The organism is Phyllobacterium myrsinacearum (assembly GCF_014138285.1).
GTDB lineage: Bacteria > Pseudomonadota > Alphaproteobacteria > Rhizobiales > Rhizobiaceae > Phyllobacterium > Phyllobacterium myrsinacearum_A.
In genome coordinates this window covers 1-57,671 of record NZ_JACGXN010000018.1, presented here as the reverse complement: position 1 = coordinate 57,671, position 57,671 = coordinate 1, and the positions used below count along the sequence as shown (strand labels likewise).

At 57.0% G+C, this 57,671-nt stretch carries 50 protein-coding genes (1 of these 50 running past the window's edge); 38 read left to right on the top strand and 12 right to left on the bottom strand.

Annotation, left to right across the window (positions count from 1 at the left end; translation table 11 throughout):
- From FHW16_RS27530 to galE, 8 genes are all read left to right on the top strand, one after another.
- Positions 1-340, top strand: the end of a protein-coding gene (locus FHW16_RS27530) for a glycosyltransferase family 2 protein (RefSeq protein WP_182552605.1). 1,922 nt of this gene lie to the left of the window's left edge; only the last 340 of its 2,262 coding nucleotides appear in the window; the start codon falls outside the window, past its left edge; its stop codon occupies positions 338-340.
- Positions 337-1,179: a class I SAM-dependent methyltransferase gene (locus FHW16_RS27525; protein ID WP_246711992.1), complete on the top strand. Its 843-nt coding sequence runs from the start codon at positions 337-339 to the stop codon at positions 1,177-1,179. The genes FHW16_RS27530 and FHW16_RS27525 overlap by 4 nt, the downstream gene beginning before the upstream one ends.
- Positions 1,176-2,438, top strand: coding sequence for a glycosyltransferase (locus FHW16_RS27520; protein WP_182552603.1), 1,263 nt, complete (start codon positions 1,176-1,178; stop codon positions 2,436-2,438). The genes FHW16_RS27525 and FHW16_RS27520 overlap by 4 nt, the downstream gene beginning before the upstream one ends.
- A 10-nt stretch (positions 2,439-2,448) precedes the next feature.
- Complete coding sequence (locus FHW16_RS27515) at positions 2,449-3,234, top strand: hypothetical protein (protein ID WP_182552576.1); 786 nt, start codon at positions 2,449-2,451, stop codon at positions 3,232-3,234.
- Between the two features lie 11 nt (positions 3,235-3,245).
- Positions 3,246-5,489: a hypothetical protein gene (locus FHW16_RS27510; RefSeq protein WP_182552574.1), complete on the top strand. Its 2,244-nt coding sequence runs from the start codon at positions 3,246-3,248 to the stop codon at positions 5,487-5,489.
- On the top strand, positions 5,486-6,814 hold the full coding sequence (locus FHW16_RS27505) for a glycosyltransferase family 4 protein (protein ID WP_182552572.1): 1,329 nt from the start codon (positions 5,486-5,488) through the stop codon (positions 6,812-6,814). Before FHW16_RS27510 ends, FHW16_RS27505 begins: the two co-directional genes overlap by 4 nt.
- 38 nt (positions 6,815-6,852) lie before the next feature.
- Complete coding sequence (locus FHW16_RS27500; protein ID WP_182552570.1) at positions 6,853-8,040, top strand: polysaccharide pyruvyl transferase family protein; 1,188 nt, start codon at positions 6,853-6,855, stop codon at positions 8,038-8,040.
- A 128-nt stretch (positions 8,041-8,168) separates the two neighbouring features.
- Positions 8,169-9,188, top strand: a complete 1,020-nt coding sequence (galE, locus tag FHW16_RS27495) for a UDP-glucose 4-epimerase GalE (RefSeq protein ID WP_182552568.1) — start codon at positions 8,169-8,171, stop codon at positions 9,186-9,188.
- A 62-nt stretch (positions 9,189-9,250) separates the two neighbouring features.
- Here the strand turns inward: galE and pcaF are convergent, their stop codons facing one another.
- From pcaF to FHW16_RS27480, 3 genes are read right to left on the bottom strand one after another with little or no spacing between them, the layout of a single operon-like run.
- Positions 9,251-10,456 (bottom strand): 3-oxoadipyl-CoA thiolase, encoded by a 1,206-nt coding sequence (pcaF, locus tag FHW16_RS27490; RefSeq protein WP_182552566.1) that lies wholly within the window; start codon positions 10,454-10,456, stop codon positions 9,251-9,253.
- On the bottom strand, positions 10,456-11,229 hold the full coding sequence (locus FHW16_RS27485) for a CoA-transferase subunit beta (RefSeq protein WP_182552564.1): 774 nt from the start codon (positions 11,227-11,229) through the stop codon (positions 10,456-10,458). Before FHW16_RS27485 ends, pcaF begins: the two co-directional genes overlap by 1 nt.
- 11 nt (positions 11,230-11,240) lie before the next feature.
- Positions 11,241-12,101, bottom strand: coding sequence for a CoA-transferase (locus tag FHW16_RS27480; RefSeq protein WP_182552562.1), 861 nt, complete (start codon positions 12,099-12,101; stop codon positions 11,241-11,243).
- 187 nt (positions 12,102-12,288) lie between these two features.
- Between FHW16_RS27480 and FHW16_RS27475 the strand changes: the two genes are divergently transcribed.
- The gene (locus FHW16_RS27475) at positions 12,289-13,044 is read left to right on the top strand and encodes an IclR family transcriptional regulator (protein WP_182552560.1); all 756 of its coding nucleotides are present in this window, start codon (positions 12,289-12,291) and stop codon (positions 13,042-13,044) included.
- 12 nt (positions 13,045-13,056) lie between these two features.
- Here the strand turns inward: FHW16_RS27475 and FHW16_RS27470 are convergent, their stop codons facing one another.
- Positions 13,057-13,932: a helix-turn-helix domain-containing protein gene (locus tag FHW16_RS27470; protein ID WP_182552558.1), complete on the bottom strand. Its 876-nt coding sequence runs from the start codon at positions 13,930-13,932 to the stop codon at positions 13,057-13,059.
- Between the two features lie 112 nt (positions 13,933-14,044).
- Between FHW16_RS27470 and pobA the strand changes: the two genes are divergently transcribed.
- Positions 14,045-15,217: a 4-hydroxybenzoate 3-monooxygenase gene (gene pobA / locus FHW16_RS27465; RefSeq protein ID WP_182552556.1), complete on the top strand. Its 1,173-nt coding sequence runs from the start codon at positions 14,045-14,047 to the stop codon at positions 15,215-15,217.
- A 7-nt stretch (positions 15,218-15,224) separates the two neighbouring features.
- Here pobA and FHW16_RS27460 read toward each other — a convergent pair whose 3' ends face one another.
- On the bottom strand, positions 15,225-16,664 hold the full coding sequence (locus FHW16_RS27460) for an MFS transporter (RefSeq protein WP_246711991.1): 1,440 nt from the start codon (positions 16,662-16,664) through the stop codon (positions 15,225-15,227).
- A gap of 105 nt (positions 16,665-16,769) precedes the next feature.
- Here FHW16_RS27460 and FHW16_RS27455 point away from each other — a divergent pair, with 105 nt between their 5' ends.
- Positions 16,770-17,366 (top strand): TetR/AcrR family transcriptional regulator, encoded by a 597-nt coding sequence (locus FHW16_RS27455; RefSeq protein ID WP_182552551.1) that lies wholly within the window; start codon positions 16,770-16,772, stop codon positions 17,364-17,366.
- A 120-nt stretch (positions 17,367-17,486) separates the two neighbouring features.
- Entirely contained in the window at positions 17,487-18,278 is a 792-nt protein-coding gene (locus tag FHW16_RS27450; protein WP_182552602.1) for an APH(3')-II family aminoglycoside O-phosphotransferase, read from the top strand.
- Here the strand turns inward: FHW16_RS27450 and pcaQ are convergent.
- Positions 18,251-19,198, bottom strand: coding sequence for a pca operon transcription factor PcaQ (pcaQ, locus tag FHW16_RS27445; RefSeq protein ID WP_182552600.1), 948 nt, complete (start codon positions 19,196-19,198; stop codon positions 18,251-18,253). The genes FHW16_RS27450 and pcaQ overlap by 28 nt on opposite strands.
- 100 nt (positions 19,199-19,298) lie before the next feature.
- Between pcaQ and pcaD the strand changes: the two genes are divergently transcribed.
- From pcaD to FHW16_RS29250, 12 genes are all read left to right on the top strand, one after another.
- Positions 19,299-20,105, top strand: a complete 807-nt coding sequence (pcaD, locus tag FHW16_RS27440) for a 3-oxoadipate enol-lactonase (protein ID WP_182552549.1) — start codon at positions 19,299-19,301, stop codon at positions 20,103-20,105.
- Positions 20,102-20,506, top strand: coding sequence for a 4-carboxymuconolactone decarboxylase (pcaC, locus tag FHW16_RS27435; RefSeq protein WP_182552547.1), 405 nt, complete (start codon positions 20,102-20,104; stop codon positions 20,504-20,506). The genes pcaD and pcaC overlap by 4 nt, the downstream gene beginning before the upstream one ends.
- 12 nt (positions 20,507-20,518) lie before the next feature.
- The gene (pcaH, locus tag FHW16_RS27430) at positions 20,519-21,259 is read left to right on the top strand and encodes a protocatechuate 3,4-dioxygenase subunit beta (RefSeq protein WP_182552545.1); all 741 of its coding nucleotides are present in this window, start codon (positions 20,519-20,521) and stop codon (positions 21,257-21,259) included.
- Positions 21,259-21,873 (top strand): protocatechuate 3,4-dioxygenase subunit alpha, encoded by a 615-nt coding sequence (gene pcaG / locus FHW16_RS27425; protein WP_182552543.1) that lies wholly within the window; start codon positions 21,259-21,261, stop codon positions 21,871-21,873. The genes pcaH and pcaG overlap by 1 nt, the downstream gene beginning before the upstream one ends.
- A gap of 3 nt (positions 21,874-21,876) precedes the next feature.
- Complete coding sequence (locus FHW16_RS27420; protein WP_182552541.1) at positions 21,877-22,950, top strand: 3-carboxy-cis,cis-muconate cycloisomerase; 1,074 nt, start codon at positions 21,877-21,879, stop codon at positions 22,948-22,950.
- A 130-nt stretch (positions 22,951-23,080) separates the two neighbouring features.
- The gene (locus FHW16_RS27415) at positions 23,081-24,253 is read left to right on the top strand and encodes an ABC transporter substrate-binding protein (protein ID WP_182552539.1); all 1,173 of its coding nucleotides are present in this window, start codon (positions 23,081-23,083) and stop codon (positions 24,251-24,253) included.
- 38 nt (positions 24,254-24,291) lie between these two features.
- Positions 24,292-25,155, top strand: a complete 864-nt coding sequence (locus tag FHW16_RS27410; protein ID WP_130272166.1) for a branched-chain amino acid ABC transporter permease — start codon at positions 24,292-24,294, stop codon at positions 25,153-25,155.
- A 1-nt stretch (position 25,156) separates the two neighbouring features.
- On the top strand, positions 25,157-26,164 hold the full coding sequence (locus FHW16_RS27405) for a branched-chain amino acid ABC transporter permease (protein WP_182552537.1): 1,008 nt from the start codon (positions 25,157-25,159) through the stop codon (positions 26,162-26,164).
- Positions 26,161-26,925: an ABC transporter ATP-binding protein gene (locus FHW16_RS27400; protein WP_182552535.1), complete on the top strand. Its 765-nt coding sequence runs from the start codon at positions 26,161-26,163 to the stop codon at positions 26,923-26,925. The genes FHW16_RS27405 and FHW16_RS27400 overlap by 4 nt, the downstream gene beginning before the upstream one ends.
- Positions 26,906-27,625 (top strand): ABC transporter ATP-binding protein, encoded by a 720-nt coding sequence (locus tag FHW16_RS27395; RefSeq protein ID WP_182552533.1) that lies wholly within the window; start codon positions 26,906-26,908, stop codon positions 27,623-27,625. Before FHW16_RS27400 ends, FHW16_RS27395 begins: the two co-directional genes overlap by 20 nt.
- A 122-nt stretch (positions 27,626-27,747) precedes the next feature.
- Positions 27,748-28,548: an alpha/beta fold hydrolase gene (locus FHW16_RS27390; protein ID WP_182552531.1), complete on the top strand. Its 801-nt coding sequence runs from the start codon at positions 27,748-27,750 to the stop codon at positions 28,546-28,548.
- A gap of 195 nt (positions 28,549-28,743) precedes the next feature.
- Positions 28,744-29,649: an EamA family transporter gene (locus FHW16_RS29250; protein WP_182552529.1), complete on the top strand. Its 906-nt coding sequence runs from the start codon at positions 28,744-28,746 to the stop codon at positions 29,647-29,649.
- Positions 29,650-29,658: 9 nt separating this feature from the next.
- Here FHW16_RS29250 and FHW16_RS27380 read toward each other — a convergent pair whose 3' ends face one another.
- The 6 genes from FHW16_RS27380 to FHW16_RS27355 are packed head-to-tail and all read right to left on the bottom strand — an operon-like array spanning position 29,659 to position 37,260.
- Positions 29,659-31,389, bottom strand: a complete 1,731-nt coding sequence (locus FHW16_RS27380) for a M14 family metallopeptidase (RefSeq protein WP_182552527.1) — start codon at positions 31,387-31,389, stop codon at positions 29,659-29,661.
- A gap of 18 nt (positions 31,390-31,407) precedes the next feature.
- Positions 31,408-32,262, bottom strand: a complete 855-nt coding sequence (locus FHW16_RS27375; protein ID WP_182552525.1) for an ABC transporter permease — start codon at positions 32,260-32,262, stop codon at positions 31,408-31,410.
- Between the two features lie 4 nt (positions 32,263-32,266).
- The gene (locus FHW16_RS27370; RefSeq protein WP_182552523.1) at positions 32,267-33,190 is read right to left on the bottom strand and encodes an ABC transporter permease subunit; all 924 of its coding nucleotides are present in this window, start codon (positions 33,188-33,190) and stop codon (positions 32,267-32,269) included.
- Positions 33,191-33,248: 58 nt separating this feature from the next.
- Positions 33,249-34,784, bottom strand: a complete 1,536-nt coding sequence (locus FHW16_RS27365; RefSeq protein WP_182552522.1) for an ABC transporter substrate-binding protein — start codon at positions 34,782-34,784, stop codon at positions 33,249-33,251.
- A gap of 44 nt (positions 34,785-34,828) precedes the next feature.
- The gene (locus FHW16_RS27360; protein WP_182552520.1) at positions 34,829-36,661 is read right to left on the bottom strand and encodes a dipeptide ABC transporter ATP-binding protein; all 1,833 of its coding nucleotides are present in this window, start codon (positions 36,659-36,661) and stop codon (positions 34,829-34,831) included.
- A gap of 11 nt (positions 36,662-36,672) precedes the next feature.
- Entirely contained in the window at positions 36,673-37,260 is a 588-nt protein-coding gene (locus FHW16_RS27355) for a winged helix DNA-binding protein (protein ID WP_246711989.1), read from the bottom strand.
- A gap of 124 nt (positions 37,261-37,384) precedes the next feature.
- On the opposite strand from FHW16_RS27355, the gene FHW16_RS27350 reads away from it, so the two are divergent.
- The 14 genes from FHW16_RS27350 (at position 37,385) to repB (ending at position 57,507) form a co-directional block, all read left to right on the top strand.
- Positions 37,385-40,996, top strand: a complete 3,612-nt coding sequence (locus FHW16_RS27350) for a hydantoinase B/oxoprolinase family protein (protein ID WP_182552518.1) — start codon at positions 37,385-37,387, stop codon at positions 40,994-40,996.
- A gap of 328 nt (positions 40,997-41,324) precedes the next feature.
- Positions 41,325-42,167: an iron uptake transporter permease EfeU gene (efeU, locus tag FHW16_RS27345; RefSeq protein ID WP_182552516.1), complete on the top strand. Its 843-nt coding sequence runs from the start codon at positions 41,325-41,327 to the stop codon at positions 42,165-42,167.
- 11 nt (positions 42,168-42,178) lie between these two features.
- Positions 42,179-43,369 carry an iron uptake system protein EfeO gene (gene efeO, locus FHW16_RS27340; RefSeq protein WP_182552514.1) on the top strand — a complete coding sequence of 397 codons (1,191 nt, stop codon included), beginning with the start codon at positions 42,179-42,181 and terminating at the stop codon, positions 43,367-43,369.
- An 11-nt stretch (positions 43,370-43,380) separates the two neighbouring features.
- Positions 43,381-44,697 (top strand): iron uptake transporter deferrochelatase/peroxidase subunit, encoded by a 1,317-nt coding sequence (efeB, locus tag FHW16_RS27335; RefSeq protein WP_182552512.1) that lies wholly within the window; start codon positions 43,381-43,383, stop codon positions 44,695-44,697.
- Positions 44,698-44,709: 12 nt separating this feature from the next.
- Positions 44,710-45,537, top strand: coding sequence for an iron uptake system protein EfeO (gene efeO / locus FHW16_RS27330; RefSeq protein WP_182552510.1), 828 nt, complete (start codon positions 44,710-44,712; stop codon positions 45,535-45,537).
- A 206-nt stretch (positions 45,538-45,743) separates the two neighbouring features.
- On the top strand, positions 45,744-46,316 hold the full coding sequence (locus FHW16_RS27325) for a GbsR/MarR family transcriptional regulator (RefSeq protein WP_182552508.1): 573 nt from the start codon (positions 45,744-45,746) through the stop codon (positions 46,314-46,316).
- A 3-nt stretch (positions 46,317-46,319) separates the two neighbouring features.
- Positions 46,320-48,092, top strand: a complete 1,773-nt coding sequence (cydD, locus tag FHW16_RS27320; protein WP_182552505.1) for a thiol reductant ABC exporter subunit CydD — start codon at positions 46,320-46,322, stop codon at positions 48,090-48,092.
- A complete protein-coding gene (locus FHW16_RS27315; RefSeq protein ID WP_182552503.1) occupies positions 48,089-49,780 on the top strand; it encodes an amino acid ABC transporter ATP-binding/permease protein in 1,692 nt (563 codons plus the stop codon). The genes cydD and FHW16_RS27315 overlap by 4 nt, the downstream gene beginning before the upstream one ends.
- 78 nt (positions 49,781-49,858) lie before the next feature.
- Positions 49,859-51,436: a cytochrome ubiquinol oxidase subunit I gene (locus tag FHW16_RS27310; RefSeq protein WP_182552493.1), complete on the top strand. Its 1,578-nt coding sequence runs from the start codon at positions 49,859-49,861 to the stop codon at positions 51,434-51,436.
- A 6-nt stretch (positions 51,437-51,442) separates the two neighbouring features.
- Positions 51,443-52,597, top strand: a complete 1,155-nt coding sequence (gene cydB / locus FHW16_RS27305; protein ID WP_182552491.1) for a cytochrome d ubiquinol oxidase subunit II — start codon at positions 51,443-51,445, stop codon at positions 52,595-52,597.
- 20 nt (positions 52,598-52,617) lie between these two features.
- Entirely contained in the window at positions 52,618-52,737 is a 120-nt protein-coding gene (cydX, locus tag FHW16_RS27300; protein ID WP_182552489.1) for a cytochrome bd-I oxidase subunit CydX, read from the top strand.
- Between the two features lie 455 nt (positions 52,738-53,192).
- Positions 53,193-54,890, top strand: a complete 1,698-nt coding sequence (locus FHW16_RS27295; RefSeq protein ID WP_182552487.1) for a GGDEF domain-containing protein — start codon at positions 53,193-53,195, stop codon at positions 54,888-54,890.
- Positions 54,891-55,259: 369 nt separating this feature from the next.
- The gene (repA, locus tag FHW16_RS27290; protein ID WP_182552486.1) at positions 55,260-56,459 is read left to right on the top strand and encodes a plasmid partitioning protein RepA; all 1,200 of its coding nucleotides are present in this window, start codon (positions 55,260-55,262) and stop codon (positions 56,457-56,459) included.
- Positions 56,460-56,541: 82 nt separating this feature from the next.
- Positions 56,542-57,507, top strand: coding sequence for a plasmid partitioning protein RepB (gene repB, locus FHW16_RS27285; protein ID WP_182552483.1), 966 nt, complete (start codon positions 56,542-56,544; stop codon positions 57,505-57,507).
- Positions 57,508-57,671 lie beyond the last annotated feature (164 nt).

Here is a 57,671-nt window from a genome sequence, read left to right as displayed (position 1 = left end):
GTGTCTGGTCACACGCAAGGACATTTACGACCTCGTGGGAGGGTTCACCGAGGACTATATCATCGGTGACTACGAGGACAGCGATCTGTGTCTGAAAATTCGACAGATCGGTTTCCACGTCGCCTATGAGCCTGACGTGTCCCTCTACCACTTCGAGCGGCGATCCATCCGCCGCAGTTCCGACTACATGCGCGGGCTGGCAAGCCAGTACAATTCATGGCTGCACACCAAACGCTGGAATGATGACATATCCGAATTGATGTCGACCTACCTCGATGAAGCGACAGAGGATACTGCCGCCCCCTATATCGTTGGAAAGTCTGAAAGGAGCGCCGCTTGACTGAGGTTGTAGCACTCAAGAAAGCACTACCCGAGCATACAAATGCTGTGAATGATGAATATGTCGACTGGCTGATGGAAGCCGTCGTGCGAAACCGTTTTCTGCCCTGCCCCGATCCGGACAGTGTCTTTGTCGGCGACGGTAATTTTCAGGCTGTTGGCTCGGAATTTCTTGGCCATTTCATTCGCAAGGGCGGATTGCGGCCGGAAAGTCGGGTACTCGATATCGGAAGCGGTATTGGCCGCATGGCAGTGCCGCTTACCCAATATCTTGACCCGGAAAAGGGAAGCTATCGCGGCATCGATCCGGTTTCCGGCGGCATCAACTGGTGTCAGCAGAAGATCAGCCCGGTCTATCCGAATTTCGAATTCCGCTACATAGACATTGCCCATTCCCTGTATAATCCCAAGGGGGCAATCGATGGCCTCCAGCTCAAATTGCCCTTTGAGGACAAGCAGTTCGATTTTGTCATCATGACTTCAGTCGTGACGCATCTTCCCGATGAGGAAGTCAGCGTCTATCTGCGTGAAGTTGCGCGTGTGCTCGCACCCGGCGGGCGTCTGTTCATGACCGCATTCGTGGTCGACAAGACGGCGGCGGAAAATCCACTGAAGAAGCGTGACGCGAGACTGGGTTTCCAGCGTTACGATGAGGGGCCATGCTGGTTCGTGCCGGAATTGCCACCGCTTGCCGCGGTTGGATTTGATGACGGGTTTCTGGATCAGGCCATCACGCGCAGCGGGTTGTCGGTTCTCGACCGGTCACTTGGTCATTGGCGCGGTGTCCCGGCGGATCATTATCAGGACATTTTCATTGCCGCACCCGGAGGGGACAGATAATGGCCCGTGTTCTTGTCGCGGCCCACAACCATCCGTCACTGCATCCGGGCGGCACGGAAATCTTCGCGCATGATCTGTTCCGTGCCTATCAGCGTGCCGGATGCGAGGCGCTGTTTCTCGGCGCCACGAACCATATTCATCGCGAGGCCCGGCCCGGTACGAGCTTTCAGAGCATCGGCAGCAATGGCGATGAAATTCTGCTCTGGTCCGGGCATTTTGACCGCTTCTTCATGAGCCAGGTCGATCTCTATGGGATTGTTCCGGATATTGTCGAACTGCTGAGGGATTTCAAGCCGGATGTCGTTCACCTGCATCATCTGCTGCTGCTCGGTGCCGAGTTCCCGCATATTGTCCGGCGGACATTGCCCGAATGCCGGATCGTCCTGACGTTGCATGATTACTATCCGATCTGCCATCACGATGGCCTGATGGTGCGGACCACTGGCAAGGAGCTGTGCTACGGCGCCAGTCCGGACCGCTGCCACAGTTGTTTCAAGGATATCGCGCTGGACAAGTTCGTGCTGCGTGAACGGCATCTGAAATCATTGTTGAGCGTCGTGGATGCGTTTGTTTCGCCGAGCGAGTTTCTCAAGCAGCGCTATGTGGAATGGGGCCTGGCCGAAGAGCTCATTAGCGTGATCCCCAATGGGCAGCCGAAGCGTGCGCTTGCAGCGAAAACAGATCCGGCCAGCCGTACCAAGCCTGTCTTTGGTTATTTCGGCAATCTCAACCCGTGGAAAGGCACCACTGTTCTACTGGAAGCAGCAAAGCAGCTTATTGCCGAGGGCTATGATTTCGAGCTGCGTGTCCATGGCGCAGCGCCATTCCAGAGCGAATCCTTTGTGGCCGATATAGACCGGCTCTTTGCAGAGACGTCACCTTTCGTCCAGAGACGTGGCGCCTACCGGCGCGAGGACATAGGCAATCTTATTGCAACGGTTGATTGTGCGATCATGCCTTCCATCTGGTGGGAAAATGCACCGCTGGTAATTCAGGAGGCGCAGGGCCAGGATTGCCCTGTGATCACCAGCAATATTGGCGGCATGGCCGAAATGATCCAAGACGGCGTCAATGGCCTGACCGTTCCCCCCAACGATCCGCTCGCGCTGGCAGCTGCCATGCGGCGTGTCGCCGAAGATTCTGACCTGCGTCAGATTCTTTCCCTTGGGGCACGCCACCCCGATACCATCGACACGACTGCAGGACATTATCTCGATCTGATCGAGACAGTGCGTTCCGAACGTGTCGAGGCAGCCTGAGAGGTACATCATGTCTATCGCGACAAAAGTGTCGGCGCAGGTTTCTGCACAACCGACGACCGCCCCGAAACAGGATAACACCAAGCAAGTGCAGCCTGAACCGACAAAAACGGAGCTGATTAAAGGTCGTGTGGACGCCGTTGATGACGGCCGTCTGTATGGTTGGGCTTTTGACCCGTCAGCGCCGGACGTAAGGCTGATCATTCGTGTGATGCTGGACGGCAAGCCCATTGCTGAAGCTGTTGCAGACAAAGATCGCCCGGATCTGCGGCGCAACGGTATCGGTGATGGCATCCATGCATTTGATGTGATGCTGCCACAGTTTGCCTCGATGCGCGCTGGCGATCTGGTCGTCATTGCGATCAGCGGCGCCGGGGTTGAACAGTCACTGCGGGTTCCGAAGCCGGACGAACAGGCTGCGGAAGCGCTCATTGCCGCACCGATGACGCGTATCCTCGACAAACTGGATATGCTGATGGCAGCGCAGCGGCAATTGCAGGTGAACCAGCGATCGCTGCAACGGCCGTCCCAAACCATTGATGGAACAGGCGCAACACCTTCCGACCTGGGCGATATCGGCAATTCTCTGGAGGGGCTGCGCAGCGACGTCAATCAGCGCATGACAGAGCTCGACGTGCATCTCATGCGCATGGACGGTGTGGTGGCGGGTCTGGAAACGCGCATGGAACTGCTGCACAAGCGCTCCGGTGGTGACGCCAAGCCCTTGTTCCTGCTGCTTTTCGTTATGGTGGGTTTCGCGGCTGGAGCCCTTATGGCCGTCGGGGTTATGCGTTGAAGGTGCTCTAGATGACACGCGACGAAAAAAACCTGTTGCCGGTGCCAAAGACGGGTAAAGCACCGGAGCGCAATTCCATCGTCATGGAAGGCGAAATGGTTGTGGGCTGCCCGATCGAGGACACGCTGGTGCTGATCCTTGGTATCGGCAGCAACACGTCCGATCAGGTGACGGTTTTCCTCAACGGCGATCCTGCCATGAGCGTCAAGGCAACGATGATCAATTGGCCGCTCAAGGCGCCATCTCCGGCAGGCACCCACGGCTTTGTCGCTATCGTACCGACCAATGTCCTGCGCCGCGCGCAGCTGAAGACAATCATGTTTCAGCATAAGGCAAAGGTGGCGCGCTATACGTTTGCTGCGCGTGCTGCCGCTGTTGGTGACCTGGCTGCCATGATGGCGGACCTCGCGGGTCCCAATCTGCCCGGGGCTATTGACGGATTGGTCGAAGGGCTGATCTCCGGTCCGATCGGCCGTAAAAAGCTTGCGGCAATTACTGTGCTTTTGCAGGCCGGAGCGCGATCGGATGGCATCATCGAACTGATCGGCGGCAGCGATGAAGGCGAAATCTTCGTGCAAGGTTGGGCACAGGACCTGACGCCTTCCGTGACACGGCTTCTGATCAGCGGCCGCTCGCCTTCGCTAGCAGAATGCTCGATTGGTGTCTTTGCCCGTCCCGATGTGAGTGAACAGGCATCGGGTTTTGCCGGCTTGCTGCTTGCCAATGAACCTGTAGCTCCCAATGATATCGAGCGCCTTCTGTTTCGCGGTCGCCGTGGCTGGCGATTTATCGAGGTCTATGACCGGCGTCTGCTGGTGGGGTCACGCGAAACACCCAGTCATGTGCGCGCCATCCTGCCGAACATGCGCAGCTCGACGGAGATCCTTCTCCGCCTGCGTTCGGCGGCCAACCGGTTTGACGGTACAGAAACAATATCCAGCCTGCCCTTCCCGGTTCGCATGGGCATCGACAATGTGTTCCGCGTCGAAGGCAGCGGTCTTCTGGTTTCGGGTTGGCTTCTCGACCCTGACAATCACGTGCAGTCGGTCAAGCTGCGCCGTCACCGGGGTGAAACCCAGCTTGACGGCAACTGGACGCGGGTGGACCGGCCCGACGTCACGCGAGAGTTTGACAATCAGCCGCCGTTCAATGCCGGACTGGATCCCAACCGGCATGCACACGGATTCGTGGCTTTCGCTCCGGAGCTTGCGGGTGACAGCACGGCACCGTTCTATATTGAGCTTGAACTGAGCGATGCGCGCCGCGCCTTCTTGCCCTTGACACCGACGCGTATCACGTCACGCGATGCGGTTGTGCGGCAAATTCGTGCCATTGATCCAAATGCCTGGGCGCTTCGTCACATTGTTGATCAGCAGCTTGTGCCTCTGCTGCGGGGGGTCAACCGGCCTGCTCCGGAAATCTTTGGTGTCGTTGATCTCGGTGCTTTTGACGAGGCTCCTGGCCCTGCGCTCATCATCGGTGTAGACGAGCGGGTGGAAGAGATAGGCCCTCTCCTCGCCCTTCTTGCGCTTGATCGGGATACGCGCCAGGCTCCCATCGTTGTCGCTGCCGCCACGGAAATCATTGATCGTATCGGCGTGCAGGTACGCAGGTTGGCCGATTTTTATGGACTGCGGGTGCGGCTTGTTTCCGCAAGCGGGTCAGAAGATCTCTATGACGCGCTGGAGGTAGGCGCCCGTGCGGTGTCAACAGAGAGTGTCGTCTTTCTGGCTGCTTCGCTTCTACCGCGCAGTTCCGGCTGGTTCCAGAAACTGCTGGCCGCCTACGATGCCCGCAAGGAATGCGTGTTGTCTCCCACCCTTGCCTATGAGGACGATTCCATACGCTGGGCCGGAACATGGGTGGCGGGCGCCCAGTCCGATCGGGCTTTGATCAGCCGCTATGCCGGTTATCCCATCGATGCCGTGGCGGGGATGGGAATAACCGAAGTGGCGACAGCGACGTTTGAATGCTGCGTCCTGCCGCGAAATGCACTGTTTTCAGTCAACGGCTTCACGCGCGGTTATCTCGGAACACATGAGAAGGGGCTCGATCTCGGCCTTAAACTCAAACAATCCGGCTTGCGCTCCTACTGGCTGCCATCAGCCCAGATGTTGGGCTCCGACGATATATCCGTGTCCGACAAAGCATCGACCATCGCCTTGATCGAGCGGATTGACCGGCAGGTTTTTGACGCACGCTGGGCCAACAACGTCTCCAACAAACGCGGTGCTTCCAAAGAGGAAACGGCATGACCGAACAGCTTCGGGTTCTGGTGATTTCTCACGCTCATCCCAGTATCTCGCTCGGTGGCGGGGAAATCGCATCCTATAATCTGCACAAGGGGCTCAACAGCCTGCCCGGTGTCCAGTCGGTGTATCTTGCCCGGGCCGGCCATCCGATACCGCGTCATGGCACGACGGCGCTGATGAGCATGCGCCGCAGCAGCGATGAAATCCTCTTTCACGCCGACGAATATGATCACTTCTATCTTTCAAACAAGAACACCGATGAAATCCGCCGCGACCTCCTGCGTTTTGTGCGGGATCTCAATCCGCATGTGGTGCATTTCCACCATGTGCTTGGTCTTGGGCTGGAGACGCTCTATGCCATCCGCGAGGCAATGCCCGATACGGTCATTCTGGTGACGTTTCACGAATATCTATCGATCTGCAACAATGATGGTCAGATGGTGAAAGCAGGCTCTTCAAAGCTTTGCAACGAGGCTTCTCCTATCGATTGTCACGCCTGCTTTCCCGATGTCCCTCCTGCGCGGTTCCTCAAGCGTGAGCGCTTCATCCGCGGCATGCTTGATCTTGCCGACGCCTTCGTCGCACCCAGTGATTTTCTGGCCGGCCGGTATAAGGAATGGGGACTTAATCCTGGCAAGCTGACAGTTATTGAAAATGGCATCGCCATCGACAATGTAACGCCGCCGCGCGAACTGACCGGACCGAAACCGCGGCGCAACCGCTTCGCCTATTTCGGACAGGTTACGCCTTTCAAAGGCATTGACGTGCTGATTGATGCGGTATCGCGCGTGCCGGAAGAAAGCTGGGGCGAGGATTCACGCCTGATGATCTTCGGCGGTAATCTGGAGAAACAACCGCGCGAATTCCAGGACCACATGCAGAAATTGATTGGAGAAGCAGGACCGCGTGTGCGGTTTTACGGCGCCTACCAGAATGCCGAGATGCCGCGCCTCATGCAGTCGGTCGACTGGGTCGTGATGCCATCAATCTGGTGGGAGAACTCACCTATTGTCATTCAGGAAGCCTTGCACCATCGGCGTCCCGTCATCTGTTCCAATATTGGCGGTATGGCAGAAAAAATTCGTGACGGGCTGGATGGCCTGCATTTCCGTGTCCGCAGCGCTGAAGATCTTGCTGACCGGTTTACCGAAGTCCTGAGCGATCCCCATATCTGGGACCGCTTGCATCAAACGATCCGGAATCCCGTGAACTATATTGACTGTGCTCAAGAACATCTTGCTCTCTATGGCGAATTGCTTAAACCTAGCCGGCGGCAGCCGCACAACATAGCTGCAAGAACTGACGTTGTTCTTTCCCAAGCAAGCTGAGGCTACCCAGCTTTCATCGCCAAAAGAAGGAATACCTCATGGCACGCGCCCTCGTAATGATACCCGCCGGTGAAGTATACGAACATGACAATGTCCGCTGGTACAAGCACAGTGACATTCAGCGCAGTATCGACCACTACCACAATATTGGCGACGCTTTCGTTTTTGAATCGTCCTTGAAACTGATGAACTACGACAAGGTCGCTGAACTCCCCATTGTCAATCCGCCAATGGAGAAGATCGACCAGTTGCGCGAGGAATATGACTACGTCATTTTGCGCGGATCCAACTATATCAATAAGGACATGAACTGGCGCGACACTATTCCTGTTCTCAAACGGTTGGGGCTGCCGGTCATTGCTTTTGGCGTTGGTGCCCAGGCACCGGTCAAGGGACAACTGGAGCTGTCGGAGGAGTCCAAGGCGGTGTGGCGGATCATTGCCGACTCCACCACGTCCGTGGGCGTGCGCGGGGCCTACTCGGCGCAGGTACTCAATGATATCGGCATCAAGAATGTACGGATCATCGGTTGCCCGACGGCTTTTCGTCGGAACAACCAGCATCTGCGCATCAAGCTGCCCGATCTGGACACCGTGAAGAAAGTGGGCGTGACCGTACGCCGCGAAGTATCGCCGACCTATGCCCAGGATATCCAGCGCTATCTGACCCTTCACCGTGAGCTCATCAAGCAGATGGCGAACCGCTTCGATATTACCCTGATGGCGCAGGGAGAAGTGGAAGAGAAAAAGATGGTTTTCGGCACGGACGAGCAAAAGGAAGAGGCTATCGCCGCGCTGAAGGCGAACCGCTGGGTCTCCGACTGGTATTTCGATGATGCAATCGAAAAGCTTTACCGGGAACGTATGTATTATTCCGACGTGGTGGCTGATTATGAAACGCTGGTGCGGTCGCATCAGCTGGTTCTTGGCTACCGCTTGCACGGCAACCTCATGGCCTTGGCCAATGGTGTACCGTCCATCTATTTCACCTATGACAGCCGGACGGCAGAGTTTGCCGAGACCTACAAGATTCCAAGCTATGACGTTTTCAGCGACAAGCCTTTCCGGCTGGAAGATTACTGGGATCAGTCGCTCTTCGACAAGTACAACCGCGCCTGGTTCGAGACATATGGGGAGATGAACGTCTTCCTGACCGAAAACGGAGTCGATCATAAAATGACCGAGACGGGCAGGCGTGCAACGGACGCCGCACGCCGGGTCGCGTAAGCCTACAGCACAATAATTTCCTTGGGAGGAAAACGAACACGGGAAAGGAGGCATAAGAACCATTGTCGAACTGGCGCAAGCCGCACCATACAATAGATATCTCCAACAAAGTTGCAGGAGTTCCTCCCATGACTGTTCTCGTTACTGGTGGCGCCGGCTATATCGGCAGCCACATGGTGCTTGCTCTCAAGGACGCCGGCCGGTCCGTCGTGGTTCTTGATGATCTAAGCTGTGGCTTCGCCTGGCTGGTGCCGGACGATGTGCCATTCGTGCAAGGTGATATCGGCGATCAGGCGCTGGTGCGTGATCTGATCCGCCGGTACAACGTCACTGCGATCCTGCATTTTGCCGGATCAATCGTCGTGCCGGATTCCGTGCGGGATCCGCTCTATTATTATCGCAACAACACCGTGCAATCGCGCGCCCTTATCGAGGCTGCGATTGCCGAAGATATCAAGCATTTCATTTTTTCGTCGACGGCGGCTGTTTACGGCGAACCGGAACGCACACCGATCACAGAAGACATGCCGCATCAGCCGATCTCGCCCTATGGCACATCCAAGCTGATGACCGAGTGGATGCTTCGTGACGCAGCTGTTGCGCATCCGGCGTTCAATTATGTGGCGCTGCGCTATTTCAATGTGGCGGGTGCCGATCCGCAGTTGCGTTCAGGCCAGTCTTTCCCCCGCGCCACGCATCTCATCAAGATTGCCAGTCAGGCCGCGACGGGCGAGCGCTCGCATATCGAGGTTTACGGCACGGACTATCCGACCGCCGATGGCACCTGTATCCGCGATTACATTCACGTCAGCGATCTGGCGCAGGCGCATCTGCGTGCCTTGAACTATCTCGAGGCCGGGGGAACGAGTACGTCCGCCAATTGCGGTTATGGCTACGGCTATTCGGTGCTTGAAATCATCGATGCGGTGAAGCGCGTGTCGGGTGTTGATTTTGAAGTCAGGACCGCACCACGCCGTGCGGGTGATCCAGCTGTTCTGGTGGCAGGCAACGAGCGCGTTCGCACCCTGTTCGGTTTTGAACCGAAGCGCGCGGACCTGGATCTGATCGTAGGCGACGCCCTGGCATGGGAGCGGCAGCTTGCCATCATGAAAACACTGGAACATTCAGAAGCGCGTATCGCCGTCTGATACCGGCATTATGGGATGGGTCGGATTAAAACCGGCCCATCCTGCAACCTTCGCGTTTATTCCTACACCCGCTCCAGTGCGATCGCGATGCCCTGCCCGACGCCGATGCACATGGTGGCGAGGGCATATCGCGCGTCTCTGACACCAAGTTCCAGCGCCGCTGTTCCGGTGATGCGCGCACCGGACATGCCCAAGGGATGGCCAAGCGCGATCGCCCCGCCATTCGCATTGACGTAATCGGCGTCATCGGCAATCCCCAGCGTACGCAACGTGGCAAGACCCTGCGAGGCAAAGGCTTCATTGAGCTCGACCACGCCGAAGTCCTTGGGTTGAAGGCCGATGCGGGCGCAGAGTTTCTGCGTCGCGGCAACCGGGCCGATGCCCATGATGCGCGGCGGAACACCGGCTGTTGCACCGCCGATGATGCGGGCAATGGGCGTCAGGCCGTATTTCTGCGCGGCCGCTGCCGATGCGATGATCAGCGCGGCCGCACCGTCATTGACACCGGACGCATTGCCAGCCGTCACGGAGCCACCTCTGCGGAACGGTGTCGGCAGTTTGGCCAGGTGCTCCAACGTCGTCTGCGGACGCGGATGCTCATCGCGGTCTACCGTCACGGGATCGCCCTTGCGCTGCGGGATGATCACCGGAGTGATCTCGCGGGCGAGACGACCACTCTCGATGGCTGCGCCTGCCTTTTGCTGTGAGCGCACGGCAAAGGCGTCCTGATCGGCACGCGAGACATTATATTCCTCGGCAACATTCTCGCCGGTTTCCGGCATGGAATCGATACCATACTGCTGTTCCATCAGCGGGTTGACGAAGCGCCAGCCGATGGTTGTATCGTGAATTTCCGCGTGACGTGAAAATGCGCCTTCCGCCTTGGGCAGAACGAAGGGCGCGCGCGACATGGATTCGACGCCACCTGCAATGACGATCTCGTTTTCTCCGGCCTTGATGGCACGGGCGGCCATGATGACCGCGTCCATGCCGGAGCCGCACAGGCGGTTCACTGTTGTACCCGGCACTGTGACCGGCAATCCTGCCAGCAACAGAGACATACGTGCGACATTACGATTGTCCTCGCCCGCCTGATTGGCGCAGCCATAGATGACTTCATCAATGGCGTCCCAATCGACGGCGGTGTTCCGCTGCATCAGTGCTTTCAGTGGAATGGCGCCCAGATCGTCCGTGCGGACAGAGGACAAAGCCCCGCCAAAACGGCCGATTGGTGTGCGGATATAGTCACAGATATAGGCTTCAGACATCAGGCGGCCTCGTGAGCTCGTTTCGTGCGGGCATTGATATCGCGCAGCACGGAAAGTTCGGTTTCTGTGGGGACTGGCGTTTCTACGGTCTCTGTAGCAAAGCGAACGGGCCAGCCGCAATTCTCTTTGATCTGTTCGCGGGTTACGCCCTTGTGGAGCGACACGACGGTCAATTCCCTGGTGACCGGATCGGGTTCGAAAATGCAGAGGTCCGTGATAACACGGGTTGGACCCTTGGTCTTCATACCAAGGCGGGCGCGATGATCGCCGCCTTCGCCATGTCCCATCGAGGTGATGAAATCGAGATGATCGACAAAGCCGCGATTGGTTAGCGCCATAGTGATGAAAATCTGACCGCAATTGCTGGCTATCTCAGGTGCGCCGCCACCGCCGGGAAGGCGCACTTTCGGCTTGTCATAGGGGCCAACAACCGTTGTGTTGAGATTGGCAAAACGGTCGATCTGCGCTCCACCAAGAAAACCGGTGGTGATGCGGCCGCCCTGCAGCCAGTAACGGAACATTTCCGGCACCGAAACGGTGAACAGGGCTGTGTCGCAGAGTTCACCATCGCCGATGGACAAAGGCAAGACGTCGGGTTTGGTGCCGATCGTGCCGCTCTCATAGATCAGGGTGATATCAGGTGCATGCGTCAGTCGCGCCACGTTGCAGGCAGCCGACGGTGCTCCGATCCCGACAAAACAGACATCATCATTGGTCAGCGCGCGGGCGGCGGCGATGGTCATCATTTCCGTGGGTGTGAAATCCTGGGTCATGGGCCCGTTCCTTACGCTGCGTTCGCCGCACGCCGAACGGCATGCCGGGCAAAGTCTTCGGGCTTCCCGGCAAGGACATTCGCCTTGATCCATGCCGTGAAGCTGTCACGATCACGGGCGATTTTGTCCCAGGCAATATAGAAGGCATTGGAGCGCGCGTAGTAGCCATGCGCATAGGACGGGAAGGCTCCACCGGGTACATGGACGACGGCGCTGATCGCCCATCGAGGCAGGACAACAGCATTGGGTGACGGCGGGTTCAACTCGTCAACGATTTCCTCCACCGTCACGATGGAGCGGCTGGCGGCAAGCACTGCTTCCTTTTGGACACCGGTAATGCCCTCGATCAGAACATTGCCCTGCCAGTCGGCGCGCTGGGCATGGATGATCGACACGTCCGGACGGATGGCGGGAACTGCCGCAAGCACTTCGCCTGTGAAGGGACAGGTCACCGACTTGATGTTTGGATTGACCTTGGCCAGATCCGCACCGATATAGCCGCGCAACATGGCGAAAGGCAGGTTGGCCGCACCCGCCTCATAGGCATTGGCCATGGCAGCGTGCGAATGTTCCTCGATTTCAAGCGGACGCGGCCATTGGTTTTCCACCGCGTCACGGAAGCGATGCAGGGAACCTACGCCCGGATTGCCGCCCCATGAAAACTTCATCCCACGAGCCGCTCCGACGCCGATCAACTGATCGTAGATGAGGTCGGGGGTCATGCGGACAAGGAAAAGCTCCCTGCGGTTCTGCCGAATGATTTCATGTCCGGCAGCGTAGGGAATGAGGTGGGTGAAACCCTCCATGGCGAGCGTATCGCCATCCCTGACATTCTCTTCAATTGCCTCAGAAAGTGTACAGATCTTCGCCACATCTCTCTCCCTGCTCTTGCCAGCGAAGGATAGTTGTTGCCGGAATCCTGCAGCAAAGCCTTCGTCTGTTTATCCGATGGCGTAGTCCCGCATGGTTCCAGACGTCAATGCATTTTGTGCGTTATTTGACATTTGTTCGTATATCGCACAAATTGTACAGAAATAACTGTGAAAGAGACTGATGCGAATGGGCGAAACCGATTTTATCAGTGGCTTTGCCAAGGGACTGTCCGTTATCGAGGCATTTGATGCGGTCAATTCACGTCTGTCGATCACCGATATTGCCCGAATGACAGGGCTGGAGCGTGCCACCGCCCGCCGCTGTCTCCTGACGCTCACACAACTTGGTTATGCCAGTTATGACGGCAAGTTCTTCACGCTGACGCCGCGTATATTGCGCCTTGGCCATTCCTACCTGTCATCGACACCCCTGCCCCGGCTGATGCAGCCGTTTCTTGACCAGCTCTCCGAGAAAACGGGTGAAAGTGCTTCGGCCTCGGTACTCGACGGCAATGAGATTGTTTACATCGCGCGCGCTTCACACAAACGCGTCATGTCGATCAATCTCAATCCCGGCAGCCGCCTTCCCGCCTATTGCTCATCCATGGGCCGGGTTCTCCTTGCGGCCATGAGCGACGATGATGCGCAGCGTATTCTTGAAGGCAGCAATCGCCTGGCAAATACACCGCGCACGAAGACCACGGTTTCCGATCTGATGAACGAAGTGCGTACAGTCAGAGTGCAGGGCTACGCGGTGATCGATCAGGAGTTGGAAATCGGACTATGCTCGATTGCCATCCCCGTGCGCAATACACGCGGCATGACCATCGCCGCCATCAATATCGGTGCGCAGGCGCCGCGCGTTACGATCGAAGACATGGTTCAAAATTATCTGCCTGTCATGCAATCAACCCGCGATACAATCGGTGCGGTACTGGTGTGACAGGATATAAAGTCAGACAGCCATTCTGGCGCTCTGCTCGGTGCGGTACTGCCGGGGTGTCGTGCCCGTTTCCTTGGTGAAAAACCGGGTGAAATAAGCAGGGTCGGTAAAGCCGAGATCATAGGCGATCTGCTTGACGCTGGCAGACGTGAACACCAGATCGCGCTTCGCCTGATCAACAAGACGACCTGCGAGCAAACCATTGGTACTTTGTCCGGTTGCGGCCTTGACGATACGGTTGAGGTGGGTCGCCGACAGATTGAGACGATTGGCGTAGAACTCTGCGGGATGGTGTTCGCGAAAATGCCTGTTGACCATGATATGCAAAAATTTCAGGCGCTCCTGCGTGCCCGCTTCGCCGCTGAGCGGCAACTCCGGGGCCGTCAGCCGCGCTGCCAACAGAACAATGGATTTGAGATAGGACTCCACAAGATCATCGTGAAAGACACCGCCCGAAATCAGTTCGACGGATAATCGCTCAAGGCTTTGTGTGAGAAAACCTGTATCCATGTTGTCGGGTGCGAGGGAAATCAAAGTCGGTTGACTACCTGCCTCAAAAAGGGAGCGGCCGGAAGAGCCGAAACGCGATGCCAGCATGGTGATAACCATCCCGTCCATATCTCTCGAAAATCGAAACCCGTGTTCGCATCGCGGTGGCACCGTGATCATGACCGGAGGTTGTATTGGATGGCTTTGTCCGTCAAAAACCGCATCGCCGGTTCCGCCGCGAAAGTACAGAATCTGAAAGAACGCCGTGTGGCGATGAGTTTTGATCTCCCAATTGTGTAATTGGCTTCTGGAGGCAATTGTCTCCCAATGCAGCCAGAAGTCCGGCCGCTTCGGATGGCTTTCTCCATAAAGATCATAGGTTGGTACTGCGCCCCGCATCGCTTCCTCCCGCCCCCAATGTTCAGATTGTCCTGTTTTTTGCCACATAAGTCCATTGTTCAGATGCACTGCGCCGCTAGCCTTGCGCACATATTTCATGCTGGGAGGCATCATGCGCACGCAAGTGGCTATCATTGGTTCGGGACCTGCGGGGCTTCTGCTCGGGCAACTTCTGACCCGGGCGGGTATCGACAACATCATTCTGGACAGGGCGAGCAAGGACTACATTCTGGGGCGCGTCCGTGCGGGCGTTCTGGAAGAAGGCACAGTGCGATTGCTCGATCAGGCCGGCGCCAGTGCGCGCCTGCATGCGGAAGCCTTGCCACATGACGGCTTTTCGCTGGCCTTTGACGGACGCAATCATCGCATCGATCTCTTTGATTTGACGGATGGCAAGCGCGTGACCGTGTATGGCCAGACGGAAATGACCCGTGATCTGCTGCAGCAGCGTGAGGGGAGCGACGCACCGGCGATCCACGAGGCGGAGAACGTTGCCATCCATGATTTCGATAGTGAAAAGCCGTTCGTCACTTTCGAGAAGGATGGCACGACCAGTCGCATTGATTGCGATTTCATCGCGGGATGTGACGGATTTCATGGCGTCAGCCGCCGGTCGGTGCCGGAGAAATCTATCCGGACATTCGAGCGCACCTATCCATTCGGCTGGCTTGGTGTTCTGGCTGAAGTGCCGCCGGTGGCGCACGAGCTGATTTATGCCAATCACCCGCGCGGCTTTGCGCTGTGCTCCATGCGCTCGATGACCCGCAGCCGCTATTACGTGCAGTGCTCTTTGGACGACAAGGTGGAGGATTGGTCCGACGACCGGTTCTGGGATGAGCTACGGCGCAGGCTGCCGGAAGAAGAAGCGGCGGCCGTTACAACGGGAGCGTCGTTCGAGAAGTCCATCGCGCCGCTCCGCTCATTTGTTGCCGAGCCCATGCGTTTCGGCCGTTTGTTTCTGGCTGGCGATGCCGCCCATATCGTGCCGCCAACGGGTGCAAAAGGTCTCAATCTTGCAGCCAGTGATGTGCATTATCTGTTCGAAGGCCTGCGTGACTATTACGCGGACAAGAGCATGGCCGGCCTTGATGACTATTCACGCCGTGCACTTTTGCGCGTGTGGAAGGCAGTGCGGTTTTCATGGTCGATGACGATGTTGATGCATCGTTTTCCCGATACCGGCGAATTCGGCCAGAAAATACAGGAGGCCGAACTCGATTATCTCACCCATTCCCGGGCAGCATCAACGGCGCTTGCCGAGAACTATGTGGGACTGCCGTTTTAGACCCGGCTCATCCTCTGGGTTTTGCAGGCAGCATCATGGCAAAGACCAGGCTGGCGACGATACCCGCACATGCCAGCCAGAATGCCAGCTGAATACCATTGGCCATGGCGACGCGCAGTTCTTCGCCTGTCAGGTCGCTGACAGAGCGGTTGGCGAGCGCGATGAGGATTGCCATGCCTACGGCATTACCCACATTGAGCGTGGTCGAGGCCATGCCCGAGGCGACGCCCTGTTCGTCATGCGCGACGCCGGATGCGGCTGCGATCCACATTCCGGTCCAGACGATACCCTGCCCTATACCCGAAACAATCAGACCGGGAACAATGGCCATATAGGTGCTGTCGACCGTTGCACCTGCTACCATCAACGCCGTGCCTATGGCTCCTATGATCATCCCTCCGATCAGTGTCGCGCGCGTCGAGAACCGGTTTGCAAGCCGTTCGCCGACCTGTGTGCCGGTTGCAATGGCGATCGAAGGTACAAGAAATGCAAGCCCGGTCTGCAGGGCGGTAAAGCCATGCACATTCTGTAAAAGAATGGTCAGGAAGTAAGGCAGTGCTCCGAACGTTCCCATGTAAAGGAAGGTGATGGTCATGCCGGCAACGAGGCTGCGATTACGAAACAGGCGCAGCGGCATCAGCGGATCGGTGCTCTTGGCCTCTATGATTGTGAAGGTGATCAGGAGAGAGACCGCCAGTATCGCGCTGGCGATGATTGCGGGGGAACTCCAGCCATATTCAGGTCCCTGGACCAGAGTGAATACGAGCAGGGTTGCACCACCGGTCACAGTGAGTGCTCCCGGCAGATCGAACTTGCGATGTGCGTGCCGTTTGGGATCGGCAGGAATAATGGCGAAGGCCGCGACAATTGCCAATGCGGCGAGCAGCACGTTCACGTAGAAAACCGACGGCCAGCCAAAGGCACTGGTGAGAAACCCACCCGCAAGTGAACCGATGGTCAATCCGCTTGCACCGGCTCCACCCCAGACGGCGAGTGCACGGTTGCGCTCAGGACCCTCTGTAAACAGGCGATTGACCAAGGACAGGGTTGCCGGGAACAGAAACGCGCCGCCAATGCCCTGTACGGCACGCGCTGCAATGATAATCGCAGGCGACCACGCCAGACCGCCAGCCAGTGATGACAGTGCATAAAGCCAAAGCGCGAAAATGAAGATGCGGCGCTGGCCGATCAAATCCGCCGCCCGCCCGCCGAACAACAGAAAGCCACCGCAGAAGACGGTGTAGGCACTGACCACCCATTGCAGCGTCTGTCCGGAAAAGCCCAGACCTGCACCGATATCGGGCAGCGCCACGAAGACGATATTGAGGTCGAGTGATATCATCAGCTGGGCAAAGGCCAGCAATGCCAACGCCGCTCCACGCTTTGCCGGAGCGATCCCGGGCGCCTCAGCCACCTTGAGCGCTGCAGTCTGATCCAATGTACTCATGCTGGTCTCCATTATATTTATTCTTTGTTGATCAACAAAGAATTGAATGCTTGTAATTTGAAGTCAAGCAAATTATTTGTTGATCGATAAAGAATGGAGATTGTCATGGCTGGACGTCCGAGAGAATTCGATCGCGATCAGGCGCTGGCTAAGGCGCGCGATGCCTTCTGGACACGCGGTTATGAAGGCACCTCCATGTCGGATCTGGTTTCGGCCCTCGGTCTCGCCTCCGCGCGTATCTATGCGGCCTTCGGTTCAAAAGAAGACCTGTTCCGGGAGGCGATTGCGCTCTATGAGGCCAGGGAGGGCGGGTTTGCGACCCGCGCTCTGGCAGAGGAGCCCACTGCCCGGCGCGCGATTGAGCGTATTCTGCTTGAAGCCATCAAGACCTATACACGACCGGACCAGCCACAGGGCTGCATGGTGGTCTCCGCCGCAACAAACTGTGCTGCGGAGAATGATCGAGTTTCAAACTGGCTTGCAGAATTGCGACGGACGCGGACGGCTTCGATCATCGAACGGTTGCAGAAGGCAACAGTCGAGGGCGAACTGAAACCCGATACGGATGTTCAGGTGCTGGGAGATTATTATGCCGGTATCCTGCATGGTCTCTCGGTTCAGGCACGCGATGGAGTGGGCAAAGAGCGTCTTACGGCTTTCGTGCCGATTGCAATGCAGGCACTCGATGCGAGGATGGCATAAATATCGACCTCTCCTTGCGGCGATCTATTGGCAGTTGAATCGGCCATTCCTAGATAAGCTGTTCACGCATCGGCATGCCTGAAAAGTATGCCAGAAATCGGAATTCCTATGACCGCGACAATGAAACGGCCTGAAGCGCTGGCTTTACCCCCGGAACTGCATGCTCTCGTTACAGGTTACAGCTGGAACCGCGATGAACTAGGTTGTTCCGATGCGCAGGTTTTCCTGCTGCAGGGCGAAAGACTGCCTCGACTTTTCATCAAGGTTGAAACAGTCAGTCCTTACGGCGAGTTGCCCGATGAAATCGCACGGCTTCGCTGGCTGTCGTCCTGCAGTTTGCCTTGCCCCGATATTATCTTTGACGGCATACATGCGGGTCATCATTGGCTTTTGATGAGCGCGGTTCCGGGTACAGACCTTGCCTCGGCAGATTCAGTTCCCGTTGAACCACGTGTCCGGATTCTTGCTGATGCACTGCGCCAGTTGCATGCGCTCGACCCTTCGACCTGCCCGTTCGACCATCGACTGGACATGCGAATCGAAGCGGCGGGAGCACGCGTGCAAGCCGGACTTGTGGATGAGACGGATTTTGACGACGATATGCTTGGAGAAACGGCAGCCGAGCTTTTCACCCGGCTTGTGTCGGAAAAGCCGGCAGTGGGAGATGTTGTCGTTACCCACGGCGACGCCTGCCTGCCTAATTTCATGGCTGATAAAGGCATCTTCACCGGGTATATCGACTGTGCCCGGCTTGGGCTTGCCGATCGCTATCAGGATATTGCCCTTGCGTGCCGCAGCATTTCAGACAATTTCGGTGAAGAATGGGTTCGGCCATTTCTGGATTGCTATGGTCTGAAGCATGCCGATCCGGCAAAGCTTGCTTACTACCGACTGCTCGACGAGTTTTTCTGATCCGGTTTCAGTCCCCCCGCCGCCTCGCGGATGGTCTGCATCAGGATCATCAACGGCAATGACGGAGTGACGTCCGCACGGGTGGTCAGGCCGACCGGTCCTTTTGTTTCGGTTGTGTCGATGGGCAGAAGCGCAAGTGTCCCGTCGGCGACATCACTGGCAACGACCCCTGCGGAAATTATCCACACAGCGTGGTGGGACCGTACAAAAGCCCGGCCAAAAGCATCGGAGACTGTCTCGATCTGATGCGGCAGCTTTGCCACGCCATTGGCAATGAGAAACCGGTCGACGAAGGGGCGGATGATGGATGCCCGCGTTGGCATCAGCACCGGAAATTCGGCAAGGCGATTGAAGATATCTTCGCTGGCGTTGAGCAGCGGATGGCGGGCACTCACGGCAAACACCACCTGTTCTGAATAGAGGTGTTCAAAGGAAAAGCCGGTCATCTTCTCCGGTGCTGCCAGCCGCCCGACCACGAGATCAAGATCGCCGAGCCGCAGTTGTTCGAGCAGCACGGCATTTTCACCAGTCACGATTTTCAGCCGGCTTTGCGTCTTTTCCTGCAGGAACAGGCTGATGGCTTGCGGCATGATGCGGGTGGAGACCGTTGGCAAGGCGCCTACCCGGACCGGAACCCCCTCGCCTGATTGCTCATTCGTGACAGAATCGATGCCCTGCCGCAGCGCGGTGATCGCCGCTCCTGCATAGCGCAGGAACACTTCGCCGAACCGGGTGATGCGAATGCCGCGACCATCCCGCTCGAACATGGCGACCCCGAGCACCTCTTCCATTTCACGAATGGTTTTGGTTACGGCCGGTTGGCTGATATGAAGAATCGCTGCTGCCTTCATGACGCTTTTCTGGCGGGCAACTTCAAGAAAAGTCTGCAGGTGGCGGAACTTGATACGGCCATCGATCATATGTTTCATAACCCCAGGGTTAAGCGAATGCGGCAAGATATCATTTTACTGAACCAAATGCATAATCCATTGTTGTCATAACTTATCCGGGAGGACTTCGGTGCAATTTGCTCACATCAATGGTGTCACGCTGCATTACCAGTTGATCAGCGCGCCGGCAGGTAAGCCCGTGCTGGTTTTCGCCAATTCACTTGGTACGGATTTTCGCATCTGGCGTGACGTGATCGTGCGTCTGGTCGGAGAGTTTGCGATCGTTACCTATGACATGCGCGGCCACGGTCTTTCGGATCTCGGTGCGCCGCCCTACACCATCGACGACCATGTTGATGATCTCGCGGGCTTGCTCGACTATCTCTCGGTCAAGGATGCCATCATCTGCGGGCTGTCCGTGGGCGGACTCGCGGCGCAGGGCCTTTACGCAAAGCGCCCGGAACTCGTGCAGGCTTTGATTCTTTGCGATACTGCGCACAAGATCGGCACAGCCGAATTCTGGAATGCGCGTATTGATGCTGTGAACCAGAATGGCATCGCATCCATTGCCGACGGCATCCTGCAACGCTGGTTTACCCCGGCCTTTCATCAAGAACGCGCCAACGATCTTACCGGATATCGCAACATGCTCATCCGTCAATCGGGCGATGGCTACAGCGGTACATGCGCTGCGCTGCGTGATGCGGATTTCACCGAAGCGGCGAAGAGCATTGCCGTGCCTGCCATCTGCATCGTTGGCGATCAGGATGGTTCGACTTCTCCCGATCTGGTGCTGGAGCTGGCAAAGCTCATCCCGCGTGCGCGCTACGAAGTGATCAAGGATGCGGGCCATATTCCCTGCGTCGAACAGCCAGAAATGCTGGTCGAGGTGATCAGGGCCTTTGTTGACGAATTCAAGCTTGGAGGAAAATCATGACGGATGCGGCTGCTCCCTCACGTCGTTATCTGCAGGGCATGGCTACGCGCCGCGTCGTGTTGGGTGAAGAGCACGTCAACCGGGTGGAGACCACCAAGACCGACTTTGACCAGCCGTTTCAGGAACTGATTACCGAGGCGGCCTGGGGCCATGTCTGGTCGCGCCCCGGCTGGACCAAGCGCGAACGCTCGATTGTGACAATTGCGCTTCTTGCTGCGCTTGGTCAGGACGATGAGTTGACGATGCATATCCGTGCTACCGCCAATACGGGTGCGACACAGGATGATATTTGCGAAGCCTTGCTACACGTTGCAATCTATGCGGGTGTTCCGGCGGCAAATCATGCGATCAAGCTGGCCAAACACGTTTACAAAGAACTGGAAGCCGAACAGGCAGCGTGAGGGGAGGCAACAGTGTCCAACAAAAAACCGGAAACCGGAGCATTCTTCCAGCGCGACAGGCAATGGCATCCGCCTGCCTATACGCCGGATTACAAGACAAGTGTCGTCCGCTCCCCGCAGCGGGCACTCCTGTCACTTGACAATACATTGTCGGAAATCACCGGTCCCGTGTTCGGACATGCGCTGCTGGGCGAACTTGATGATGACCTGATCCACAATTTTGCCAAGCCGGGCGAAAGTGCTATCGGCCAGCGCATTATCGTGCATGGCCGTGTGGTCGACGAGCGTGGTGTTGGAGTGGCCGGCGCGTTGCTCGAATTCTGGCAGGCGAATGCTGGCGGACGCTACCGCCACAAGCGGGAAGGCTATCTTGCTGCGCTCGATCCGAACTTTGGCGGCTGCGGCCGGACAATCACGGACGAGGATGGCTATTACCGGTTTCGCACGGTCAAGCCCGGTGCTTATCCCTGGCCAAACGGTGTCAATGACTGGCGCCCTGCCCACATCCATTTTTCGGTCTTTGGCCACGGATTTGCCCAGCGGCTGATTACACAGATGTATTTCGAGGGCGATCCTATGATCTGGCAATGTCCGATCGTCAAATCGATCCCCGACAAGGCGGCAATCGAGCAATTGATCGCTGCCCTCGACCGCCAGAACACCATCCCGATGGATGCGCGCGCCTACAAGTTTGATATCGTGCTGCGCGGCCGCCGTTCGACGCTGTTCGAGAACCGGATGGAGGGCAATTGATGGTTCAGTCTCTGGGTTTTCTCAAGGAAACGCCGTCCCAGACGGCCGGACCCTACGTGCATATTGGCTGCACACCGAATTTCTCCGGCATAACGGGTGTCTATGAAACCGATCTCGGCGTTGCCATGGTTAATAACAAGACGCTGGGTGAGCGCATCACGTTGCGCGGCCGGATTTTTGACGGGACCGGCACAGTATTGCGTGATGCGCTGGTGGAAATCTGGCAGGCCGATGCCAAGGGGTTGTATAACAGTCCCTCGGAAATGCGTGGCGCCGCCGATACCAATTTCACCGGTTGGGGCCGTTGCCCGACCGATATGGAAACCGGCGAATATGTGTTTGACACGATCAAGCCCGGCCGCGTGCCCTACAAGGACGGTCGGCTGATGGCACCCCATGTGACGCTGTTGATCGTGGCGCGCGGCATCAATATCGGTTTGCAGACCCGCCTGTATTTCGCCGATGAAGAGGTTGCGAATGCGGAAGATCCGGTGTTGTTGCGCATCGAGCACCGCAACCGTGTGCCGACGCTTCTCGCCCGTAAGGATGGTTCGACCTTCCATTTCGATATCCATCTGCAGGGGGAGAAGGAAACTGTCTTCTTTGATATCTGACCGATGAGTATCTCTCCCTTCGATCATCCGTTCCTGTCCGGCCTTCTCGGCACGCAAGCAGCGACAGACTGGTTTTCGGCCAGTGTCGAAATTGCTGCGATGCTCGATTTCGAGGCTGCGTTGGCCCAGGCCGCGGCCGAAGAAGGTGTCATCAGCAGCGAAGCCGCCGGGGCAATTGCGCTGGCCTGCCAGTCTTTCGAGCCCGATATGGCAGCTTTAGAGGCCGCCAGCGCACGTGACGGCGTGGTCGTGCCGGAGCTCGTCCGGCAACTGCGTGCGACTATTGCCGGGGAATACCGGAATGCGCTGCATTTTGGCGCGACAAGCCAGGATGTCATCGACAGCAGCCTCATGATTCGTCTGAAGCCGGTTGTCGCTTATCTGCGCAACGGTCTGGGCGATGTGATCGCCGGGCTGGATCACCTTGGTACGGCCTTTGGTCCCAACAACCTGATGGGACATACGCGCATGCAGGCAGCAATTCCTATCACCGTGCGCGACCGCATCGACGCGTGGCGTGCCCCGCTGTTGCGCGACACGCTAAGGCTCGCGTTTCTCATGCAGTCGTTTCCTGCCCTGCAATTCGGCGGCGCAGCCGGGACGCTGGAAAAGCTTGGCCCCAAGGCCGGTGCCGTTCGAAGACGCCTCGCCATTGCGCTTGACCTGCATGATGAACCGCAATGGCACAGTCAGCGGGATCGTATTGCCGATTTTGCCAGCTTCCTTTCGCTTGTCACGGGCAGTCTGGGGAAAATCGGGCAGGACATTGCCTTGCTCGCACAATCCGGTGACGAGATCAGCCTCAGCCGTGGCGGTGGTTCATCGGCGATGCCGCACAAGCAAAATCCGGTGCAGGCCGAACTGCTTGTCACGCTTGGCCGCTATAACGCCACGCAGCTTTCCGGTATGCACCAGGCGCTGGTGCACGAGCAGGAGCGGTCCGGTTCAGCCTGGACTCTGGAATGGCTGATTCTGCCATCCATGGTTACGGCGACAGCGACATCCCTGCGGACAACAACGGGGTTGCTGGCGTCCATAACAGGATTGGGAAACGCCAACGGTGCCGGTAAATCATAACTCAGGGATTATGGAACGGCACATAGTTTTCATTTTACATTACCAACCGGTATGAGACAGTGAACGAAACATTCCAAACGGACCAGGTGAGGAGAATAATCTGGCCGACGGGGGATCAAAGGGAGGAATGATGAAAAAGCTTATTCTGGCTGCAGCAGCAGCTATTTTGTTCAGCGGCGCGGCCTATGCCGATGTGATCAAGATTGGCGTGGTCGGACCTTTTTCCGGCCCGTTTGCCATTCAGGGCAAGAACTTCAAGGCAGGCATTGACGCCTATATCGCCACCCATGGCGACAAGATCGGCAATGACACGATCGAAGTGCTTTACCGCGACGTGCCGCAGGCCGATCCCGCACAGTCAAAAGCGCTGGCGCAGGAACTCGTGGTCAAGGAACATGTGCAATATCTCGCAGGGTTCTATTTCACCCCTGATGCCATGGCTGTTACGCCACTATTGCAGCAAGCCAACGTGCCGCTGGTGGTCATGAATGCCGCGACCTCGGCAATTGTCACGAAGAGCCCCTATGTGGTGCGCACATCGTTTACCACGTGGCAGACATCCGCACCCATGGCTAAGATCGCTCGCGAGAGGGGTGTGGAGAAAGCGATCACCGTGGTCAGTGATTATGGTCCGGGCGTGGATGCGGAGAATGCCTTCAAGTCCACCTTCGAGAAGGAGGGTGGCAAGGTTGTCGAATCTATCCGCATGCCGCTGTCGACCAATGATTTCAGCCCGGTCATGCAGCGCGTGCGCAATTCCGGGGCGCAGGCAGTCTTTGCTTTCCTGCCATCGGGCCCGACAACGCTTGGTTTCGTCAAAGCCTATAATGAAAATGGCCTGAAGGAAGCAGGTGTGCAGTTCCTCGCACCCGGCGATCTGACGCAGGAATCCGATCTGCCCGCCCTTGGCGATGCGGCGCTCGGTATTCTTACGACATTCCATTATGCCATTGCGCATGACTCGCCCGAGAACAGGGCCTTTGTTGAAGCAGCGCGTAAAGCCATTGGTAATCCTGCCGAACTCTCATTTCCTTCGGTCGGCGCTTATGACGGGATGCATGTCATCTACAAGATGATCGAAGCTACTGGCGGCAAACAGGATGCCAAGAAGGCGGTTGACGCGGTGAAAGGCCTTGCCTGGGAAAGCCCGCGCGGACCTGTCTCTATCGATCCGGAAACCCGTCACATCACGCAGAATATCTATCTGCGCGAAGTCGCGAAGGGCAGTGACGGCACCTACTACAACAAGGAAATCAAAACGTTCGAGAAGCAGCCGGACCCCGGTCTGGCTCCGGCCAAATAGGCAGGACCGATGCGAACGGGTTTGATCAGGATAATCTGATGCAGGTTTTCTTCAGCATTGGCGTTGATGCGCTCGCCTATGGGATGGTGCTTTTCATTATTTCCATCGGCCTGTCGGTGACAATGGGGCTCATGCGGGTTGTCAATCTTGCCCATGGCGCCTTTGCCATGATCGGGGGGTATATCGCATCCTATGCGGCGCGCGATCTGGGCCTGGGCTATGGCTTTGCCATCATTCTTGCTGTCATCGGCACGATTATCATCGCCATCCCGCTCGAACGTTTTCTCTATCGCCGCATCTATGGTGCGCCCGAACTGACGCAGGTGCTGATGACCATCGGCATCACCTTCTGCGTCATCGGGCTTGCCAATTATGTCTTCGGTCCAACGTTAAAAACCATCCCGCTGCCCGCCGACCTGCAAGGTCCAGTCAATCTCGGCTTCCGGACTATTGCCGCGCACAAGCTGTTTGCCATTGGCTGCGGTGTTGCCGTGGCGCTTGGCCTGTGGTTCCTCATCGAGCGCACCTCCTTCGGAGTCAAGCTGCGCGCTTCTGTCGACAATACGGCCATGGCGGCCTCGCTCGGCGTACGCACGCGGATTGTCTATGCGGCAAGCTTTGCTCTCGCCGTGGGTCTTGCCGCATTTGGCGGCGTGATCGGTGCAGAGCTGCTGCCGGTCGAGCCCTATTATGCACTGCGCTACATGGTGACGTTCCTCGTTGTTGTCTCGGTCGGCGGTGCCGGTTCAATTCCGGGTGCTCTCATTGCCTGCCTTCTGCTTGGCGCCATCGACACGACAGGGCGTTATCTCGTGCCCGAATATGGCGAGTTCTTCTTCTATCTCGCTGTCATCGCCATCGTCTGGGTATTCCCGCGCGGCCTTCTTGGAAGGGCGAAATGATATGAGCGCCACCGACATCTCCACTTCTGCCGCTCCGGCTGTCCACACGGGCAGGCCATGGCAGCGTGATCTTATCGGCATTGCCGTCATCCTGTTGGCGGCTATCGGCGGCTACTTCTTGTTTCCGGACAATCTGGCACTGCTGACCCGCATCATTGCGATCATGCTGCTGGTACTCTCGCTCGATCTTGTCACGGGATATTGCGGTGTCGCGACCCTTGGCCATGCCGCGCTGTTCGGTGCGGGGGCATATGCGGCAGGCATTGCGGCGGTCACCTTCGGTATTACCGAACCACTCAGCATGATCGGTATCGGCGCGATTGCAGGAGCCGTGGCCGGTCTTGTCTCCGGTGTCGTTATCCTGCGCGGCCATGGCCTTGCCCAGCTCGTCCTTTCCATAGCAGTTATCCATCTTTTTCACGAAGCGGCCAACAAGGCATCCACCTATACCGGAGGCAGTGACGGCCTTTCAGGCATTGCTCCGGATCCACTGTTCGGGCTGTTTGAATTCGATCTCTGGGGACGGACAGCCTATGCCTTTGGCATCGTCCTGCTGGTATTGGTCTTTGTCCTCTTGCGCATACTTGTGCGCTCGCCGTTCGGTATGCTCTGCCGGGGTATCCGTCAGGATCCGATCCGCGTCAGCGCCATGGGCGCGTCGGTCAAGGCAAGCCTTATCAAGATGTACGTAATTTCGGGTGCTGTCGCGGGTATTGGCGGTGCGCTCAATGCAGTGTCAACGCAGGTTGTCGGTCTGGACAGCCTGAGTTTTACCAATTCTGCCGAGGCACTGGTCATGCTGGTGCTGGGCGGCGCGGGGTCGCTTTACGGCGCCTTTGTCGGAACCATCGTGTTCATGTGGTTTGAGCATGTGGTGTCCGCCGCCAATCCGTTTCACTGGCTGACCATTGTTGGTGCGCTGCTGATTACCGTCGTGCTCTTCGCGCCGAAGGGGCTTTACGGCACCGCGGCAAATCTCGCCAAGCGTTTCGCACGGAGCCGGCCATGAGCGCGATTTTCGAAGTCGAGCGGCTGAAGAAATCCTTTGGCGGACTGGATGTCACCAAGGATGTTTCGCTGTCCATGGCGCGGGGTGACAGGCTGGCGCTGATTGGTCCCAATGGTGCTGGCAAGACCACATTCGTCAATCTGGTGACCGGGCATCTGCAACCGAGTTCCGGACGGGTGCTGATGGACGGCGAGGATATATCCCGCTTCAATCCGATGCGGCGTGTGCGTGCGGGGCTCGTACGCTCCTTTCAGGTCACCCGGCTGTTCTCGGAAATGACGCCTGAGGAACATGTTGCGCTTGCCATTCTGCAGCGTGAGGGAAAATCCGGGCGCATGGCCGAAAATTTTCATGCTATGCCGCAGGTCATGCGCGAAATGCGCGGCATCCTTGAAACACTCAATCTCGGTGCGCTTGCAACCGTGCCGGTGGGCGAGATCGCCTATGGTCAGCAACGCCTGCTGGAAATTGCCCTGGCAATGGCGCTGCGTCCCAAGGTGCTGCTGCTGGATGAACCGGCCGCAGGGGTGCCGCACAGCGATACATTTTTGATTGAAAATGCTCTCGCGCAATTGCCCGATGATCTCGCCGTGCTCATGATCGAGCATGATATGGATCTCGTTTTCCGCTTCGCCAAGCGGGTCGTGGTGCTGGCCGCCGGTGAAATCATCTTTGATGGTTCGCCGCGTGACGTGACCGAAGATGCGCGTGTGCGCGAAGCCTATCTGGGGAGCTATGCCCATGCCGGCAGCGCAGCTTGAAGTTGATAATCTGTGTGCGGGCTATGGCCCGACGCGGGTGATCGAAAACATCTCGTTCACCGCGGCGGCGGGCTCCCGCGTGGCTGTGCTTGGCCGCAACGGCGTCGGCAAGACAACGCTGTTCGCCGCGCTTGCCGGGCAGACAAAGCGCTATGCGGGGACCATCAAACTGGACAACAGCGATCTGACCACCATGGATAGCGCTGCCCGGGCCTGGAATGGCCTTGGCTTCGTTCCGCAGTCACGCGCCATTTTTCCGTCGCTGACCGTGGAGGAAAATCTGTTTGTCGGGCTGAAAGGCAGGCCGCGCAGCGCATTGCAGGAAGCTTACGACATGTTCCCGCGTCTGTACGAACGCCGTGCCAATTCGGGAGCAAAGCTTTCGGGCGGTGAACAGCAGATGTTGTCCACCGCGCGCACTATCCTTGGCCGCCCTTCCCTGTTGCTCCTCGACGAGCCGTTGGAGGGCCTTGCCCCGGTCATTTGCGAGGAATTGATGGCGGCCTTTTCTCGCCTCGCTTCCAGCGGTGAAATGACGATCCTGCTCGTGGAACAGCGCATTCAGAGCGCACTGGAATTTGCCGAGCGTGTCATCATTCTTGAACGCGGGCGCATCGTCTGGGATGGCTCGTCGGAGCAATTGTCTAGGGATGATGAAACGGTTCATCAGCTGCTCGGCGTGTCGAGTCTCGCCCACTGAAACGTCCGGTTTTGTATTACATTCGGTTGCAGAAACTGGACAAATTTCTATCCGCCTGCAATGGATCAGATGATGCCTGAGGCTCGTTCAGGGTCCAGCTGAATCGGGAGGATCAGAACAGCATGCAGTCCGACGACGATCTGAAGACCTTCGAAGCCCAAGGCGCAGCCCCACTGCCGGTTGCAACCGATCAGGGCTACATCGAAAACAACAGCGCCCGTATCTGGTATGCTAGCTATGGTTCAGGTGATCCTGTCATTCTGCTGCATGGCGGTCTCGGGCATAGTGGCAACTGGGGATATCAGGTGCCGGTGCTCGTCAGTTCTGGCCGCCGCGTGATTGTTGTTGACAGCCGTGGCCATGGCCGCAGTACGCGCGATAACCAGCCCTATACCTATCAATTGATGGCCGCGGATGTCCTCGCTCTCATGGACACGTTGCGGCTTGAAAAAGCGGCTCTTGTCGGCTGGAGCGATGGCGCCTGCATTGCACTGGTCCTCGCCAGCCAGGCACCGGAGCGGGTCAGCGGCGTTTTCTTCTTCGCCTGCAATATGGACCCGAGCGGTACCAAGGAAGTCGAGCCGAGCCCCCTGCTCGACCGGTGCTTTGCCCGGCATGTCAAGGACTATGCGGCGCTATCGGCAACGCCTGATAACTTCAAGGAGTTTCTTGCTGCGGTCGGCGTGATGATGAAGACGGAACCCAATTATACCGCTGATGATCTCGCCAAAATTAGCGTGCCTGTCGCCATCGTTCTGGGCGAGCATGACGAGTTCATCAAACCGGAACATGCCGCCTATCTTGCTCGCACTATTCCCGGCGCCGAATTGATCACCCTCCCCGGCGTCAGCCATTTCGCACCGTTGCAAAGGTCGGAATTGTTCAACGATGCGGTACTGGGGTTCCTCGATAAATTGCCTTGAGTCTTTGGCCTTAGTCTCAAATACCTCTCGCGCATTCTGTGCTATGTAATATTTGGCTATTACTCCACGCGACCCTGTCGCTATTTCGACAGGTAATAGAATTTTTTATTTTTGATTTTGCTTACGGCGTGCTCCCGATGCTTGAGCCGCGTCGTCTGGCACTTCAGTTCAGAGATTTGAAAAAGGAAATTATCCGTGAAAAGTCTTCCGAGCTTTCATGTCGGGATAGGTGCTGCGATGTTGGCGGCGCTGTGCTGGGGAACAGCGACAGTGATGTCAAAATCTGCGTTGGCCGACGTTCCTCCGGTTTCCCTTCTGGTCTTACAACTGGCTGGCAGTGTTTTGGTGTTGTGGCTTGTTGTCTGGGGGCAACGAACCGCGTCCGGAAGTTGGCGCGAGATTACACGATATGCTTGGCTTGGGCTGCTCGAGCCCGGCCTGGCCTATCTGCTTGGTCTTATCGGTTTGACGGATATGAAGGCGGGTGCGGCCACGCTCATCCAGTCATCGGAGGCAATCATGATCGTGGTGGCATCAGTCGTCATCTTGCGCGTGGCACCGACGGGACGTTTTCTAGTTCTATCTGTCCTCGCGCTCGCGGGCCTGGTGGTTGCTTTGGGGCTGCTCAATTTCAGTGAAGCAACGGGCAATGGGGCCCTTGGCGTCACGTTGATGTTTTCTGCAACAGCCGTAGCAGCGGTTTATGTCGTTTTGTCTTCGCGTATTGCGTTGAAGACCAGCCCGATCGTCATTGTTGCATGGCAACAGACCGTGGCTCTTGCGCTCGCCTTGGCTTTGCTTCCAGCAGAATGGCTCTTGTCTTCGGATGGTGTAGGCTTGCCCCAGTCACCCCGTACATGGCTGCTGGTTCTTGCATCCGGTATTGTCCAGTATGCGCTGGGCTTCTCGCTTTACATGCGTGCGCTGGGCACCATCAGCGCGAACATCGCCGGCAGTTTTCTTAATCTAACGCCCGTTTTTGGGTTGGGTATCGCCTTCGTTTTTCTGGATGAGATGATGACACCGCTTCAATTGGCCGGTACCGCCGTCACCATCACCGCTGTCATGCTGATCAGTCTGAGTGGGCAAACCCAACACTGAGGCATCCCGTCACGCCACGGTCTCGATGGCCTGAAACGCTTCATAGGCGGCAACGACTGTTTCCATCTGCGCGGTATGTCCGGCAATGAAAGCGTCGCCATATATCGTTTCATCGGGGTATTCTGTAATCAGCGTCAGCGGTGTGTCGTGCCTGTTGTCGAGCGAGATCATGCAGGGAAAACCGTTGATGATGCGAAAGCCGGTTTCGCCCGCATGGGTTTCATAGAGGCTGATCTGCTTATCATTGAAGGCAACAAGCCCCGGCAATACTGCCAGGCGCTTGGTCACGGCATCGATGAGACGCTCGGCTCGCTCCTCCCATCCGTCCTGATAGCGCAGAATAAGGAAGAAGCCTTTCGGCAGGGTCCACATGGCAAAGCCGCGCGGCACATAACCTGAGAGCGGCCGTGTCCATTCGTGGGCGGGATAGCCATGCAGGTTCAGATGCAGTTGCGCGCCGCTGAGGCGCTGTGCTTCAAAGCGGATTGCTTTCTCGTAAGGCTGGATGCCGGTGCGGTATTCCAGATCATCGCCCAGCGCCGTGTAGCGCGCGGCATGGTGCATGTGCCGCGGATTGTCGGCGCGCAGACGATGATGCGCCGCGTAACCATCCGGATTTTCCAGCGGCGAGATGGTGAAATGGGCGCCGGGACGTTGCAGAAGCGCCTGTGCACCGCGCAGTGCGCCGACAATACCGGTTGGCTCATTCGGATGCTGACCTCCGCTGATCATGACGGCGGCATCGCTGCCCCTGTGATAGCGGGCTTGAACCGCCCTCCCGGCACGGGACTGTGCCTCGAAGGGTTCGCCATCAATCTTGGCCAGTTCCGTGCGGATATGCTCGGCAAAGATGGGTGTGTGAGCCGCGGCGAGGTGTTGAGCCTCGCCTGAGGCTTCAGATGTGTCCAGAGTGCGGGTCTCGATCCGGAGGGTGGGAGCGCCCTCGCCCTCAATGATCTCCGGCATGATCTGGCCGGGCTGCAATCCGCGATCGCCGAGCGGCCGTCCCGATTTTTTCTGAAACACTTCCAGCAGCGAGAAATAGAAATCTTCGTGCAAGGCCTCGCGCAGGCTGATGACCTCATCACCGAACGACAGCTGCTTGTCAGCTATGGGCAAAGTTGCGCGGATATTAAGCTCGTCAAAATAGGGCTCGGTATTGCCCCAGTCGTGGTTGACCACTGCGCGCATGGCCTTTTCAAACAGCGCCTCGTAGTCCGTTTCGAGGCGCGTGCCTTCGAAGGCTCCGTTCAGCTTTATCCAGCCTGTGGGCGAGACAAGCGTTTCGCCAATAAAATCCGTATGCACGCGATTGGGCGCAAAAACCTTGTGTTCAGCCTTGCGGCCATCTTTGTAGACCATTGCCACGTCATAGGTGAAGGCCGCGCTGCTGCCGGTTTCAAAGCGCAGTTCGGCCGTGCCGGTCAGTGCGGCGAGTGGGTAGGTTTCGAGCAGAAAGCGGTTCTGCGGGCAGTTTTCGTGCACGGGATAGGCGATAGTAATGTTCTTGAGCGCGTCCGTGTCTACATCTTCAAGAAAGAAATACAGGAGCGGCTTGTATGCACTGTGCAAGCGTGCCTCGACACCGTAAGCCGCAAGCTTTTCCTCTGCGGCGCGACGGCTCGGGGTGTCCTCAAACAGCCACGCTTCAAAACGTGTACCACGTGCGCTGGCCTTGCCGTAGGTTGCGAGAAGCTGGTCGAGGGTGCGGTCGAAGCCGCCTTCATAAATGACTGTCATTTCAATTCACTGTTTTGATTAGCGCGATGTGCGGCCGGTAGGATCAAGGCTGTCGCGCAGCCAATCGCCCAGAAGATTCAAACCAAGCACGGTCAGGAGAATGGCAAGGCCGGGAAAGACGCTGACCCACCAGGCGTTCTGCAAATAGGTGCGGCCATCGGCGAGCATACCTCCCCAACTCGGTATCAGCGGGTCAACGCCGAGGCCAAGAAAGGTCAGGCTGCTCTCCAGCAGGATATTTGTCGCGACGTTGAGGGTCATGAGCACGATCACCGGGCCGATCAGATTCGGCAGCAGATGCTGGAACAGAATTCGGTGGTCTTTCACGCCGATGGCACGTGCCGAGAGAATGAATTCCCGATCACGCAACGACAGCACCGAGCCGCGCACCAGCCGGGCATATTGCACCCATTGCGAGACAATCAGCAGGATGATCATGTTGGTCAATCCGCCACCGGCAATGGCAATGAAGGTGATGGCGAGAAGGATGAACGGCATGGCGAGCTGCACATCGGCAAACCGCATCACAACCATATCCCAGAAGCCGCGGTAATAGCCTGATATCAGACCCATTACCACGCCGATGATGACGGCACCTGCGACGGAGATGAAACCCACCTGCAGCGAAATCTTGCCGCCGGTGATGACGCGGGCCAGCACATCGCGGCCGAGCGGATCGGTGCCGAAGGGATGTGCCCATTTGGTGAAAGGCGGCAGCAGCCGTGCCATCAGGTCGATCTTTTCGGCGCCGCCGGGAAAGATGACGCTGGAGAAAATGACGGCAAGGCACATGCCCCCGGCCAGCAGGGCACCAAGGACGAATTCGATGTTGCGGAAACGGGCAAAGCGGGGTGTTGTCGCGGTGGCTGACATGGGCTCACTCCGTCCGGATGCGCGGGTCGACAAGGCCATAGGCGATGTCGACGAGAAGGTTGACGCCGATGATCATCAGGGAAAGGACTGTGATGACCGCCTGCAGCACCGGATAGTCGCGCGCGCCAACCGCATCAAAGGCGAGTGTGCCGAGCCCCGGCCAGTTGAACACGCGCTCGACCACCACGATGCCGCCGAGCAGGCCGCCGAACTGCAGACCGAAGTACGTGATCAAGGGAATGGCGCAATTGCGCAGTGCATGCTTGTAGAGCACGACGTTCTCGCTGAGGCCCTTGGCGCGGGCGACCATAATGTATTGCGAATTCAGTGTTTCCAGCATGGCGGTGCGCACCAGCCGGACATTGGTGGCGGTCAGAATGATACCCATGGTGACAGCAGGCATGATGAAGCTTTCAAACCCGCTCATCCCACTGGGCGGCAACCATTTCAGATTGATGGCAAAGAGCAGAACCAGCATCAGGGCCAGCCAGAAATTCGGGAAGGACAGCCCGACGAGTGACAGAATCCTGATGAGTTGATCGGCCCACTTGCCGCGTGATGTTGCCGCCTTGATGCCGAGCGGAATGGAGATGACGATCGAAACAATCAACGAGGAGAATGCCAAAAGCAATGTTGCGGGCAAGGCTGCAGCGAGCAAGGTGGAAACCTGTGTGCCCCCGAGGAAACTGCGCCCGAAATCCAGTGTGAACAGGCCCCTTATGAAGTTAAGATACTGCGTCAGAAATGGCTGGTTGAGACCGAGTGCCTCACGGATACGCACAAGATCCGCTTCGGTGACACTGCCTGCCCCTTGCGTCAGCATCAGCGCCGGATCGCCGGTGAGCCGGATGGCAAATGCCACGATCAGCGTCACGACAATGACGACGAACACCGCCTGCAAAAAGCGTTTGATCAGAAAACCAGCCACGTCTTAATCCTTCAAATGAGTAGCCCGCCGCCCCGTGTGAGGCGGCAGGCCTTGTCCGTTACTCGACAGTGACATCCGTCAGCCGAAGGCGGCTGTCGGGAACCGGTGTGAAATTCTTCACGCGCTTGCTCACTCCGAAGATCGCGTTGTAGTTGTAGAGCGGAATTTCGAGCGCCCGGTCCGCTGTATAACGGGCGATGGATTTGAGAATTTCCTCGCGCTTGGCCCGATCGGTGAGCGAACGCTGGGATTCCAGCATCTCGTCAAGTTTGGGATCGCTGTCGTACGGGTTCCATTTTTCGCCGGTGTGGTACATGGAATAGGCGGTGTTGTCGTAGTCGAGTGTCCAGCCGCCCCACGCCTGTTCGAACATCGCGCCGGTTTTGCCTGCGGGGATGATGTCATTGAGGAGTACATTAACTTCATAGGGCTTGATCGTTGCAGTGATGCCGATGATCTGCAGATAGCTGGCGATGGCTTGCGAGACTTCATTGAAGGTCGAGTCATTGCCGCGCACGTCAATCTGCAAGGTGGTCCCAGCTGCAATGCCTGCTTCCTTCAGCAGGGCTTTCGCCTGTTCCGGATCGTAGGGCAGCGGCTTCATTTCAGGATCATTGCCGAAGGACAGAGCGCCCTGGAAGCTGGCGATCGGTGCTGCCTGTCCGCCGAGGATCGACTGGATGATGGCATTGCGGTCGATACCGAGGATCAGTGCCTTGCGCACGCGCTCATCCGCCGTCGGACCGCTCTTGGTGTTGAAGCGCAGCGCATAGACAGTCGGTCCGGCGGTGCTCATCACTTCGAGCTTCGGATCGGCCTGAATGGTAGGGATCATGCCGACAGGAATGGTGGGGGGAATGACAAGATCGACACGGCCTGCCTGCAATTCGGCAACTGCAGTCGCCGGTTCCGCGATGAAACGGTATTCGAGGTTGGAGAGCTTTGGCGCGCCGCCCCAGTGGTCGGCAAAGGCCTCCATCTTGATGGCGATCTTTGGTTCGTAAGACGTGACCTTGAACGGTCCGGTGCCGACGGGATGGGCGTTGAAATAGTCATCCCCCTTTTCCTGGATATATTTCGGTGGCACGATCATCGCACCGTAACCGGCAAGCTTGGTCAATAGAACCGGGTCCGGTGCTTTCAGGAAAAAGTCGACGGTCTTGGCATCGATGATCTCGACCTTGTCGATCGCAGCATAGTTGGAACGCTGTGGGCCCTTCTTGCCTTCGTCACCAAGCAGGCGATCAAAAGTGAATTTGACCGCCTCCGCATTAAACGGCTCGCCATCGTGGAATTTCACGCCTTCGCGCAGGGTGAAACGGATGCGCTTGCCCGCGTCCAGTTCCTCCCAAGCGGTGGCAAGACCGGGCACCAGCTTCAGGTCCGGGCCGCGATAGGTCAGGCCGTCATAAATATTGGTGGCAACCGAAGCCCAGTTGACCAGAAATGTATCGATCGGGTCCCAACTGCCCGGGTCCTGTGGTGACGAGACCGTCAGCGTACCTGCAGCAAAAGCCGGGGCGGCGATGAAGGCCGTTCCGGCCAGACCCAGCGCCAGAAGCGCCGCATGTATTCCCCGTGGTGTTCTTGTCATTTTTTTATGTTCTCCTCTTATGATCAGACTTTATTAAAGGCGGTTCAGGCTGCGCTCGCCACAAAGTGGCCAGGTGAAATTTCTGTCCGCTTGAAAATTGCGGGCTCATCACCCACCCGGCGAATAGGGCTGGGTATCTCACCTTCCAGCATGGCACGGTTGCGCGAGCGGCCGGGATCGGCCACCGGAACGGCAGACAACAGGCGCTGCGTATAGGGGTGCGCTGGTGTTTCGAAGATCTGCTGGCGCGTGCCGAGTTCCACCACTTGGCCGAGATACAGCACGGCGACCCTGTGGCTCATCTTTTCCACCACAGCCATGTCATGGCTGATGAAGAGATAGGCGAGGCCTTGCTGCTCCTGCAATTCCATGAACAGGTTTAGGATCTGCGCCTGAATGGAAACATCAAGCGCCGACAGCGCCTCGTCGGCAATGATCAGTTTCGGATTGGAAGCAAGCGCCCGGGCAATGCAGACGCGCTGGCGCTGGCCACCGGAAAACTCGTGGGGATAGCGACTGGCATGGGCACCGGTCAATCCGACGCGCTCCAGCAATTCATCAACGCGTTTCTGGATCGGCTTGTTGCCATTGATCAACGCATGCGTGCGGATCGGTTCGGCAATGGAAAAGCCCACGGTTTTGCGCGGGTCGAGTGACGCAAACGGATCTTGGAAAATGTACTGGATTTCCTGCCGTAGTGTTTGGCGCTCGGTACGCTTCATCGACGAGACGGGCCGTCCTCCAAACAGAATAGTGCCTGATGTTTCTTTCTGGAGCTGCTGGATTGTCCGGCCGATGGTGGATTTGCCGGAGCCAGACTCGCCCACAAGCGCCAGCGTCTCGCCGGGGTGAATATCAAACGAGACGTTTTCGACCGCATGCACCCGGTGGGTGACACCGCCGAAAATACCCTTCTTGATATTGAAGCGGGTGACGAGATCGCGCACCGAAAGAACAGGCGGCAGACCATAGCGCGCGGTATCCTGAATATGCTCGCCGCCGACTAGGCGGGGTGTATCACCGTCCATGACCGTCAGCGGCAGGCGCTTGGGAAAGGCCTCTCCGGTCATGCTGCCGAGTTTCGGCACGGCGGCGAGCAGTGTCTGGGTATAGGGATGCTGCGGCTTGGCAAAAATATCGGAAACCGGGCCTTCCTCGACTTTTTTGCCCTTCCACATCACAACCACATCGTCGGCCATTTCGGCGACAACGCCCATATCGTGCGTGATGAAGATCACGGCCATGCCGAGCTCAGTCTGCAATTCACGGATAATGGTGAGGATTTGCGCCTGTATGGTCACGTCGAGCGCAGTGGTCGGCTCGTCGGCAATCAGCAGTTTCGGCCGGCAAGCCAGCGCCATGGCAATCATCACGCGCTGGCGCATGCCGCCGGAAAGCTGGTGCGGGTAGCGGCCAAGCAAGTCCGACGCATCCGGCAAACGCACCATGTCGAGCAGGCGCTTGGCTTCTGCGAGCGCCGCCGCCTTGGTCATACCCTCATGCAGCACCAGCACTTCGGCAATCTGGTCGCCGATGGTGAAAACCGGATTGAGCGAGGTCATCGGCTCCTGGAAGATCATGGCGATCTCCTTACCGCGAATGCCGCGCATGGTTTTCTGCGTGGCCGTGGTCAGATCGATCCGGCCCTTGCGGCTTTCAAACAGCACCTGGCCCGTGGGAAATTGCCCGCCCATCATGTCGGCAAGGCGCATCACGGAAAGCGAGGTGACCGACTTGCCCGATCCGGATTCACCAACAATGGCGAGCGTGCGCCCTGCTTCAACGGAAAAGCTCAGATTTTCCACAACACGCGATGAACCAAATTCGACGGAAAGATTGGTCACAGCCAAAAGCGGGGCTGAAGCAGTATCGGTCACGCGACTATCCCTTAAAGTGTCGTGGCAGCGCGAGCCGCCTGATCATAGGCGCCGGAAAGAAAGCGCAGGACGGCAGCGATCTCCGAAAGCGTGTCTTCGGCAGGCCGTGCATTGATAGTTGATGCCACAAACAGCCGCTCGCGGATCTGCGCATAGCGCGTGCAGGCCTCGGCACCCTTGTTTGTGATCTTGATGGTCTTTTCCTTGGCGGCCTTGCCTGTGGTGACCAGTCCGGCGGCTTCCAGCTTGCGGATGGCATATGTTGCCACGTGGGTGTCTTCGATATCGAGAACCAGACAGATATCTGCGAGCTTCTTCTCGCGGCCGCGATGCCGGACGGAATGAAGAATGAGAATTTCCGTCGCTGAAAGACCCGGTAAGCCGGCGGCTGCCATGCAGCGCACCATCCAGCGCGAAAACGCGTGCGAGGCGAGAATCATACCGTATTCAACTTCAGAAAGTCCGGGTGATCCGCCCTCGGCCAGATGTGCTGACGATACGATGGGCCCGATGGAAGAGACGGGTTTGAGGTGCTTCGGCAATGCCGTCGCAAACTGCTCCATGTCCGTCACATTGGTATCTTTCGGCCCCGCCGTCATTCTTCTTGCCTCCGCCTTGACGAATTTATATCATCATTTTATCGACATATTGTCAATGACGATATAGTCTATTAAATGGGCATGCTTACAAATGTGGCAGGCGGTTGAGAGGGAGCGGTTTAGCATGGGAAGCTGGGATTTCTGGGTCGACCGCGGCGGCACCTTCACCGATGTTATCGGTCGTGATCCGCAAGGCAAACTGCATGCCCGCAAGGTTCTGTCGGAAAATCCTGATGCCTACAAGGACGCTGCCGTGCACGGCATTCGCCAACATCTAGGGCTGACATCCGGTGAAGCCATTCCGTCAGAGCTCATTGGCGAAGTGCGCATGGGCACAACCGTGGCCACAAATGCGCTCCTGGAGCGCAAGGGCGAGCGGCTGGCACTTGTGACCACCAAGGGTTTTCGCGATGCGTTGCGCATCGGCTATCAGGAACGCAAGAATATTTTCGCCACAGAGATCATCAAGCCCGAGGCCTTGTATGATCAGGTTGTTGAAATCGACGAACGGGTGTTGGCCGATGGCACGGTTGAGATCGCCTTTGACGAACAGCAAGCGCGCACTGCTCTTCAGGCTCTGAGAGATGAAGGCTATGATGCCCTCGCCATCGTGTTCATGCACGCCTACAAGTTTCCCGAGCACGAAGCGGCCATCGCCATCATCGCCCGTGATATCGGTTTCACCCAGGTATCGGTGAGCCACGAGGTTTCGCCGCTGATCAAGCTGGTCGGGCGCGGCGATACCACTGTTATCGATGCCTATCTCTCGCCGGTTCTTCGCCGTTATGTGGCGCAGGTTTCAGCAGAGCTTGATATCGAGCGCACCGGCGCGCGGGTCATGTTCATGATGTCCTCGGGTGGTTTGACTGCCGCCGATATGTTTCAGGGGAAAGACGCCATCCTGTCCGGCCCTGCAGGCGGCGTTGTCGGTTTGGCCCGCACCGGCGAAGAGGCCGGATTCCCCAATGTTATCGGTTTCGACATGGGCGGCACGTCGACAGACGTTGCGCATTTCGACGGCGAATATGAACGCGCCTTCGAGACCGAAGTGGCTGGCGTGCGCGTGCGTGCCCCGATGATGCTGATCCATACGGTTGCTGCCGGCGGCGGGTCGATCCTGCATTTCGATGCGGGGCGTTTCCGCGTCGGCCCGGATTCAGCCGGTGCCAATCCCGGCCCTGCCTGCTACCGCAATGGCGGGCCGCTCGCCGTCACCGACGCCAATGTCATGGTCGGCAAGCTGATGCCGGAATTCTTTCCACCAATCTTTGGCCCGAACCAAAACGAAACGCTGGATGTCGATGTCGTTCGTGCCCGCTTCGCCGCACTGGCAAACCGGATTGGCGATGGCCGCAGTCCGGAAGATGTCGCCGATGGCTTTATCCGTATTGCCGTCGCCAATATGGTCGAGGCGATCAAGAAGATTTCCGTGCAGCGCGGATATGATGTGACACGCTATGCCCTGAGCTGTTTTGGCGGCGCAGGTGGCCAGCATGCCTGTCTGGTTGCTGATGCGCTGGGCATGAAAAGCATTCTCGTTCATCCCATGTCCGGTCTTTTGTCCGCCTATGGCATGGGTCTGGCTGATATCCGTGCCACGCGGCAGAAAGCACTGGGTGTGCCGCTGGATGACAACGCCCCTACCCCGCTTGCTGCGCTTGGTGCCGAGCTGCAGCAGGAATGCCTTGCCGAACTCAATGCGCAGGGCATCGGTAACGACGAGATCACCACCTTTGTACGCGCCCATATCCGCTATGCCGGAACCGATACGGTGCTCGCTGTTGAGGCCACCTTCCCGGCGCACGATACAATCGCCCGGTTGCGCCGCGAGTTCGAGATTCTGCACAAGCGCCGTTTTGGTTTCGTTGCCGAGAACAAGGCATTGGTGATTGATGCCGTCGAAGTGGAAACCGTCGGTGGTGGTGCCGGACAGGCCGAAACCGTTGTGGATGCGACTGCTTCCGGCGAGCCGGAAGCCGTGCGCCAGAACCGCTTCTATTCGCAGGGTGCCGCTCACGATGCGGCTGTGGTGCTGCGCGATGCCATGCAGCCCGGCCAGCGCCTGACTGGTCCTGCCATTATTATCGAGCCAAACCAGACCATCGTCATCGAAGACGGCTGGCAGGCGGAACTGACGGCAAAGAACCATATTGTGTTGAAGCGTATCAAGGCGCTGCCCGACCGTTCGGCCATCGGCACCAAGGCCGATCCCGTCATGCTGGAGATTTTCAACAATCTCTTCATGTCCATTGCCGAGCAAATGGGTGTGACGCTGCAGAACACCGCATATTCGGTCAACATCAAGGAGCGGCTCGACTTCTCCTGTGCCGTTTTCGATGCGGAAGGCAATCTTGTCGCCAACGCTCCGCATATGCCGGTGCATCTCGGTTCGATGGACGCGTCCGTTGCCGCGGCGATCCGTGAAAATCCGGTCATTCATCCCGGCGATGTCTTCCTCATCAACGCTCCTTACAATGGCGGCACGCACCTTCCCGACTTGACGGTCTGCACGCCTGTCTTTGACGATGCGGGCACCACAATCCGTTTCTGGGTGGCAAGCCGTGGTCACCATGCAGATATCGGCGGCATCGCGCCAGGCTCCATGTCGCCGCTCGCCACGACCATCGAGGAGGAAGGCGTTTATATCGACAATTTCAAGTTGCTCGATCGCGGCCGCTTCTGCGAGGACGAACTGGCAGCGCTGTTGACGGGTGCGCGCTATCCCGTGCGTACGCTGTTGCAGAACGTCAATGATCTGAAGGCGCAGGTTGCCGCCAACGAAAAGGGCGTTGCCGAGCTGCGCAAGATGATCAAGCATTTTGGCGAGGATGTCGTCGAGGCCTATATGGGCCATGTGCAGGACAATGCCGCCGAGAGCGTACGCCGTGTGCTCGATCAGCTGCAGGACGGCAGCTTCACCTATGAGATGGATCAGGGCTGCAGCATTGTCGTCAACATATCGGTCGACAAATCAGCCCGCGAAGTTACCGTCGATTTCACCGGCACTTCGGAACAGCGTGCCGACAACTTCAATGCTCCGCGTCCGGTGACGCGCGCCGCTGTTCTTTATGTCTTCCGCACATTGGTGCAGAGCGACATTCCGATGAATGCCGGCTGCCTGCGGCCGATCCATATTATCGTCCCGGATGGCACGATGCTTTCGCCCGAATACCCCGCTGCGGTTGTGGCAGGTAATGTCGAAGTGAGCCAGGCCGTGACCAACTGCCTGTTCGGTGCTGTCGGTGCACAAGCCGCAGCACAGGGCACGATGAACAACCTGACCTTCGGCAACGACCAGTACCAGTATTACGAGACGATCTGCTCCGGTGCTCCGGCAGGTCCGGGTTACAATGGTGCCGACGCGATCCACACCCACATGACCAATTCGCGTCTGACCGATCCGGAAATTCTGGAAACGCGTTTCCCCGTTGTGCTTGAAGATTTCCATATCCGCCCGAATTCCGGCGGTAGGGGAAAATGGTCGGCGGGCAACGGAACCAAGCGAACGATCCGCGCGCAGGAGAAACTCGATTTCGCCATCCTTTCCGGTCATCGGCGTGTTGCGCCGTTTGGTCTGAAGGGCGGGGAACCGGGACAGACGGGCTCTAATGCGGTGCGCCGGAAAAATGGAACTATTGAGCAGCTTCAGGGCTGCGCGCATACAATTCTTGAAGCTGGTGAGGCGTTTATTATTGTCACCCCGACGGGTGGGGGCTACGGCACGCCGGAGAAATGAGTTAGCCGGTGGTGCCGCCTTCTTTCAGAATGGAAGGAGGCACTTCGGCCGTAAACATCATAGTGACGGTGCGCCTGGCAGGTAAAACCTGTGTGAAGCTCTCATATTCTCTGATCCGCCGGACGTGGCTGTATGCCAGAGTTGACCGATTTTGATGTCGCAAAATAGTGGACTACTTCACTCAACATACGGAAAAGATTGCGGAATTTTACCCTGTCGTCTCCTTAGAATTCTTCTAATATATTGTTATTGCTTCGTTTTTCGTCCCGGTTTATGACTTGCCCTGCGCTGTGCAACATCGGGCTGGCAGTGCCGAGGATTGTTTTTAATGCTTGTTCCATTTTTGATTATGCTGCGCGAAGGCATTGAGGCCGCGCTAATTGTAGGCATTGTTGCAAGTTATCTGAAGCAGACAGGTCGTGGCGCATGGATGCCTGCGGTCTGGGTTGGCATTCTGCTCGCCGTGGCGCTTTCGCTGTTTGTGGGCGCTGGATTGCAGCTGGTCAGTGCGCAGTTTCCGCAAAAGGCACAGGAATTTTTCGAGGCAATCGTCGGCTTCGTTGCCGTTATCGTTCTGTGTTCCATGGTTTTCTGGATGCGCAAGGCCGCCCGCTCGATCAAGTCCGAACTGCATTCTTCCATTGATGGTGCGTTGGCCCATTCGTCGGGTCAAGGCCTTGCTCTTGTTGGCATGGTGTTCTTTGCCGTTGCCCGGGAAGGACTCGAATCCGTGTTCTTCCTGCTTGCCATATTTCAGCAGAGCGCCAATTCCGATGCGCCGCTCGGTGCGCTTCTCGGCATTATTGTTTCTGTTTGCCTCGGTTACGGCATCTATGCCGGTGGAGTGCGGCTCAACCTGAAACGTTTCTTCTACTGGACCGGATTGTTCATTCTTGTTGTTGCTGCCGGTATCCTTGCAGGCTCGCTGCGCCACCTGCACGAAGCCGGTGTCTGGAACAGTCTGCAGACGGTTGTTTTTGATATCAGTCATATTTTGCCAGTCAGCAGTACCTTCGGCACGCTGCTTTCGGGAATGTTCGGATATCAGGACATGCCGACGCTGGGCGAAGTTATCGCCTATGTCGTGTTTCTCGCCATCAGTCTCTTCTTCTTTCTGCGTCCGCTACAGCAGCGCCAAGGTGCTGTCGCCACGTCACGCCCTACCCATTGAAAGTGTCATCTATGTCGCAAAATACCGGTACCCCTGCTCCGCGCCCGCCATCACAAAAGCTGATGCGGCTTGGCGTAGCCGGGGCCGCTTTGCTGGTGGTCGCAGGCGGCGCGGCATTCTATTACGCTTCCACGAAGGTCAAGACCGGTGCCGCCGATGGCGCCATTGTGGTGACCATCAGTGAAGGCAAATGCGAGCCGAATGCGTTGACAGTTCCCGCTGGACGCTCGACTTTTACGATCGTCAACAAGTCCGACCGGGCGCTTGAATGGGAAATCCTCGATGGCGTTATGGTGCTGGAAGAACGGGAGAATATCGTTCCCGGGTTCACCCAGACCCTCACGGCCAAGCTCAATCCCGGCAAGTATGAAATCACCTGCGGCCTTCTCACCAGCCCACGCGGCAGCCTGACTGTCACACCGTCAGCGGAGGCTGATGCCGCCGCTGCACGGCCTGCGCTTGTGGCTTTTGTGGGTCCGCTGGCTGAGTATCAGGTGTTCCTCGCAACGCAGTCCAATGCCCTCGTCAAGGGCGTTCAGGCGCTGGATGATGCGATCAAGGCAGGCGATATCGACAAGGCGCGGAATCTCTACCAGAAGGCCCGCCTGCCCTATATGCAGCTGGAACCCATGGCGGATCGGTTTGCCGACCTGCACAATGCCATCGATCCCGTTGCGGACTATCTGGAAAAGCGTGAAGAGGATGCCGGATTTACTGGCTTCCACCGTATCGAGTACGGCCTCTACTCGGTCAAAAGCCTTGATGGTCTGGCGCCCGTTTCCGCCAAATTACTGGCTGATGTGACGGCTCTGAAGGATCGTGTCCGATCCCTGCGTATCCCGCCTGAGCAGATTGCCGGGGGTGCTGCGCGCCTGGCCGGCACCATTGCCAGCACCAGAATTGCTGCGGGTGAAGATCATTATGCGAAGTCTGATCTTCTTGATTTTGAAGCCAATCTGGCCAGTATTTCTCGCATGATGACGTTGATGAAGCCTGTGGTTGCGCAGGGTTCGCCCGCCGTCATGGCCGATATCGAGGCCCGTATTGCTGCCGTTGATGGCGCGCTGAAAGGATTGCGCGGATCTGATGGTTTCCCGCCCTACGACAGCGTGAATGCGGATAGCCGCAAGGCCCTCGCCACGCAGATGCAAGCGCTTGCCGATTCCATTGACAAGCTGAATGCAGCTGTCGGACTCGAATAGGGGAAGCGATCGTGACAGCGGATAATAAAGATACAAAAGCTTTCATCACCAATCGCCGCAACCTCCTGTTTGGAGTTGGAGCGGCAGGCGGAGCCCTTGCTGCCGGTGTTGCTGGCGTACAGGCTGCGGAAAGCCATGGCGAACAGGTCACCGACGCGCCTGTCAGCGACAAGATGCTCGAGCAGCAACCGTTCAATGGACGGCGCCAGTCCGGTATCGTCACGCCCCGCCCAGCTGCGGGTATGGTGGCATCGTTCCGGGTTCTGGCGAACAAACCGGAAGAGGTCGAGCGGCTGTTCCGGACCCTTTCAACCCGCATCGCCTTTCTGATGAAGGGGGGCACGCCCCCTGCGCTTGACGACAAGCTGCCGCCCGCAGACAACGGAATCCTGGGTCCTGTTGTTCTGCCTGACAATCTTACGATGACTGTCTCGTTGGGTGCTTCGTTCTTCGATCAGCGCGACTGGCTTTTGCAGCACAAACCGGTGCGGCTTTCACGCATGAAGGCATTTACGAATGATGCGCTGGACCAGTCGCTATGCCATGGCGACCTGTCTTTGCAGATATCTTCGAATACACCGGATACCAACATTCACGCGCTGCGCGACATCCTTAAAAACCTGCCGGACCTGATGGTGCTGCGCTGGAAACAGGAGGGTTCCGTGCCGGTCCTTCCGCGCAGCCCCGATGGCACGCATCAAAGCGCCCGCAATTTTCTCGGCTTCCGCGACGGATCAGCCAATCCCGATGCCGGCAATGACGAATTGATGGAACGGATCGTTTGGGTTCAGGGCAGTGGTGACGAACCAGCCTGGACGCGTGACGGCAGCTATCAGGTTATCCGCATTATTCGCAATTTTGTCGAACGCTGGGACCGTACACCACTCGGTGAACAGGAACGCATCATCGGGCGTCTCAAGCCGAGCGGAGCGCCGTTTGGCGGACGCACGGAAACGGAAGTGCCGGATTACACCAAGGATGCGGAAGGCACCGTTACGCCGCTGGATGCTCATATCCGGCTGGCCAATAACAGAACCAAAGCGTCTGATGCCAACCTCATTCTGCGCCGGCCTTTCAACTACTCAAATGGCGTGAGTAAGTCCGGCCAGCTCGAGCAGGGGTTGCTGTTCATCTGTTATCAGGCCGATCTCGACAAGGGATTCGTTGCCGTTCAAACCAAGCTGAATGGCGAGCCACTGGAGGAATATATCAAGCCAATCGGTGGTGGGTTCTTCTTCACCCTGCCTGGCGCCATCGATGACAATGATTTTCTTGGCCGCACATTACTGGAAGCAGCCGGCCACACTCCAACAAACAACAAATCCTGAAGGAGCTACCCAATGAAACTCAGAGCCTACCTTACAGCCAGTGTTTTCGCCGTGACGGCGGCCATCGCGCCCCGCGCTGCGAACGCAGAAGTTTCGCCGCTCGATCTCGTTGGTCCAATCGCCGAATACAAGATTTTCATCGGCGAGAACCTGGAGAAGCTCGTTACGGAAACCAAGGCTTTCACCGACGCGGTCAAGGCTGGCGATCTTGCGACTGCCAAGAAGCTTTTCGCTCCAACGCGCATGAACTATGAAATCGTCGAGCCGGTGGCGGAACTCTTCAGCGATCTTGACGGGTCAATCGATTCGCGCGCTGACGATCACGAGCAGGCCGAGAAGGATCCGGGCTTCACTGGTTTCCATCGTCTTGAATATGGTCTTTTCAGCCAGAACAGCACGGAGGGACTGAGCGAGTTTGCAGACAAACTTCAGGCCGACGTGACAGAGCTTCACAAGCGCATTACGGACCTGACACTGCCACCTGAAAAGGTCGTCGGTGGCGCTGCTGCCCTGATGGAAGAAGTAGCTGCAACCAAGATTTCCGGTGAAGAAGACCGTTACAGCCATACGGATCTGTGGGATTTCAAGGCGAACTTTGATGGCTCGCGCAAGATTTTCGATCTGGTTCGTCCGTTGATTGAAAAGGATGACGCCGCTTTCGTTACCAAGGTTTCAGGTAATTTCGATACGGTCGACAAGACCCTGTCCAAGTACAAGACTGCTGAAGGTTATGAGCTTTATGACAAGCTGACCGATGACGATCGCACAGTGCTGGCTGCTGCAGTCAATACACTGGCGGAAGACCTTTCCACCCTGCGCGGAAAGCTTGGATTGAACTAAACCTATTGGTTCATGGACTATCTTGAGAAAACCCGGTCGGCAACGGCCGGGTTTTTTACTGCCCAACGTATTGTTTCTCAAAGGCAATTCAAGGTCACACTCCTGTCTGAGCGGTGGATTGATCCCCATTCCCTTGCATTCGGGCGATTTCTCTAATACGGTAGTTTCAGTAATTACTGAAATAACTGTTGTATCGGGAATCATTGATGAACCTTCCTCCTCTTGTTCAATCCTTTGTGCTGCATTTTGGCGAAATGGGCAGCCGATGGGGCATCAACCGTACTGTAGGACAGATTTATGCCCTGCTATACGTATCTCCTGAACCACTGAACGCGGACCAGATTGTCGACTCACTCGGGATTTCCAGATCCAATGTCTCGATGAGTTTGCGTGAACTGCAGGCGTGGAATCTCGTTCTGCTGAAACATCTGCCGGATGACCGGCGCGACTTCTTCACAACACCTGATGATGTCTGGCAGATCTTGCGCACTCTTGCCGAGGAACGGAAGAAACGGGAGGTCGATCCGACCCTTTCCGTTCTGCGAGAAATCCTCATGCAGCAACCGGCGAGCGACGCCGAGCGCCATGCCCAGGAGCGCATGGGGGAAATGCATGGGCTTATCGAGCAGCTGACAACTTGGTACGATGATGTGAAGAAGCTCGAAACTGATCGCCTTGCAACATTGCTTACGCTTGGCGCCAAGGTAACGCGACTGCTTGAGGCAAAGGACAAGATCGTCTCGCTCGGTCGCTCGAAACGCAGTCCGGACAAGGCTTAAAGTATGTCGGCTGATGCACTCAGTTCTTCGATCGTTTTGCGGACGGATGAGGTCCCGGCGGGTGATTCCGCGTGCATTGAGCAGAACCGGGCGCGCACTGAACAAGTTTCCAAAGCTGATGATACTGCGCCGGGAAGAAATGCTGCCATTGTTCAGGCTGTTGCGTCCCTGCTGTGGTTGCCGCAGGCAGGGCTTCTGAGTATCGCTGTCGGTCAAATTGCAGCTGGTAACGCCATGTCGGGCATAGCGTGGCTTGCCGTGGGTGTGCTCCTGATTGGCGTGGCGCGCGCGTTGATCGATGCGGCGGGAAATCGGCTTGCCTTTCGCGCGGCGCGCACCACTCTTTCGCAGCTGAGGTCGCAGGCCATTACAGCTCTCTCGCGCCGTTCGCCGCTTGATCCAGATCGGATCGCGTCGGGAGCTGCAGCAAGCATTCTGGCGGAACAGGCTGAGGCGGTTGTGCCCTATCTTGCCCGCTTTCGTCCTGCCCGCTTCAAGGCCACGATCATTCCGGTCGCCATTCTTGTCTGCGTCCTGCCTCTCTCTTGGGCAGTTGCGATCGTTTTGCTTGTCGCCGCACCACTCATTCCAATTTTCATGGCGCTTATCGGCTGGCGCGCCAAGGCTGCGAGCGAGGCTCAACTCGTCGAAGTCGGCGGTATGAATGCGTTTTTGCTGGATCGATTGCGTGGGCTTGCCACAATCCGCTCACTCGATGCGGTGGACAGAACAGCAAAGCGCCTGAGAGCAGATGCCGAATCCCTTCGGACGCGTACCATGGCAGTCTTACGCATTGCCTTTCTTTCTTCGGCGGTTCTGGAGCTGTTTGCCGCACTCGGCGTTGCCATGGTTGCGGTTTATGTCGGCTTCCATCTGCTTGGACAGCTCGAGTTCGGTGCGTGGAGCGGCAGGCTCTCATTGAGCGAGGGTCTGTTTATACTGTTGCTTGCTCCCGCGTTCTTTGAGCCGTTGCGTGAGCTTTCATCGGTCTGGCATGACCGCGCGGCCGGGGAAGCCTCGCTTGAGGCGTTGCGTAAACTTGCTGTCAAAGGCATGGAGCTGCCTGATGGGCAAAGCATACAGGCTTTTCCACAAAGAGCTGCCCAAACTTCGTCCGGCGCATTAGCGGTGCGGATTGAAAATCTCACATTCCGCTATGCCGGTGATAAGCCATCTGTGTTTGAAAACTTCAGTCTCGATATAGCTTCCGGCGAAACTGTTGCACTGCTTGGGCCGAGCGGGTCGGGGAAATCAACATTGCTGGCTCTGATTGCCGGTCTTGCCTCCCCTGAACATGGGAAAATCGATGTTGCTGGCGCATCTATGTCGGGAAAAGCGACGAGACAACGCAAGCAGATGGCCTGGGTTGGTCAACGGCCGCATATTTTTGCCGGTACTGTCGCTGCGAACATTGCGCTTGGTCGCCCGGAGGCCGATGTCCATGCCGTCGCTTCGGCGCTGCATCAATCGGCGCTCGATGACGTAGCCAATGCGCGCGGCAAGGCTTCAATCGGCGAAGGTGGTACAGGGCTTTCCGGCGGTGAAGCGCTGCGCCTTGCGCTGGCACGCGCAACCGTCAATTCCGATGCATCGATCATCCTTGCCGACGAGCCCACCGCACACCTTGATAGTGAGACGGCAAAGGATATCGCCGACAGATTGTTTGATATGTCCGAAGGCAGGACGCTCATCATTGCGACGCATGATCCGGTGCTGGCCGCCCGCGCGGGCCGTGTCATCGATCTCCTGCAGGCATTGTCGGAGGGTAGATCATGATAACTCTCTGGCGTGATTTTCGCCCGATTGTCCGGCTTTTCCTCGCAGAACGGCGTTCTATGCTGCTCGCGGGCGCTTTGCTTGCGGCGGCGACAGTACTGGCCGGGACTGCACTGCTGGGTTTGTCGGGATGGTTTATTACAGCAACGGCTATCGCAGGGCTCTCGTCGGCAACAGCGTTTGTCTTTGACGTCTTCGCGCCATCCGCGGGCATTCGCTTTCTCGCTCTTGCGCGCACGGCCGCACGATACGGCGAACGGCTGACAACCCATGACGCCACACTCGGTGTGCTGGCTGGCCTGCGCGAGAAACTGTTTCGCGGATGGGCGCGTCCCGATGCCGCTTCCTTACTTTTGCGGCGGCCTTCCAAATTGCTCTTTCGATTGACCGCAGACATTGATGCGCTGGATTCCCTTTATTTGCGGATACTGGTGCCAGGTGTCGTCGCGTTGTTCTCGGCTTTGACGGTCAGCCTTGCCTTGGGGCTGATGCACCCGCTCTTTGGTCTGAGTGTCGCGCTATGGCTTTTGCTTACCGGTCTCGGTATTCCTTTTGTTGCAGCGCGCTTTTCGATTGCCGCCGCCCGCCGTCGCGCCCATGCGCTCGAAGCATTGCGCTCGCGTGTCATTGATCTCGTCGCCGGGCAGACGGATCTTATCATGGCGGGTCAGGTCTCGGCCCATTGCAATGGCATCGGATCTGCCGATGATCGCCTCGCCAACGCCGATGATGCACTCAATCGCGTTGAAATGGGTGTTACCTTCGGGTTTGGTGTAGCTGCTACCGTGCTTCTCGCTGGAACTTTGGTTGCAGTCGCTGTTCTCGCGCAAGCGGATTTGATCGGCGCGCCAGTTGCCGCGCTTGGCATTCTGCTGGCCCTGGCGGCGCTCGAGCCTTTTGCTGGACTGCGGCGTGGAGCACTGGAACTTGGCCGGACCATTCTCGCCGCAAGGCGGATTGGCGGTAATTGGGAGGATGCTCCCTCCCCTGCTCTCCCCTCCCCTCCCCCGGATGGAACAGCTAGCCGGCTTGAGACGGTCACGGCATTTCACCACGGTGCATTTGCCCCTGCTCTTACCGAGGTTTCTCTGGAGCTGGCAAAGGGCGAGCGCGTTGCCCTGATCGGTGCAAGCGGCGCGGGAAAATCGACACTGCTGGCCCTGATGGCAGGTGAACTGGCACCAGCCACGGGCTTTGTTCTATGCGAACCCTCAACACGTCTTATCCAGAAAACGGAGCTGTTTCAGGATAACCTTCGTGAGAACCTCAGACTTGCCGACCTAGAGGCTACCGATGAACGCCTCTGGGAGGTGCTGACCGTCGCTGGACTTGCCGAGCATGTGCGGACATTGCCTGCAAAGCTCGATGCAAGGCTTGGTGAAGGCGGATTGGGATTCTCCGGCGGTCAATTGCGTCGTCTCGCGCTTGCGCGGCTGCTTCTGCGCGATACCGGGATGTGGCTGCTGGATGAACCAACCGAAGGACTTGATGGCGAGACAGCGCGCGATGTCCTGCAGCGACTGAAGCAAACGGCGGCGGATCGGACCGTCCTCATAGCCACGCATATCAGGCGGGAGGCCGAGTTGGCCAACCGTCTCCTGATCATGAAACAGGGGCAAATCATTGCCTCTTTACACCGCGGCCAAGCGGAATTTGACGCCGCACTAGCAGCACTGCGGCCTGACTGAAGGTGCAGTCTCATTCACTCGACGCCTGCTGGTTGCAGCGTCGATCAACAGGGGGTCGGGCGAGCCCGGCAGAAGCAGATGGAACTCGACATCGTAGCGCTTTCGCGCCTGCAATTTGCGATAACAGCGCTTTATCACTTTCTTTTTGTACCGTTGACGCTCGGTCTTTCGGTGCTGCTGGCGATCATGGAGACCGTGTATGTCATGACCGGCCGCGTGATCTGGCGGCAGATGACCAAATTCTGGGGTACGCTGTTCGGTATCAATTTTGCCCTCGGCGTGGCCACGGGTATTGTCATGGAATTCCAGTTCGGCATGAACTGGAGTTATTACAGCCAGTATGTCGGTGATATTTTTGGCGCGCCGCTGGCTATTGAAGGCTTGATGGCATTTTTCCTCGAAGCGACGTTCGTCGGTCTGTTTTTCTTCGGCTGGGACAAACTCTCCAAAGTCGGTCACCTCACGGCCACATGGCTCGTGGCGATCGGTTCAAACTTTTCGGCGTTGTGGATATTGATTGCCAACGGTTGGATGCAGAACCCTGTGGGGTCGGCATTCAATCCTCAGACGATGCGCATGGAAGTAACTGATTTCTTTGCTGTTTTGTTCAATCCGGTCGCTCAGGCAAAGTTTGTCCATACGGTATCGGCCGGTTACGTAACGGCCTCGATCTTCGTTCTTGGCGTATCGGCTTGGTATGTATTGAAAGGCCGCCACACTGCCCTTGCCAAGCGGTCGATGACGGTTGCCGCATCCTTCGGGCTCGCCGCATCGCTCTCCGTTGTCGTGCTGGGTGACGAGAGCGGTTATCTTTCCACCGAACACCAGAAGATGAAGCTCGCCTCCATTGAAGCCATGTGGAAGACCGAACCTGCTCCTGCTGCTTTTACGGCATTCGGTTTCCCTGACCAGGAGGCCCGTGAAACCCACTATGCGGTGCATATTCCCTGGGTCATGGGCTTGATCGGTACGCGTTCCCTGACCACTGAAATTCCGGGTATCGAAGATCTGGTCAAGCATGCAAAGGTACGGATCAAGCAAGGTTTGTTGGCCTATGATGCACTTCAGCAAATTCGCGCGGCTGGCAGCACAGGCGAAATAGCTCCCGACACGCGTACGACTTTTGAGAACAATGGCGTTGATCTGGGCTATGCGTTGCTTCTCAAGCGCTATGTCGACGACCCGCGTCTGGCAACCGATGCGCAGATTGAGAAAGCGGCCTGGGATACGGTTCCCCACGTGCCAACACTCTTCTGGTCGTTCCGCATCATGGTCGGACTCGGCATGTTCTTTATCGTGCTGACAGCAACTTTCTTTGTTCTGTCTGTCCGCCGGCAACTCGACACTTATCCTTGGTTGTTGCGCATTGCGGTTCTGGCTATCCCCCTCCCCTGGATTGCAGCGGAGATGGGATGGATTGTTGCTGAATTCGGCCGGCAGCCCTGGATTATTGAGGGTGTTCTTCCGACGGCAGCGGCGGTGTCCAATCTTGGCGCGATGTCCCTGTTGATCACGATTGCCGGGTTCGTCACGATCTACACGGTGCTGTTCGTAATCGAGATGGGCTTGATGCTGCGCGCCATCCGCAAGGGCCCTGAACCGGACAACGAACCGGAAGCGCTCCTGATTTCCCCCCACATCGTACCGGCGGAGTAAAAAATCATGATTCTGCATCAATTCATTGATTACGACACATTGCGATTGATCTGGTGGGTCTTACTCGGCGTACTGCTGATTGGATTTGCCGTTACGGATGGTTTTGATCTCGGCGTCGGCACATTGCTGCCGTTTGTCGCGCGAACGGATATGGAGCGGCGGATCGCCATCAACACAATTGGCCCGATCTGGGAAGGCAATCAGGTCTGGCTCATTGTTGGAGGCGGTGCAATCTTTGCGGCATGGCCGCCGCTCTATGCCGTGTCCTTTTCAGGGTTTTATCTTGCCATGTTCGTCATACTGGCCGCCCTGATCATCAGGCCCGTCGCCTTCAAATACCGTTCAAAACGCGATAGTGCCACGTGGCGCGCTGCATGGGACTGGGCACTCTTTGTCGGCGGCTTCGTTCCATCCCTTATCTTCGGTGTAGCCCTTGGGAATGTTTTGCAGGGTGTTCCTTTTCGTTTTGACGGCGACCTGCGCATTTTCTACGAGGGATCCTTCTTTGGGCTGCTCAACCCGTTCGCGCTTCTCTGCGGGCTTCTTTCGGTCTCCATGCTGGTCATGCATGGCAGCGCATGGCTGCAACTGAAGGCAACCGGCGTGGTTGCCGAACGGGCCCGCCGGTTTGGCAGTCTGGCCGCACCTCTTACAATCCTGCTGTTTGCCTTCGCCGGATTGCTGCTTTGGACCATGATTGGCGGCTACCGCATTACCAGTGTTATCAATCCGGTGGGACCTTCCAACCCGCTGTTGAAGACGGTGGTTCAGGATGAAAATGCATGGTTTACCAACTTCAGCACCCATTCCTGGATGATAGTGGCCCCTGCCCTCGGGCTTCTCGGTGCCGCTGCCGCTCTGCTGGGCTTCAGAGGAAGACGCGAAATTGCCACCTTGTTGTCAAGTGCTTTCTCGATTTTCGGCATTATCGCAACCGTGGGTTTGTCGATGTTTCCATTCATCTTGCCGTCGTCGCTTGATCCACGGTCGAGCCTGACAGTCTGGGATACGTCATCGAGCCACCTTACCCTCTTCATCATGCTCGTAGTGACAGCAATTTTCCTCCCTCTCATCGTTGCCTACACAAGCTGGGTCTATCGCGTGTTGTGGGGCAAAGTGGACGACGAAACCATCAGCAACAAGAGCGGTCACGCTTATTAGGATAAGAAAGGAAATGGGAAATGTGGTATTTTGCCTGGCTTCTCGGATTGCCGTTTGCCGCTGCTTTCGCGGTCCTCAATGCCATGTGGTACGAGTTGGTTGAGGATGATGCGAGCCGTAAGGCAGACGTAAAGAAATAGAATATCCGGTGAAGCTGCGCATCCGAAGGCTGCGTAGCTTCACTCTTTTCATTGAAGACATATTCCTTTTTTTGAACCGTGCGCACTGCGGGTCCATTTTGAGCACCTCCTCCATTGAGGGGAATACAACCAATGAGTGTATGATTGTAATCAACCGCAGCGTGTATCACCTATTGATATTCAGCGCTAAAACCGTCATAGCATCGCGTTACGAGACCACGCGATCGATCATGATCGCTGACTTCAGAGGGGACGAAGTACAGTCTTGCAGGCAGCTCACAAGTTGCGGGTGTGAGCTATTGCGATAGGGATAATACGGATTGACTTCACCGCGTCCTCCCCGGTCTGGGGGAGCCTCCTTTTCAGATGTTTCCGACCGCACTACAACAGGTCCGGATCCACAGCAGAAAGACACGGGCAGAAGCCTGTACTGGAAGCTCTGGGTGGGTACCGGCATGGCTGTCATTTGTACAGCGATCCTCGCCGCGAGCATTATCACGCCTTCCTATGATGATTACTGGCTCGCCCGCCGTAATCTTGATCGCGTTGAACGCTTCCGGCTTGTGCTGGATGCCGCCAATCGTCTTTCGGCCGAACGAGGTCCGTCCAATGCGGTGATGGGCAGCGTCACTGTTCCAGCGAGCGATGCAATGCAGCAACTTGCGCAATTTCGTTCTGCGAGTGATGCTGCCGTCGAAGCCATTGCCAATCCCGTGACATCCAACCGGGAGTCGGTCGAGCATCCGATTCCAACGCGCTTCCTCGAGCAGACTACCGTTCAGCTCAAACGCGCCAGGATGCAAGTTGACCGTGTGGCAAGTCTTCCGTTCGAGCAACGGCGTCTCGAGGATGTTCAGGGCGCGATTGAAAGCATGTTTGCCGTTGTCGATGATTTCCAGCTGGTTGTCGCATGGAACGTCGATGAATTGGTGGACGCGGATGATGGGATTGCTGCGCCTGTTCTCATTGGTCATATGTTGAGTGACCTTAGGGAATATGGCGGCAGGATTGCATCGCAGATCATGGCGCCCATCGCCACCCGGCATCCTTTGGAACGCAAACATTTGATCGATAGCAGTCGGACACGCGGACGTCTGAATGAGCTTTGGCGGCTTGTGGGCGGACAGGATGCCCTCTTCCGAAGCGATTCAAGACTTGCCGGTAAGCATGAAGAGATTCAGCGCATTTTCTTCGGTGACGGGTTGGATATGCTGGATGCGCTTGTTGCGGAAGGCAGAACGTCCGGAAACTACTCATTGACGGCAGAGGATTTCACCGAGCGCTTTGTGAAAACTCTGCAACCTCTGGAAAGCCTGCGTCGTGAATTCCTTAATGTGAAGATTGACGAGCTGATGCAGACGCGTGACCGCGCACTGAGAACATTGATGCTGGTCATTGCCGTCGCAATAGCCATTTTGACGATACTCGCCGGGATTGTACATATGGTTCACAGATCTGTTTTATCACCATTGCTGCAGGCGCGGGACGAAGTTATTGGACTGGCGCAGGACCGGCCGGTGGAACTGGGAAACCGGGAAGGTTATGCCGGGGAAATGCGCCGCCTGTTCGACGCGATCCAGATATTGCGCGGGAAGCTCCTGGAACGGGCTGTGCGCACCGACAAACTGAAGGAGCAGGCGGAAACCGATGGTCTGACAGGCCTGTTCAATCGCCGTACACTTGACCTGATAGGGCAAAGCAAGCCTGAGCAAGGCGGGCTGGCGGAGATGGCGTGCCTCATTCTCATGGACATTGATTACTTCAAGCTCGTCAATGACAGCTATGGCCATCAAGCTGGCGATCTGGTTCTCCGGGAAGTCGCGGGCCTACTGCGTACTCTGTTGCGGCCGGCGGATGTGGTGGCGCGTTTTGGCGGAGAGGAGTTTGCTGTTCTCTCGTCTGGTGACCAGCTCTCGGACGTGGTTGTGCGCGCGCGTCGACTACGGCTCGCTTTGCAGCGTCACGAGATTGTCCTTCCCGACGGCGTCCGGCTGAATATGACAGCCAGTTTCGGTGTCGCGTCCGGCTCATTCGGGACGGACGAATGGCCGCGGCTCATAAAAGCCGCGGATATCGCCCTTTACCGGGCAAAAACGGAGGGGCGAAACCGCGTGCGATTCGCTGCGCATGACCCGTTAGATACCACATCATAGGATTCGGCTGATGCTGATCCCAAACAAACCCTTGGATAAGTCTTCGGCGCAAGACAAACTGAATTCCGCGCAGAGATGTCTGAAATGGCGGTCGCCTGTGCGGCATTGCCGTTCCAAAGCGCGTATTTACTGCAGTAAAAGAAGAAGTTTTCCAAGCAAAGTCAGCCTCTTAGCTTGTTATATCGGGAGACGAGAGCCTTACGATCTGCTGCTGCATAACACGAACTGAAGCGCCTATTACTTTCGATGATGCAATGCCGTTAAGCTTTTGTTAACCTAAAATTTCTTGCTGGAACATTCGAATCGGAGCTTAATGGCGCTTCTTAGAAGTTTTGCTTTGAAAAAGCGCTATTAGAGGTTTTGTCTCCGATGAATTTCGCTCTACCTCTGCCCAAGTTTGAGTTTGATGACAAGATCCTCGATCAGGGAGCAGAGATATCACGCCGTTTGAACCAGCTTCGGATGGAAAAATTTCCACCGAACGCCAAGAAGACGTTGCGGCAGTTCTCGATGGCTGAGGTTGCGCACTATCTCGGTGTTACGCAGAACAACCTCAAACGGCTGCACCTCGAAGGCAAGGGCCCCGTACCGGCTCAGGTCAGTTCGGGGCGGCGATCCTATACCGCGGAACAGATGCTGGAACTGCGTCACTATCTTGACCGCAATGGCCGCACGGAAGTGAAAAAATACGTTCCACACCGTAAGCCGGGCGACAAGCTGCAGGTCATTGCCGTCGTCAATTTCAAAGGCGGTTCTGGAAAGACCACAACTGCAGCGCATCTTGCGCAATACCTCGCGCTGACCGGGCATCGTGTTCTGGCCATTGATCTCGATCCGCAGGCGTCGCTCTCTGCTCTGCACGGCTTCCAGCCGGAGCTGGACAGAAACCTGTCGCTCTACGAGTCCATCCGATACGATGACGAGCGCAAGCCTATTGCCGATGTTATCCTGTCGACCAATTTCCCCGGGCTCGATATCATCCCTGCGAATCTTGAACTGCAGGAATATGAGTATGATACGCCACTGGCGATGCAGGATAAAGGTTCTCGCGAAGGCAGGCAGTTCTTCACGCGTATCGCCAGTGCGCTGGAAAGCGTGGATGACCGCTACGATGTGGTTGTTGTCGATTGTCCTCCACAGCTTGGCTACTTGACCCTGACAGCAATGTCCGCGGCAACTGCAGTTTTGATTACCGTGCATCCGCAGATGCTGGACCTGATGTCCATGTCGCAGTTTCTGCTCATGCTTGGCGGGATTTTGAAGACCGTGAAGCAGGCGGGAGCGAAAGTGGAGCTTGATTGGTTCCGCTATCTGATCACGCGTTACGAACCAACAGATATTCCGCAGGCACAGATGGTCGGCTTTATGCAGTCCATGCTGGCGGAAGAAATTCTTGCCAATGCGATGCTCAAGTCGACAGCTGTTTCGGATGCCGGCTTGACCAAGCAGACGCTCTATGAGGTGGAGAAGAACAGCTTCACGCGGACAACCTATGAGCGGGCGATTGAGTCGCTCGACGCAGTGAACTCTGAAATAGCGTCGCTGGTCCATCGGGCCTGGGGTCGTTGACATGGATATGATGTTTACTGCGGTAAAAACCCTGATTTTCACCAGAAAAATCAAATGCATGACTGAGAGTGGAAGCGAATAGATGGCCCGTAAGGATGTTTTCAGCAGCGTGATGAATCCAGCGCCGGTGCAAACTGAGCGCAACGATGCGCTGTCCTATGTTGTAACGGGGGCATCACGGTCCATCAAAAGTTCGTTTGAAGAGCTCGCCAAAGGGAGCGTCATCGAGCTTGATCCGGATTTGATTGACGGTTCATTCGTTTCGGATCGTCTGGAGGACGATGATCAGGCGTTTCAGGAGCTCTTGGCAGCTATCGCGGAGAGGGGGCAGGATTCGCCCATTCTTGTTCGGCCACATCCCACGCGATCCGGCCGGTATCAGATCGTTTTCGGCCATCGCCGCGTCAAGGTTGCCCGGCAGTTGCGCAAGCTTGTTCGTGCGGTGGTCAAACCCATGGCTGATCAGGACCATGTGATCGCGCAGGGTCAGGAAAACGCTGCACGGCAAAATCTATCCTTTATCGAACGGACATTGTTTGCCAAACGTCTTGCGGATCTCGGCTATGATCATGCCGTCGTCAAATCTGCACTGGCGCTGGATCCGACGACGTTTTCGAAGATGCAATCTGTTTCCACGAACATTCCGGAAAATATTGTGCTCGCCATAGGCGCTGCGAAAGCAACAGGACGTGACAGATGGTGGCAGTTGTCGAAGTTCTTTGAACAGCCAGGCAATCAGAACAAGGCTGCAGACTTCGTACAATCCGCCGAATTTACAGCAGAAGACAGCGATGATCGTTTTGCACGACTCTTTGACTTTTTGAGCGGATCAAGAAAACCGGCGCAGAAAGTAAATGCGCCAAAGACGAAGGTTTGGGCTGCCAAGGATAAGTCGCTCAATGCTGAGATGAAAGATACCGGAAAGAGTTTTACGCTGGCCCTGAAGGCCAGAAATGCCTCCCGTTTCGGTGCATATATTGCTGATAACCTTGACGAACTCTATCGAGCCTTCAGGGAATCGGAAACAGTAGGAAAAACAGGAGATTAACCGCAAAAGAAAAAAGCCCACCTAAACATCTCTGTCTTGGAAGGCTTCTCTCATATCTCTAGCAGGATCGAGAATCGCATTTCCGGGAATCAGTGTCAAGACTTTTTGGCGTCGTTTTGGCGAGCGGACTTCTTTTGCCTGATTGAAAGGTAGAAGACAATGCA

What these genes read in the sequence shown, in the direction of transcription:
- FHW16_RS27515 (WP_182552576.1), top strand. Translation starts at nt 2,449, where the DNA reads ATGTCTATCGCGACAAAAGTGTCGGCGCAGGTTTCTGCACAACCGACG.
- FHW16_RS27510 (WP_182552574.1), top strand. Translation starts at nt 3,246, where the DNA reads ATGACACGCGACGAAAAAAACCTGTTGCCGGTGCCAAAGACGGGTAAA.
- FHW16_RS27505 (WP_182552572.1), top strand. Translation starts at nt 5,486, where the DNA reads ATGACCGAACAGCTTCGGGTTCTGGTGATTTCTCACGCTCATCCCAGT.
- FHW16_RS27500 (WP_182552570.1), top strand. Translation starts at nt 6,853, where the DNA reads ATGGCACGCGCCCTCGTAATGATACCCGCCGGTGAAGTATACGAACAT.
- galE (WP_182552568.1), top strand. Translation starts at nt 8,169, where the DNA reads ATGACTGTTCTCGTTACTGGTGGCGCCGGCTATATCGGCAGCCACATG.
- pcaF (WP_182552566.1), bottom strand. Translation starts at nt 10,456, where the DNA reads ATGTCTGAAGCCTATATCTGTGACTATATCCGCACACCAATCGGCCGT.
- FHW16_RS27485 (WP_182552564.1), bottom strand. Translation starts at nt 11,229, where the DNA reads ATGACCCAGGATTTCACACCCACGGAAATGATGACCATCGCCGCCGCC.
- FHW16_RS27475 (WP_182552560.1), top strand. Translation starts at nt 12,289, where the DNA reads ATGGGCGAAACCGATTTTATCAGTGGCTTTGCCAAGGGACTGTCCGTT.
- FHW16_RS27470 (WP_182552558.1), bottom strand. Translation starts at nt 13,932, where the DNA reads ATGCGGGGCGCAGTACCAACCTATGATCTTTATGGAGAAAGCCATCCG.
- pobA (WP_182552556.1), top strand. Translation starts at nt 14,045, where the DNA reads ATGCGCACGCAAGTGGCTATCATTGGTTCGGGACCTGCGGGGCTTCTG.
- FHW16_RS27460 (WP_246711991.1), bottom strand. Translation starts at nt 16,664, where the DNA reads ATGAGTACATTGGATCAGACTGCAGCGCTCAAGGTGGCTGAGGCGCCC.
- FHW16_RS27455 (WP_182552551.1), top strand. Translation starts at nt 16,770, where the DNA reads ATGGCTGGACGTCCGAGAGAATTCGATCGCGATCAGGCGCTGGCTAAG.
- FHW16_RS27450 (WP_182552602.1), top strand. Translation starts at nt 17,487, where the DNA reads ATGAAACGGCCTGAAGCGCTGGCTTTACCCCCGGAACTGCATGCTCTC.
- pcaQ (WP_182552600.1), bottom strand. Translation starts at nt 19,198, where the DNA reads ATGATCGATGGCCGTATCAAGTTCCGCCACCTGCAGACTTTTCTTGAA.
- pcaC (WP_182552547.1), top strand. Translation starts at nt 20,102, where the DNA reads ATGACGGATGCGGCTGCTCCCTCACGTCGTTATCTGCAGGGCATGGCT.
- pcaG (WP_182552543.1), top strand. Translation starts at nt 21,259, where the DNA reads ATGGTTCAGTCTCTGGGTTTTCTCAAGGAAACGCCGTCCCAGACGGCC.
- FHW16_RS27420 (WP_182552541.1), top strand. Translation starts at nt 21,877, where the DNA reads ATGAGTATCTCTCCCTTCGATCATCCGTTCCTGTCCGGCCTTCTCGGC.
- FHW16_RS27415 (WP_182552539.1), top strand. Translation starts at nt 23,081, where the DNA reads ATGAAAAAGCTTATTCTGGCTGCAGCAGCAGCTATTTTGTTCAGCGGC.
- FHW16_RS27410 (WP_130272166.1), top strand. Translation starts at nt 24,292, where the DNA reads ATGCAGGTTTTCTTCAGCATTGGCGTTGATGCGCTCGCCTATGGGATG.
- FHW16_RS27405 (WP_182552537.1), top strand. Translation starts at nt 25,157, where the DNA reads ATGAGCGCCACCGACATCTCCACTTCTGCCGCTCCGGCTGTCCACACG.
- FHW16_RS27400 (WP_182552535.1), top strand. Translation starts at nt 26,161, where the DNA reads ATGAGCGCGATTTTCGAAGTCGAGCGGCTGAAGAAATCCTTTGGCGGA.
- FHW16_RS27395 (WP_182552533.1), top strand. Translation starts at nt 26,906, where the DNA reads ATGCCGGCAGCGCAGCTTGAAGTTGATAATCTGTGTGCGGGCTATGGC.
- FHW16_RS27390 (WP_182552531.1), top strand. Translation starts at nt 27,748, where the DNA reads ATGCAGTCCGACGACGATCTGAAGACCTTCGAAGCCCAAGGCGCAGCC.
- FHW16_RS27380 (WP_182552527.1), bottom strand. Translation starts at nt 31,389, where the DNA reads ATGACAGTCATTTATGAAGGCGGCTTCGACCGCACCCTCGACCAGCTT.
- FHW16_RS27375 (WP_182552525.1), bottom strand. Translation starts at nt 32,262, where the DNA reads ATGTCAGCCACCGCGACAACACCCCGCTTTGCCCGTTTCCGCAACATC.
- FHW16_RS27365 (WP_182552522.1), bottom strand. Translation starts at nt 34,784, where the DNA reads ATGACAAGAACACCACGGGGAATACATGCGGCGCTTCTGGCGCTGGGT.
- FHW16_RS27355 (WP_246711989.1), bottom strand. Translation starts at nt 37,260, where the DNA reads ATGACGGCGGGGCCGAAAGATACCAATGTGACGGACATGGAGCAGTTT.
- FHW16_RS27350 (WP_182552518.1), top strand. Translation starts at nt 37,385, where the DNA reads ATGGGAAGCTGGGATTTCTGGGTCGACCGCGGCGGCACCTTCACCGAT.
- efeU (WP_182552516.1), top strand. Translation starts at nt 41,325, where the DNA reads ATGCTTGTTCCATTTTTGATTATGCTGCGCGAAGGCATTGAGGCCGCG.
- efeO (WP_182552514.1), top strand. Translation starts at nt 42,179, where the DNA reads ATGTCGCAAAATACCGGTACCCCTGCTCCGCGCCCGCCATCACAAAAG.
- efeO (WP_182552510.1), top strand. Translation starts at nt 44,710, where the DNA reads ATGAAACTCAGAGCCTACCTTACAGCCAGTGTTTTCGCCGTGACGGCG.
- FHW16_RS27325 (WP_182552508.1), top strand. Translation starts at nt 45,744, where the DNA reads ATGAACCTTCCTCCTCTTGTTCAATCCTTTGTGCTGCATTTTGGCGAA.
- cydD (WP_182552505.1), top strand. Translation starts at nt 46,320, where the DNA reads ATGTCGGCTGATGCACTCAGTTCTTCGATCGTTTTGCGGACGGATGAG.
- FHW16_RS27315 (WP_182552503.1), top strand. Translation starts at nt 48,089, where the DNA reads ATGATAACTCTCTGGCGTGATTTTCGCCCGATTGTCCGGCTTTTCCTC.
- FHW16_RS27310 (WP_182552493.1), top strand. Translation starts at nt 49,859, where the DNA reads ATGGAACTCGACATCGTAGCGCTTTCGCGCCTGCAATTTGCGATAACA.
- cydB (WP_182552491.1), top strand. Translation starts at nt 51,443, where the DNA reads ATGATTCTGCATCAATTCATTGATTACGACACATTGCGATTGATCTGG.
- cydX (WP_182552489.1), top strand. Translation starts at nt 52,618, where the DNA reads ATGTGGTATTTTGCCTGGCTTCTCGGATTGCCGTTTGCCGCTGCTTTC.
- FHW16_RS27295 (WP_182552487.1), top strand. Translation starts at nt 53,193, where the DNA reads ATGGCTGTCATTTGTACAGCGATCCTCGCCGCGAGCATTATCACGCCT.
- repA (WP_182552486.1), top strand. Translation starts at nt 55,260, where the DNA reads ATGAATTTCGCTCTACCTCTGCCCAAGTTTGAGTTTGATGACAAGATC.
- repB (WP_182552483.1), top strand. Translation starts at nt 56,542, where the DNA reads ATGGCCCGTAAGGATGTTTTCAGCAGCGTGATGAATCCAGCGCCGGTG.